This window comes from Bartonella sp. ML69XJBT, from assembly GCF_028618515.1.
Classification (GTDB): domain Bacteria; phylum Pseudomonadota; class Alphaproteobacteria; order Rhizobiales; family Rhizobiaceae; genus Bartonella.
Map to the genome: position 1 here is coordinate 1 of NZ_JAQITB010000015.1, position 40922 is coordinate 40922.

The following is a 40922-nucleotide window of genomic DNA, read 5'->3' on the forward strand; positions in this document are numbered from 1 at the left end:
TCAACTAAAGAGTCAATATCATTTTTTAAAAAAAATACCAAAATAATGATTTTTATAATACTAATTACAATACTAACATAAAATGACTACACACTCAAAACTACCTACAAAAAACAAACTCAAACAGCGCTACTAACCATTGAGACAGATACTTCAAAAAAACTCAACTGGGGCAAAGCATGCCTGCACATTTGTTTTATAGTCTTGATATTCACTGTAGCAACATATTGATTTGTAATGATATTTTACTGTTTTGCATGTTGAATGAGAACCCCGAATATCGTTAAGATTCTCTCATTTCAAATCTCTCTATCTTGAATCAATCAAAATCATTCTCTTGCAGGTCAAAAGCGGGGCTGGCGTGTGGGTAAAACTATAGAAGACAAGGACTAAAATGGCTCTTATAAACCGTCTTAGGTGCCAAGGGCTGTCGCAACATTGGGAGTTGGCAAAGTGAATGATGGTGCTGGCTTGCTCCTTCATAAGCGTAAAGATGGTGGTGCTCAATGGCTTTAACGTTATACCATTCATGAGCGCCTTCGCGAAATGAGCTTGGGTGCAACACTGTTGTTGCTCTTCTCATTTTCTTCACTATTATGATAAAGAAGAATATTATATAAGCTGTATAAAAAGAATTAGCTTTGTCTGGAAAAAGAATCAAATTCTTGTCGAAATACACAAAGCTATGCTAGCCTTTTATTATTTAAGATTTGAAAAGTATTCTAAAAATTCATGTGGGATAATGAACAACAGAAAAACGATCCGGGGCAAGACCCCGCGCTTGTAGTCAAGCGCTTGCGCCCTGCGCGCAGGCAAGTTTCTGTCCGTTGGCTCACAGGAACAGTTCTCACCGGAATCACTTCTTGCATTCTGATGGGTATTGCCCTTTTTACTGCCCTTGATGGACAGCAACGTTTGGTAACACCGCCGCAATGGTTTACGCTAGATAACCTTTCACAAATCCAAGACTCAGATGCCAACGGATATAAGAGTGATCGTATTTCTCCCACCCATGCACGACAAAGCTTTGATAGCAAACGCCAATTTGAATTATCAATCTTACAGAAAAAGGGCGATAAAAAAGTCATCCAAACCCAACGTTTTGAATGGATTCGCATGGCTTTAGCCGAAAATCGTCCCAAACAATATAGCTATCCTAAATTTGATTCTTTAAACATGTTTGCTACTGATTCGAAAATTCAAGCAGCAACACTACAAGATTCGGGACATATTTATGGAGCGAAAATAGAAACCAAATTAATCTTAAGCAACCGTGATTTTGTCATTGATCAAATAGACTTTGATGGTGCAGATAGCCTAACCGATGATGAAGCACAACAAGAATTAAAAAAAGCAGGATTCACTTTAGAAAAAAACAAAGAACTGCTCTCCATTCTCACCCTCATTGACCCTTTAAAATTAGAAGACTTGTCTTCTACCTCCCAATTTACAGAAAGCCCTGAGGTTCGCATTGTTCAAGAAAATGTGACCGTTTCTCCTCAAAGCCGCCGCATTGATCTCACAAAAAACTATGCTGAAGATATTTTTCCTATTCGTAAGAAACAAAAGATAGCCGATGCTTTTAAAGACAGCAATTATACAAAAGAACAAATTGAACGGGTCGTGAGCACTTTAACGAAATTGAACAATTCTGATATGTTAAAAGAGGGAAGTTTATTGCGCATTGGTATTGTGACACAAGCTGGAGAAGAAGATCATCTGGTAAGAGCAAGTATTTATCAAGGGAAATACCATATTCTCACCATTGCCCTTAATGATCAAGGGCAATTTGTTGAAAGTGCCGAACCCAGAATGTCCCAAGCACTGAGAACAGCTTTTCAGAATGGTATTCCCCATGCTTATGTCAGTAGCGCACAATTACCAACAGTTTATGATGCACTCTATACTGCTCTGCTCAGCCATAATGTCTCACAGTCTCTTTCAAAACATCTCATTCGTCTGCTTGCCACCAATATTGATATGAAAAGCCGGATAACACCAACCGATCAACTGGAAATATTTTATGCCGTCCCCCAACAAAGTGATACAGGAAAAAATAAGGATAGCAAAAAGAATCAAAAAACCGTAGGAGTACCCACCAACACAGACCCTGAAATTCGTTATATCAGTGTGACCTTTGGCAATACAATCTATAAATATTACCGTTATCAATCAAAAGATGGCAGGGTCGATTATTATGATTCAGAGGGTAAAAGTTCTAAACCTTTCTTGCTACGCAAACCCACTCCCAATGGCGTTTTTGGTTCTCCCTTTGGACCACGCAGACACCCTATTTTAGGCTATGTGCGCATGCATACAGGTGTTGATTGGGTTGCCCCCAAAGGCTCACCCATTATTGCCGTAGGTGATGGTATTGTCACCAAAGTGGGTGTCACAGGTGGCTATGGAAACCATACAGAAATTCAACACAGCAATGGATATATCAGCAGCTACTCACACCAAAGCCGTTATGCACCAGACATCAAACCAGGTGTGAGAGTCCGTCAAGGACAAGTGATTGGCTACGTGGGAACAACAGGAATGGCAACCGGTCCCCATTGTCATTTTGAAATGATTGTCAATGGTGTAAAAGTTGATCCCATGCGAATCCGTATCCCTGAGGGTAAAGCTTTAACCAAACAAGATTTACAAGCTTTCCTAGAGGAAAAAAACAATATTGATTCTCTGTTAAGCAATCCACCTCCTTCATCAGGAGATGCTTCTTAAACCCACCTTTCAAAATGAACCCTTTTCTCAAAAACATCTCCTGCTTAAAGCACTTCTCCAGCATAGATTGTCTTGATACCAAGGCCTATTGATTTATAATGATAATTTATTGTTTTGCATATGGAATAAAAGACTTAAAGAGCGTAGGATTTTCTCATTTCAAATCTGTTTATATTGAATCAATCAAAACCATCCCCTTGTACATCACAAGAGGGGTGAGTGCATGAATAAAAACTATACAAGAAAGGAGTAAAAATGCCCCTTATGAACCGTCTCAGGTGCCAAAGGCTGTCACAACATTGAGGGCTAGCAAAGTGTACGATAAGGTCAGCTTGCTTCTTCACAAACGTAAAGATAGGAACTCAATGGATTTACCGTTACACCATAGCACCGTCGTGAAAATGTGCTTTGGAGTATTGAGAGAGGTCTCTTTAAAACAAGCCCGTGAATTGGTAACCTCCTAGCGTTTGTTTTATAGCAATAACCCAAAATATCTCTCTCACATCTTGTTAAAGGGATACCCCGTAGAGAATTTGCAAAAAGCCAGGTACAAAAAAGATTTTTTCCTTAAATGCTTTCTCTCTCATCTTGAAAAGACCGCATGACCTCTTCTTAGCCCCTATTCATGACATTGCTGATGTTTTTCCAATCTTATCCACAATGAGAAATTTTAACCAGAGTCTTTGTTTTCCATAAGGCAACAACACAAAACAAAACTTTTAAAACAGAAAAATCAAAAAACAATTGCAAATCGCTAAAGAACAAAAGAAAGGGCTCAAAATAACGAAAATAACCAGAGAATTTTTAAAAACATATCAGATTTAAAAAATCGGAAATAAATACCATTTTTGGGCAATCTTAAATGATATAAATCGTACTATTTGAAGGGATAACGCCTCTGATGATATCATGACTGTCAAGTATTTTAGTAAGGTATTTTTGTTTTGGATAATGATTTTATGAAATACCAATATAGAACAATCACTGCGATTTTTTTTACCATTTTTCTTTGCATCAAACCTTCTTTTTCTCCTGCACAAAATCTTTCTGTAAACGATGAAAAAAGACGAAATTTCATCAAACAATTACCGAAACCTAAACGCATTGCCTTTGATAATCGTTCAACCAATGTATACATTGTGAATGAACTTACCAATCCACCGACTTCTATGGTGTTAATTGACAAAGGTCTAGAGCGTGGAAAATGGAAAACCGGTGACTATTGGGGAAATACAGGTCCCTCAAAGACAATTGCAGCTGGCTTGTTCGGAGAAGCAGCAACAACATCGAATGCTTGGCTTTCAGGATCTGGGGGATGGGTTAAATATCGCGTACAAGATGATGGAACTCTTTTAAAATTTCGCTGGTACAACCCCTATAGTGGCGCCAACCAATATTCTGCAACCTCGAACAACAAAGAGTATTATTTTGAACGTAGAGAGGGTGTGGGTGATAACGCAAGAACAATTTGGTACGTAAAAAGAAAGACGCCCAAGAATTATAACATTGTCATAGCAGCTGATCCGCAACCGTGGCGTTTGGATTCTGGTGATCCTAATGCGAACAGCAACAGAGAACCATGGCTAAAGACAAATAGACAAGTTGCAACGGCACTAAAATCCCACGCCGCCTCATTTTATATCGTCAATGGTGATTTAACGGAGTTTGGCCGCCCCCAAACTTATCAAGACTATGCAGATGTTTATAAAAACATGGCTTATCCTGTCTATGAAGGACTAGGCAATCATGATTATGCCAATAATGTTCGTGATTGTACGATACCGATGTCAAATCTTTCAAAGGATGCCTGTGCGGTGAGCGCTGTGAAAAGAATGTTTAAAGAAATAAACAAATATAGCAGTTCTCTCCCTATGTTTCGTCAACACGTGACTTCTCGTTGGTCCGCTCGTTTTGAAAAAGCGCGTCACTTCATAACTGGAAGTTTAAGCTACTCATGGGATTATGGGGATATTCACTATGTGCAGCTTCACAATTATCCAACTTATACTGCACATTTATCTGATGGTCACACGACAGTCAGAATAACAAAAGCTCTAGGGTGGCTGAAAAAAGATTTGGCAGCTGCTGATAAAAGAGGAAAAGTGACTATTCTCAATTTTCACGATGCGCGTCCCTATTTTGGCGATCATGATTCACATTTTCTTCATCCCCAAAATGCAAAAAATCTCGCTGCCTTTAAATCACTCATGACTTCTCATAATGTCAAAGCCATCTTTGTAGGACATGAGCATTCTCGATTCTATTGCCGTGCACAAGATGATAAAGTTTTCGGAAATATTCCCCTCTACACAGCAGGAGCACTCTTTAGTGGAGACTACTATCTTGTCAATGTGCAAGGAAAAAACATTCACGTGAAAGCTTATAATGGAAAAACAGGCAAACCCGTTTTGCTTGAGGATTTAGGACGAAATGGAGATAAAAAGTCCCTTTCGAAAAGTTGTAGCAATTTATAAGGGTGTTTTTGTTTTTAACCTTAACCACAACAAGAAATCGTAAAGTCACCTTTATGGGTTAGACGGTGTATTTTTTGCACCACTTGCGTTGAGTTTTGGCAAAGGAATGACAATTTTTGTACCTCCCAAAGCAGAGCTTTCAAAGAGTGGTTTTTCACCAAATTGCATACAAAGCTGTTCCACAACCAAACGCCCAAGACCGGTCTTTTGCTCCGACGTTTGGTTCTTCATCCCCACCCCATCATCTTCGACAATAAGCATTAACTGTCCATTTGGCTCAGCCCCAAATGAAATATAAATATGACCAGCACGATGATCAGGAAAAGCATGTTTTAAAGAATTTGTCAGCAATTCACCAAGAATAATTCCAAGGGTTGTGGCATCTCTTGAAGACAATCGACAATCTTTAAAATCCGTGTGAATAGTGATATTTTCGCGCAATTCAAAAGGAACGGCCAATTCGACATCATGCACCACGGAGCTAAGAAACTCTGCCAAGAGAGTTGTTTCCATATCATCACTCAAGCGCAAGCGCCGATGTGCAGTAGAAATTGTCTGGATACGATCGCGTGCAGCCCCAAGCACAGAACGCACTTCTTCATTTTTGCTGCGATTTAATTGGAGCCCCAGCAAAGAAGATACTGTACCAAGAGAATTACCAATGCGGTGGCTTGCATCCTGTAAGAGCATTTCCACCCGTTGGCGTTCTTTTTCAGCATGATTGCGTGCGCTTTCCAATTCTTGTGTCCGCTCTTTGACTCGTGCTTCAAGAGCAGCATTTTCGCTATGAAGCAGCAATTGATACATTTTTAAAGAGCGTATATCACGACGAAAACGATTAATGACAAAATAAGCAGAAACAAAAGTACTCACGACAGAAACAATCGCAGCCAATGTGAGCGCAGCCCGCATAAATGCAATACCTTCGCGCTGTTTTTGCCGCACCACATCATCTCCATTAATAAAGCTTGTCATCAATTGGGCTAAACGTGCCACTTGAATCTTCTGACTTTCAGAAGCAGGCGCAGATTGAGAAGATGGATCAGGAAGTGCATCAAGCGCATGCATATGAGCACTGAGAAAAGCTTTGCGCGCTTCGACTTCCTTTTTAAAAGCGCTAAACCATTCATACCACCGCGGATGTGCATAAACAATGAGCTCCGTATAATCGAGAATATCCTCAAGTTCGCGTGCTGCATTTTCAAAATGTGCTTTATCTTCTGCACTTCGGGTTTTTGCATAGCTACGGTCAGCAACAGCCATATCGATGAGGCCAATCAGCACCAAATCGGCCTGTTCGCGCAACTCTGAACTTGTATTCAACTGTGCAACTTCCCGATCAACGGCATTTGAGAGCAACATAATAAAGCTCGATGCCAAAAGAGCCATAACAAGAGAAACCACAATTGCCACCCAACGCCAGCTTGAGATGCTTGAATCAGTAGAAGGACTTTGAGGAAGCAGCTTTTTCTGATGTGTCATAGAATTTCCATAGGCAAACCTGAAAATCGTCATTTTTCAGCACAAAGGAAGGCACCTTCAGGAACATAACAACAAAAGCCCGCAAGAGAATTTCATACAGGCTTTTCTTATTTCTCTTAAAGAGATATGCCAAACACTTTGAATTTCCTCAGATACTGACTTTACTGTAATAGCTATAACGAGAATAAAAAAAACAAGGTTCTTAACCATAATTATTATACTTTTTTAGCCATTAAATGAACATAATGTGCTTCCAGCCGAATAAGAATCAGGTCCATAATCGGACTCACCATTGACCTTGAGCAGTTCCTGTAAGCGATTACGTGCTCTACTCACACGGCTTTTAATGGTCCCCACAGCACAGCCACAAATAGCAGCAGCATCTTCATAAGAAAAACCCGATGCCCCAATAAGAATAATGGCTTCTCTTTGATCAGCAGAAAGCAGATTTAAGGCTTTTTTGAAATCTTGCAAATCAAGGGATCCATATTGCGCAGGATGAACAGCAACACTTTGGGTAAACACACCATCACTGTCTTGTACTTCTCTGCCTCTTTTACGCATTTGACTATAAAATTCGTTGCGCAAAATGGTAAAAAGCCAAGCTTTAAGGTTTGTTCCCATTTCAAAGCTGTCTTGCTTGGCCCATGCTTTCATAAGGGTATCTTGGACCAAATCATCTGCTTTATCATGCTTTCCACTTAAAGAAAGTGCAAAAGCTCGTAAAGCTGGTAGAACCTGCAGGAGTTCCTGCTTAAAGTTTTTCACGCACTTCACCATAAAAGGTTCAAACCTTTTCCACATTGTTTAAACCAAATTGCTCTGCGCGCTCTAACCTGTCCAAAAGCTCCAACAAACGCCGTGGCAGTGCTTCTTCCTGAATTTCTAGATAAAATTGGCGTAATTTTCGTGCTATTTCACTATTGACTCCGAGAAGGTCATCTCCAAGCATACAGTGATTGGTGATATTTTTTTCATCACGGTCGTTCATTTTTTCTCCCCCTAATCCATATAATATCAGTAGTACCGATAATATTTTCGCCTTAAGGTTGTAAATATAGTGATCTATAAAAAGTTCCATACGGAGAGGGGAACTTTTTTATCTTTCAAAGATTTCAACCAACAAAGTGCTTCAAAGGTCATAAGGAGTTATAAATTATGTCATTATCCATGCGCATCGCACCACATCTTCCCTATCTTCGGCGTTTTGCCCGGTCTGTCACAGGCAGCCAATCCTCAGGTGATGCTTATGTTTCAGCGATGTTGGAAGCACTTATTGCGGATATTTCGATTTTTCCTCAAAAATCCAGTGACCGTATTAGTACCTATTGGCTTTTTTGCCACCTTTTTGACCAAACCACACCGAATATCCCAGAACCGCTCCCACAATTTGGTCTTGAACAAAAAACCAGTGCCAAATTATCGTATTTGACCCCGCGTGCACGCCAAGCCTTTTTATTGATTGCTGTTGAGGGTTTTAATGAACAAGAAGCCAGTGAAATCATGTCTCTTGATGCGAAAGAATTCCGCAAGCTTCTCACCCAAGCCTCCACGGATATTTCTCAACAAATAGCCACAAAAGTCATGATTATTGAAGATGAGCCTCTTATTGCCATGGATATTGAACAAATGGTAGAAAGTCTTGGCCATCAGGTGATAGGCATAGCACGAACCCGTGATGAAGCTGTCATCATGTATCATAAGAAAAAACCGCGGTTGATTTTAGCTGATATTCAATTAGCCGATAACAGTTCAGGCATTGATGCGGTCAATGACATTTTACAAAATGACCGCATACCGGTGATCTTTATCACAGCTTTTCCTGAAAGACTCCTAACTGGCGAGCGTCCAGAGCCGACTTTTTTAGTGACTAAACCCTTTAATCCTGATATGGTAAAAGCACTTATTTCACAGGCTTTATTCTTTCAAGAGAATGCCTCCAAAGCGGCCTAGAACAGAATAACATCTCCATTATGATCGTGATGCCTCTTCAAAAGCCACCGATGGATACATCCCATTTAAGCGCTCTGATGCAAGCAATCCGTGGTGCTGATATTTGTGTTTTATATCAGACCACCAATTTGGTTTATTTATGGGCAGAAAACTTGCCACAGCATTTGCATAATAAATGGCGTGTAGGCTGTCGAGACAGTGACTTTTTTTCACTTGATCTTGCTGATAATATGGAAACCATTAAATTGCAAGTTTTAGCGACTGGCAAAATGCAAAGCATTGAAGCACGGTTTGAGGATATGGCCAAACAAGCGATTTGGTATAAATTTTCTATTGATTGTCACCGCAATGATCATGGAGACATCATCGGCATTATCACCACGGGAGTTGATATTTCAGGCTTGCGCCGACGCGAACAAGTCTTAAAAATATTGCTTCGAGAAGTAAGCCACCGTTCCAAAAATCTTCTTGCCATCATTCAAAGCATTGCCAGCCAAACGGCACGCTATACGGAATCGCTACAGATTTTCTTACGCAAATTTCAAGGACGCCTGCATTCTCTTTCGCATTCTCAAGATCTGATCACCGATTCCGATTGGCGTGGTGCCCAATTTCGCGAATTGGTACAAACGCAGGCTCTTGGTTATTTCATGAAAGAGACCGAACGTTTTTCCCTTGAAGGGTTAGATCCTTATCTTTTTCCCAATGCCGCTTTACATATTGGTTTGGCTTTTCATGAGCTTATTGTCAATTCTCTTTCTTTTGGTGCCCTCTCACAAGAACAAGGCAATATCTGTGTACGCTGTGAAATCCAACCCAACACCGATGGAAAGATGCAACTTCTCATCACCTGGACGGAACATTTTGCAGCCAGCACCGTTCTCTCTAGCGAACAAAAAGCCTGTTTTGGTAGTGCTGTCTTAGAAAAAATTGTTCCTGTCTCTGTCAATGGTTCGGCTTCTTTTCAATTAACGGAAGAAGGAATTGTTTATCGTTTGTCTGTTCCAGAAACTTACTTTGACATCTTTTCTTAAAAAAAGCAGTGCACCGGCCACAAAACGAAAAACAAAGAGTGGAGTGTGCCAAGAGTTGTTAAACTCTCCCTGTTCACCAAAAGACCTTAGCACCACACACTGTTAGGATACTAATCCCAAGGATCTCAAGTGGAACACGCAAGTGGAACACGCAAGTGGAACACGCAAGTGGAACACGCAAGTGGAACACGCAAGTGGAACACGCAAGTGGAACACGCAAGTGGAACACGCAAGTGGAACACGCAAGTGGAACACGCAAGTGGAACACGCAAGTGGAACACGCAAGTGGAACACGCAAGTGGAACACGCAAGCTCTAAAAACGTTTATTCATTGAAAGAGCCCTAAAGCTGACAAATAGAGCTCTATGCTGTCAACCTTTTATTGGAAAATATTTTATGAATAGCCTTGTTTTTATCCTCTTATTGGTTTCATGCACAGATGATTTTAACAGCTGTTATTCTAATAACACCATGGTCGAAGTCTATCCCACAGCGCAAGCATGTGAACAAGCCATGATCCCTTCAACAAAAAAATTTGCTTCTTATGGGCAACAAATCTTTGCCCAATGCACCAGCGTACAGGCCAACTTATATCAACAACAAGTACAACTCACCTGGTCTGTGACAAACCGAGGCAATTTTCTGCTTACAAGCCAAAATATGCATGATAAGGTCTTCCAAAATCATAAAGCAGATATTTTCTCATCTTATCACCATTTCTAAGCTTTTCCGCTATAAACCTCTTGCACAAAAAAACTTAAAAGCATAAACCCATCAAGCTCTCAGAAACCAATCCGTGGAAAAGTACAGAATGATGGATAATCAAAACACTCAACCTTCACAAAACCAACAGGCAGAGCAATATGCATTGCCTCAAGACATCCCCTTAGATCCATCCGTAGAACGGGTGAGAAAAAAGCTCATGCGTTTAATGATTGTTTCCATTGCAATAACACTCATTCTTATGCTTGCTGTACTGTTTAGCGTTGTCTATAAAATTATAGCAACGGGATCATCTGCAAAACAAACAGAGCTCTTAACTTCTCACCACAAAAATAAAGAAATGATCCACCACACCCTCTCCTTACCCAAAAACACACAAATTCTGTCGCAAAGCCTCTCAGAACACAATATTTCCTTAAAGATCTTAACAGCAAATGGGCAGACAAAATTTATGATTTACAATTATCATAGTGGTGCACTTATCGCTGTTCTTTCTGTTGACACGGCAGAAGAAACATTGATCACCCCGCCCCATTAAAAAATGCTCCCACACCAAGCGCAAGCGCTTGCCTTCTGATTTATTAAGCATTTTTTTGTACGCTTGCCTCTCTCTCAAACAAAGAGGCAACCCTCGCTGTTGAACTCTCTCCGGTCTGAAAAACTCGAGATATTACCTTTAAAAACAGAAAGGCAAGTTCAGAATAACAAAACTCAACGCCTACCGCTTCTCAAAAACACACCAACTTGTAAAAGGAAAACACCCCTCACAAGCGCTTAAACAAAAACGTTCTTATTTAAATATTTTCTTCGCTGCAACATGTAAGGATTCAGGCAATGCTGTGCTTTTCTCTGCACTTGCTTCTCTCACCGGCACAGCAACAACCAACAATGTACCTTTATTCTGAGAATGCTTGAAAAGTTGCTCTTTAAAATACAAAGGCGTATTCAAAACATAAAAATTCAAAGCGTGCCGCTTCTTAAAAACACAACATATTAATTTGTCATCATAAATCATCGTTTTTCAATTTCAGTAATAATACCTAATAGCGTAACTTTCTCCTATCTGAAATTCTCTTATACTGAATCGATGAAAATCGCTTACTTGCACATTATAAACAGAGGTGTGATGTGGCCTAAAAGCACTAAAAAAAAGAAACAAAATGCCTTTTATGAACACTCTCAGATACCAAGAGCTGTTGGAAACATTGGGAAGCTGGCAAAGAGTATGATACTACCCTCTTATGTCTTTATAAGTGTAAGGATAGTAGTGCACAACGGCTTTACCGTTATACCATTCGCAGCATTCACAGGTAGCCCTCCGCGAAATAAGCTTGAGTGCATTGAGATACCTTTCTTTTCAAAAAGCACATGAACTAACAATATAATGGCATTCTGTCATGCCCTTTTATATGAGGAGCGTGATCCTCTTAAACACCCCAGTACTCGTGAGAGGACAGCACCCCTCACAAGCGCTTAAACAAAAACGTTCTTATTTAAATATTTTCTTCGCTGCAACATGTAAGGATTCAGGCAATGCTGTGCTTTTCTCTGCACTTGCTTCTCTCGCAAACAAAGAAGGAAACCTCGTTGTAGAACTCTCTCTGCTCTGAGAAGCTTTAGATGTTGCCTTTTAAACATAAAGGCGTATTCAAAACACAAAAACTCAACGCCTACCGCTTCTCAAAAACACACCAGCATTTATCAGAGAATAGGAGAACAGCACCCCTCACAAATGTTTAAACAGCAACTTTCTTATTCAAACATTTTCTTCTGCTGAAGATGTAACTACTCGGCGCCGCCGTGGTTTTCTCTGTATTTCTTGTTCTAACACAGGCAAAGAAGCCACCTTTTCGGTCGACGCATCTCCATTTTGAGAAGCTTCTGAGGTTACCCGTGACAGTTCAAAATGGGAGAGTTCAAGGGATGGTTCTTCTTGAGCATGCACAACACGCCGCCGTGAAGTACGCCGCGTTCTTTTGACAGGCTCACTATTGTTCTCTTCGTGGGAGCATTGCTCTTGGGGGCTTTTTTCATCCAACAAAGTGTTAACCTCTGAGGTCTCTTCACGCGCATGGCCATTTTGCACTTTATCGTGTTGATCATGCGCATTTTTCAACATTGTTTGTGATACGTCTGTGTCACAATTAACAGTGTCTTTGTCTTTTTTCTCAGCTTCAGCGTTTATTTCACCGCATTCTTGCTCACTATTCTCATCACGTCGAACATATTGTGTTTGTCCAACTGCTGCCAAAATAATACGCAAATAATGTTCAGCATGTTGTAGATAATTCTCCGACATAACACGATCGCCAGCACCCTGTGCATCACGCGCAAGACTTATGTACTTATCAGCAATTTGTTGAGCATTGCCGCGAATTTTAACATCCGGACCGCTACTTTCATAATTGCGAGACAAAGGGTTAGGGCCGCGACGATTATTATTGTTATTATTACTGTTATTATTATTGCGACCGCGTACCCGTCTATTTTGTTGTGGCCTCATTTTTATCCCTTTTTGGAGTGTGTGTGTCTTAATTGACTCTTCTTCATTGCATTATTTTTCGATAACGCTCATCATGTTTACAATACGGTTATCAGGCTATCCGCGTTTTATTTCACTCAAATGATACCTACTGATATTTGATAAAGCATATATTTTTTGAAAATCACAAAAACAGCAGGGAAACCATAAGCTTAAAATTCCCTCTTTCTCTGTTAACCAGCAGAAACCTAGTGATGTTCACATAAAATGCCAAGTGTTTTTTTCAAAATAGACCATATTTTACTAAAAAAATAACCATCTTGTGGAAAAACAAAAACAAGAATAAACATAAGGATACCTCTAGCAAACAGAAAAGCTCTGCCAGAGAACACTAAAACTCTCTTTTCTGCTCTAAAACCACCAATTCCTAAAACGCCGATATTGCCTGCCCCCTCGTGCATTCAACCCACAAGCATTCACATTTCCCTGAGTTACTGCGCGAACATGTTTATTTTATGAACATAGCCTTTCTTTTGCGCTAAAGCAACCCCTTTGTGAGCAATAATCCACGACCACTTCACAAAATCCGTTACTTTTTATAAATAGCTTAACATGAAGTATTATTCAAGTCCTCTGAACATGAACCGTTTAGTCTTGTTGCGAAAGAGTGCTCACTACTCTATAAATTTTGTTTATTTCCATGAAATATGTAAGGAAATCAGATCTCCCCTTTATGACAAATTGAGTATAAAAGCTAGTATAAATAATAAAGAGTATAAAAACATAAACTTATGAGAAAGAAACAGCTGACATGTCACGTCTCTCTGAAAATTCAGAATTGTCTCAAAAAACGACGAGATCCATAAATAAAAATGGCATAAGGAATTCTGCTATTTTTGTCATGCTTCCTCATCAGGAGACTTTTTTTGCCAAACGCGCACAACGTTTTGCGCATTTAGCCAACAATTTCAAGAATAAACAAGTCCCCCTTTTTTTTACGCATTTTTGTCATGCTCAACAACAGTCTATCGAATATTTTAAAGATTTTGCCATTCCCCTTAGTCGTTTTGCGGCTCCCACAACCCCTCCTCTTGATCGCTCAAAATTCTTAATGTTGGGCTTGTATGAAAGTATTGTTGGTGATTTTTTAAAACGCCTCTCACACTCAATAGTTCCCAACCAAGCCTTTTGGGCAACAAAAGCTGAAGCTTTAAACCGCACACAGCAGCAAAAAGACCAATGGCGCCTTTGGGGAGATAATCTGTTAAACCACAAACTTCCCCAACAACACTTAGCAGAACATCTTTTTATCACCGGTGCGCTGCAAATCATCTCTACTCTTGCCGCCTCACAACTAGAGAAGCACCAGCTAACCCCACAACAAAACAACCTCTGTCCTGCTTGCCAGGGAACCCATACCGCTACCCTTATTATTGAAGACACATCGCAAGAAACCATAAAACTTTGTTCTTGCCTTTATTGCGGAACCCTCTGGCAAATCCCACACGCCCAGTGTACCTTTTGTGGAGAAACACAAAACACTTCCATCCACACCAGCAAAAATATGCCCGACGGCATTTTACTGGAAACCTGTCAGACATGTGGCTCTTATTGCAAACAAATCAATCAGCAGAAAAAACCGACAAGCGATGTTTTTGCCGATGACATAAGCACCCCACTAGCTGATTTTTTATGCAAAACGCCTTTTCATTTTAAGGATAAAAGCTTTAATCCGTTCTATCAAACTTATGTAAATATTATCATTTCTGATTAAATATACTGTTGATTTCCTGCTTCTTCGAGGCTGGTTTCACCAAAGTCACAGGACATTGGCCAGAGCCTTCCTCTCCACAGGCTAACACAGTGGAACTCATCGCTAAGTTTTTTAAATTAATCGCGGCATTAATGTCTCGGGCGTGGTGTGTACCACAATAAGAACATCTCCACTCACGTATGTTAAGAGGCAATTGTTCAATCTTACATCCGCAATGATAGCAGATCTTACTGCTTGCATACCAACGATCTGCAATAACAATCTTTCGACCATAGCGTGCCGCCTTATATTCCAATTGACAGCGAAACTCGAAAAAACTTTGATCTGCAAGGGCACGCGATAAATGCTGATTTTTCAGCAAGCCTTTTACATGAAGACCTTCGAGACAAAATGTACCAAAACGCTGAATTAAATCTGTTGTAACCTTATGCAAATTATCCGTTCTGATATTGCTTATCCACGCATGAAGCTTAGAGAGTTTTTGTTTCTCCTTATGGTGGTTGCTCGAGCCTTTTTGCTTACAACTTAAACGCCGTGATAAGCGCCGTAAACGATTTAGCAAAGCTTTATAAGGTTTAACGCTTCCTATGGTTTCTCCTGTCGAAAGCGTTGCAAGTGTATTGATGCCCAAATCAAGACCAACAATAGCTTAGTTCTCGCTCCGTGACTCTTGATGATCTGTTTCAACGCTAAGACTTACAAACCACCGATCCGCTTTACAGCTAATGGTTTCTGATAAGATCTTTCCTTGAAATCGCAATTGTTCTCACAGACGAAGCCAATCAAGTTTGGGAATTCTTATCTTGGAACCTCGCAACTGTATTTGATCATTGGTCAAAGTAAAATGATCGTGCACTCCTTTCTTTCTAAAGATAGGATATCAGCTTCTTCCTGAAAAGAAATTCTTAAAAAGCCAAACCCACTTGAATAATTGCCATTTGTAGAGGCATTTTTAGTAACTTCCATCATCCATGGAAATTGTTCTCATTTTAGAGAATTGGATTGTCTACCTAGCGCATAGTCATTAGGCTTTGGTAAATTATTATCTTTCTTCCATGCTTCATATTGCTGCCGCCATTCCTTCAGTGCCCAATTATAAGCAAAGCGCGCGCAACCACTGGCTCAAGCCATGTAGCTTCATTGTTTATTGTTTAAGTCTAGAGCTATTTTGTGAGCAACAATCATTGCGATTGCCTCTACAGCTTGACGAACATTCTCTAATAACCTTTGATTTTTTCTCGAACGACTTCCATAAAAACGAGCACTGAAGACAGTAATAATTTCTAAAACATCTTTGGCTAAATCTTCTTCAAAACTGCTTTCTTCTCCCTTGATTGAGAATGACAACCTCAACTTGTTTGGCTTCACAAATGGCGAAGACCAATTCCGCACCAAAGCGCAATAAACGATCTTTATGCGTAATCACCAAACGACCTATTTCATTTTCAATGAGAGCATCCAATAAACTTTTAAGACCTTTTTTACGATAATTCATCCCTGATCCTAAATCAGAGATGAGTTCATAAATCCAGCCTTGGCTTGCGCAATAAAGTTCAAGAACCTGTTTTTGTCGCTCTAAATCGTCTTTTTGATCATGGCTCGATACACGAGCATACGCAACGGTTTTCTTCGAGAAAGTTTTCTCGAACGAAAAAAATCAGGTCTCAACTTGGAAAGGTCATAACGGCGGTGACCTCCTGCAGTATGCTCAAAAATAATTTTGCCTTCACATTCCCAACGGCGTAGAGTGCTGATCGAAACACCCAAAGCTTGAGCAGCCTTACCTGTCCCAACAAATCTATCCATAATGTATATTATTACACAGATATAAATAGATACAACTAAGCTGTTAAAGCCTTTATTCAGCAAAATACCAAAGCTAACTTGTTTGCTTAAAAAAACTTAGGTCCACATGATCTTTAGCAAAACCCCACTTCCGACAGCCGCAAAGGAAAGCTGCCGGAAACGCCTGGAGTGGTAACAAAAGATCTCAAACCACGGACCTTAACCATAGAGAGATATAAAAATATAAAGACCTTTCGTCACCTAACGCGTACCACAATACATGCAAAACGCTTCTCTTTATCAATAATAATACGGCAGTTTTATGATGTGATTAAATTTTTCAAGCAAACAAGACACAAGCGAACATAACATCGACTTATAAGAATAATTTATTGTTTAACAGCTTGAATGAGAGAGCTTCAAAACAGAGAATTCTCTCATTTTATTAAATCTGTTTATGTTGCATCAATCAAAACTATTGGCTTGCACCCCACAAACCGAATTGGTATGGGTTGAAAACCTTTATAACAAAGAGATAAAAGACCTCTTATGAAAACTCTCAAATGCCAAGAGCTAGAACAGCATAGGGAGCAAGCAAAGCCTAGAAACATGCAGGCTTACATCTCAAGAACAGGAATTCTCTTCATACTCTCTCAACGAAAGCCAAAACAAGATGCTCTAACATCTCTTCTCTCTTGAGAATTAAGACCCATAAAGCATTGAAATATATTTCGCTATTTATCTTTTCATCTTGAGGATGCTGGAAGATATTTTTTAACGCATATTTTAACACATAGGCTAAGAAGAAAAATCTTATTGCATATCCAATTTATTGCCCGCCGCAATTTTATCCTCTATATTGGCACTTTAAGCGATCCTTTTAAAAAAATACAGCCCTGACAAAATGTGATATTTTTAAAAGCAAGAGAAAAAATTTCAAAGAAATAGCTCATGAGGCAGAAACAATAACAAGATTTTTGTCCATCAAGATATTACAGATATGAAAACAGTGATGACCATAGGCACAAAGAACTTTGATATTTTTTCATCAAATTTCCCATACTCTTCAATTTTCATGTAAAAAACGCGCCCCATATAAAAATTTAAAAGTGATTGCGTCCCTTACCTTCTTTCTCTTCTTTTTCATTGAGCAAACAATCTCGTAAGAGAAAATAATTTCCATCTCCAGGGCGCACTATTGCCATACATTTTTTCTTTGTCGTATTAGAAAGTCTATCCCACATTTCACGAATAGCAAAATAGGCTTCACTTTCCAAGTTAAGACAATGCTGATAAACTTCCCTTTTCATTTCAGCCATAACTGAAGCAGCAATTTCTTTGCAATAGACACGGTGATCAAAGACTGGAATAGTCAATTCGGCAGGCGCTTGTTGTATTATTTGTTTATGGTCAGAAAAATAGCTGATGGTTTTTACCACGAGAAAACAAAGTACTATAACACAAAACAGCAGCATGAAAACAAAAGCGATCTTGCGATATAATCTTTTGAAATATGCTTTTCGTCTTGCACGGATTCTTTTTTCCATAAAGCCCCTACTCTTTAAACTCTGAAGTTTTTGACAGCAAACAATGATAGCAGCATCAAGACACAACATACATGCTACAACTACAAACGCTCAATCTTCTTATCTCTAAACACGCCTTTTTTCTGCATCATCAATGTTTTATTTTTATCGTTTGCAACTCTCATTAGAAACTTTTTCATCCGCTTTATGAAAAAGCTCTAGAGGCATTATCATAAGAGTTTATGGATGTAAAATTCTATCCAAGCAATATAACGGATTTTTCAATCGGGATAAATAAACACCCTCATTTTCCATGATCTCATCCCCTTTTTTCAGAATACCACGACCACTCCACGTACGATGTGCTGTTTTGTTGAATTCATAAGACTAGAAAATTCACTCTACCTCCCCATTGCTCGAACCCTCCAACAAAAAACCAACAGCACATCTCTGATTTGCTATTTTTGGCAAGCTCCAGACAAAAATACGCCCGTTATACAAATATGCATCTTCTCACCAAGAATTCTCTCATGAAAACAAAACAGGGGATCTCAATGTTTACTATGGAACAGTTTAACATAATTAAGACATTACTATAGCATAGGAAAAGGGGGAAATTTATCTATTCTCCAGCCTCATAAACGCAAAAAACAAAAAAGATGCATGAAAACTGATTTTTGTCCTTCTACCTTTTACTTCAAGGAAAGCTTTGCGATGGAAAAAAAATACTCTTGCAACATTGCCCCTCTTCTCGGCTGTAAAGCTTAAGACAGCATTATCCAAGTGAAAAAGCAAACGGAACAAGAAGCGAAGTCCACTGTTTCTTTTGATCTATATATGCCAATTTCTGGTAAAGATGTTACCACAAGCGAAAAATTAAAAGGGAATGGACAGCCGCCTTTGTATGATAGAGTACAAATTGAAGAGCTGAGATATTTTCTCCACTCGCCCAATGAACATTGTCGTGATGAACAAGAGGCTAAAGATCACCTTGTTGATGAATACAGCGAATTGTTAAGCCTCATATTTTTCATTCACGTCTGTGGTTATACCGCAAAAGACATAGACGTTCATGGACGAAACTTTACTCTCAGTCCCATCCATTATGGCTTTAATAACCCAACCGCTCCCACCAGTAAACGCATCATACACCCTCATGGTGTCACCAAGGATGAAGATTTAACAGATCCAACACAACACAGTCTCACCCTTGATCTTATTGATCAAGCTACTGTGCGGGCTAAATGTGCATATCCATAAAATCCGTTTGATAAAAATCAACAACAGAGAATTCTATGTTCTCTACCTCCATCCCACCCAAATGATCCAGTTAAGAGATAGCACTAATCCCGATATCTGGTAAATTATTCAAACTGCAAAGGAATGGATACATCTTGACAAAAATTATTCTCTTCTTCACGATTCATTTGGTATCTATCGTGATGTTATTTTGCGAGAATCTACATACGTGACCCAAGGGATTCATTCCGCAAAAAACACAGCACTTGACCATGTGCGGCGTGCTGTTTTGCTAGGACAGCAAAGTGTCATCATGGCTTTTGGAAGAAACTATACTTTCGAAAATTATACCATAAACAACTACGAAAATCCACCTGCCATGGCTCTTGAAACCATCTTTGGCATGAAAAAAGCACAGTTTATAAGTCCTCATCGCTCTCAAGATAGTTTGGAGCCAAATATCCAAGACCTTGGCACACATGTCATTCCAACCTATGCTGCTCACCGAACTTTATAATTTTGAAAGTTCTTTAGAGACTTCTTTAAACAACGAGCACAATAAAGACATCACACTGCTTGGCTGTTTCTTAAGAACGCAAAAAGATAAAAAGCCCCGCTTCAAAAGCGGGGCTTTAACAATATCGGAGAAAACAATGGTAGCAATATTAAAGAAAGACAAGAAGCAACATATGACCGATAAAAATTGATAGAAAAGAGTTTTATCTAAAAGAAACTGTCATGAGCACTGGTTAGCTTGCTTGAAAAGAAGAAAAAATGAGAGCTGCTTTGAGCTCTCAAGCCTACCACAAGACTACGCCATCCATTTTTCATGATAACGAAGAAATGCTTTGTAAGCACTTTCCCTTACTTTGATCTATTTGAGCAATTCAGTCTAGCAACAAGCACTTTTAAACGAAATGAAGAATGCCAAAAGCTTCTGTCCTTCTTTTAGGGAAACAGGTACCAAGACAGCAAATTATGCATCGGTGAAAAACCGCTCTCTCCTCTTCTTAAAGCTTTACGCAAAGTATATAAGGATTTTTTACCACAAAGGCTCGACTTTAAAAACCGTAACAAGGACTTTATCGCGGACAAAAAGCGCCCCCCATTGAGACGATGCCCAATTTCCTGCGTACCAACAGGACTTTAATAGAGTTAACAGCAAAAATTTTCTATTGTTTTATGCTGCAAAATCCTCTGTTGAGATTTTTCGCATTAAAAAAACACTCAAAATACATAACGATATCCAGACGATATAGACGATATAATTGAGTTATCTTTTTTCTTTTTCGCAGTCTTGGCAAGTGAGACTGCCATTTTTTCTACCGTATTCCCAATAGACCCTTCTTCTTCACTTTTTTCCTATAACACTGATGCTATGCTTTGCACTCTCGACTTTAAAACTTTTCATATTATCTACCAAAGGTTTACGAGTAGAATTAAAATCTATGTCAGCAGTTATATCACTGCGGAAACTGGAGGCATTCATTCCTCCACTAACTTTAAGATTTGCATTGCTCATGAGATTGCTGGCGGAATTAGATAGTCTAAGCAGTTCACTCATATCAGAGCGTACACTGCTTATATTCTCACTTTTAGTATCTAGCTTAATATCACTACCAGCAATAAACTGTACATGGTTTATTGGAGCACTACTCACAGCACTGAAGTGATTAAAACTAATGTTACTACCAACATAAAGAGGAGCCTTCTCCATTATAAAACTTGCAGAAGTATGTAGATGAATTTCGCTATCCTCTTCATGAGGTTTATTGCTCACGACACTTATTTCACCATCGGTTTTGCTACTCTCACTGCTGGCTTTATTTCCTCCACCACTCTCTTTGCTGCTTTGATCATTTTCTTTAACACTCTGTTGATGTTTAATGGGAGTAAGATCTGTTTTTTGCCATTGTTTTTCTAAAATCTCCAAGCGCTGCGAGATTTGTGTCATATCTTCATGCATTTGCTTTAACAGTGCATTCAAAGGAGCGTGCCCCATTCTTCCACTCGCATAAAGCACCACACGAATATGTTCAGGATCATCAATATCAGCAATAGAAAATGGAAAAAGTGCCATTGCGTTCTCTCCTTCTCCTGAATTCTCACCGAGATTGGTAGACTTCAGTGCATTATTAGCAACAAATTTTTATACTGTGCACAGCCCCAAAGAAGCCACCCAAGGGGGGAATCCCGCAAGGGATAATCCTAAGAGAGACCATTGCAAAACCTTAAAAAGCTTTGAGCAAAAAATCGTCTTAAGATAGTATTTTGCTTTTTCAGCCAAAATGATGGTCTGCCAATCTGACGCCTCATCCTCTCACATACAGTCCACTGGAATAAAGAACATTTTCTCCGCAAAACTGCTCTTCTATCCCCAACCCAACATAGAAATGCTCTTCCACAAAATCAATTCTTTGGAATTTACTCTCTACAATTCAGTCCCTAGAACGCACTCATAAAACAAACCAACAAAAACGAAGATCGGTAAAATGCCAACGCCAACAGTAAACGCTCCACAAGTGTTTCCATAGCGCTCTCTTAAATATTTTTCTTTGTGGTATTTCCACTTCACAGCGATTTTCTCAGCATTCCTTCACGCATAAGCAAAGTGAAAACAAACTCTTTGGAAACGAGCCAACTATACAACAAATCTACGTCCTCAATTCTCCAAGATCTTACGGTATCATTCACCCACCCTCTTCCACAAACCACTTTTCCGGTTCTTATATTGTTCTGCAAGCCAATTTTGAGGCAACACCACCAGCTACTTTAGAACACACACGCCAGTCCCTACATCATCATAAAGCTGTCATAAATAAAAAGCCGCAGAAATCATGCTTTTACTTTTGCGAAAAGAAGCAGTCCATCGTTATTCTCGATTCATGTAAACCATAGCAAACATAAAAGAAAGACCGCAAATCTTTACATAGAATATCCCCCCTACCAACAGGAGCAAAGATGCCTAAAAATGCCGCTTTTATGACATTCGCCTGAGCCAATTTTCTAGACAAAACAAATTCTTGCCTCCAAACATAAGGAGAGAAAAACTTACAAAAACCAACAGCGCCTTTGCCTTCTCTATGTGCAGAGTAAAAATGACCAACAGATCAAGAAACACAACCAAACTGTGGAAAAATCACATTAATATCTCTCACTTCTTGTCACAACACATTGAACATCTCCAAGAGAAGCATAAAACACACCAAGGATGTCTTCTTTCCTCAAAAGCAAGCGCCAAACTTCATAAGAGCCAAGCCCAATTCCATCGTTTAAAAGTCTCACGCCGACTCTCTTGGCAATAGAAGCAACATATCAAAAAATAAAGCAGCAAAACCACCTCTCTTCTTATGCGATACAGTAAAGCCTCTCGATGAAGTGCAGGGATAAGCAATAAAAGCAGAACAGAAGGGATACCATCACGGTAAATTCCATAATGCATCTGTTATAAGAGCTTTTTTCATAACAAGCATTGTGCAATCATTTTGACCACTGTTAAGAATTTTCATTCTCACGCTTTGATAGCATAAACAACGGCCATATTGACGGGACGTGTTTCCTCACCACCAGTTTCTTCTAAAAAGATTTGATGTTCATGCTCTCCAGCAAATTCTGTTACAGAATTTTTGTTAATGCGTCTATAGACATTTGGTCCCTGTTCGTCATTATCTAACACTCTTACCGTATTTTCAACCGCTATAAAATTATGCTGGTGACGACCGGCTGCATTTGTTTTCCCTTGGTGGCTATGAGCTTCAAAAGAATCTTCTTGTTTGCTTCCCAGGCGTCGTCCTTTATCGACATTTTTTCCACTATCGAGCCCGCGCAAAAACATTCCACGCAAATCGGGCACATTAAAAGTTGTTCGCCCATCTCCCCGTCCCCATATTTCACCCAGAACAGCAAAGAGACTTGCATAAGCCTTGCGAGAATAAGCCTTACCATCACAAAGCAACCAACCCGATGGCACTTTTTCTGTGGCAAAAGTACCAATAAAGCCAGGTGCAAAACTTTCCGGCAAAGATGGTAAGGAAGGCAAGGGAGGAATTTCAGGAAGCTTGACCGTTGGATTAGTTAAAAACCAACCATCAGCATTTTTTCCGGCAATATCACAAGTATAGACGAGTTCATAAAGTCCCCCCCTTTGCATTTCGCCACCCCTTAGAGGTGCGAGACCATTAGGAGTAGCCATATAAACAGGACGTGCGAGCAATTGATTTAAGGCAACATTTGTAATACCACTATTTTGCTCCTGTGCCCTAAAGCGCACCACAATCCCACCTTCATACGATTCAAAAGAAGATTTTGTCATCAAACGAATAGCTGTTCTGTTGTTTTCCTTATCAAGGCGAAACTGTGTGTCAATCACCCCCCCATTATCCAATAAATATTCTTTGATACGTTGCATCATAGCACGCGCACTGTCATTGACTGAACTTGGCGGCTGTCCCTCTGCCCAATTGATGCTCTCATCGGCATAGGCATTCTCCGATGCAATAAGGGACCAATCATAAATCGAGCTCATAGCAGATATCCTTTTTGCCAGAAGGACAAACGCGCAAAGAGAGAGGAGAAAAAGTGAGCAATTCTCTTTTTAGGTGCTGTGATTTTTTCCATTTTCACCATTTCCATTTTCAGACCGATTTTGTCATAATCGACATGCAACAATTTTGTTTTTGCGTTCATAAACACAGCCTCCGGTTTCAAGCGCAACACCTCTTGGGCCAAAACACCAAGGTAGCGTTGCGGATTTCCCTTATAATTAAAGCTATAGAGGGAATAGCCATTTTTTTTGCGCTCCGGGAGAATATTTTCTTTTGCTCTCACATCAGACAGTCCTAAAATTCCTCCCACAAGCCCAAGCACTTGCTGCGCATCGCGCAATGGATCTTTTGTTACAGAAGGCATTGTTGTCGATTTTCCTGATGTTGTTCCGTAATTTCCAGCAGCTTTTGTTCCCACACCCAGCAATTGTTCTAATCGGTTCCACCCCTGATTATCTTGCTCTGCCCATTTTTGGCGCTGTGCATCTAACATATTCTGCTGGTTCATATCTTGGATAAGTCCCCCCTTTAGGGCATTGCTTTGTGCACTACTTTGTCCCTGATAGTAGTTATTTGCGGCATTAACCTGATCATATAGAGAGCGATCAATCATCTGATTAGCATTCATCATATTACGCACATCTTGATTATATTGCTCTGCGCTCGCTTTTGTTGCCAATGCACCAAGCTCATCGGCGAGCACTCCGGTATGGGCGCCAGAACCATAGCGCCCCGCTCCAGACATCGATTGATTAATAGCATCAGAAGTTTGACTTAAAGCATTTTGCAAAGCAGCATTAAATTTACTATTGCCTCCAATCCAGTCCCCCTTAGCCATACCAAGAAGATTGTGAGCACTTTGGGTTGGTGCATTCAACCACTGTGTTAATGCTGGATTATTATATTGAGAAGCAGCCTGTTGTAGACCGGTGAGAGCATTTTGTGTCATAGAACCAAGACCCGCAACACGCTCTCCCTGATAAACATTTCCGCCAATTCCCTTATTATAAAGGTCAAGTGCTTGGGCGCTTGCTTTTTTAAAGATATCCGCAGCCCAGGCGGGTGGTGCATTTGTTTGTGTGGTTGTTTGTACTTGAGGTGTTGTTTTTCTACTCATGGGGCTAAAACCTTTCTATAATAAATAAGATTACGAGAATATCCGTGATGTCTAAGCATTTTAGCCCATCCGGCTCTTCCAAACATTTGTACTTCCTCAGCATTGATTGTTCGCGCCCATTTTTCGACCTTATCGATCAAATTGACCAATTCTAGCCCTCCCTCTCCAGCCAAATCTGAGAGGACAACGCGTTTTTTTCCCATATGGGTCCTTTCAACTTTGGTAATGGCAAAGGCGCTAAATTTTCTGTTATTTTTCAAGACCAGCCATAATTGTGCTTGCCCACTGATGAGTTCTTTAGCAATTGTTTGCAGACAAACATCATCCGGAAAACGTTCAGCATATTTTTTCAGTGCAGCATTAAGAGCCTCTTGATAGGGCGCTATTTTTTCCCATGACCATTGCACTGTAAGATGAGCAGCATAAGAATTTTTCTTATCGCACTGTCCCCTTATGAGATTAGCTTTTTTCGCTCTCCCAATCCTCAGTTCTTTCACAGCACTCCAACAAACTTTAAGCTTTCCCCACAACATAGCTTTTCACATTATTCCTTTATGACAAGAGGCATACTCACATAACTCTTTTATTAAGAGGCACACTTACCGCGTAACTCCTTATTAAGAGCCACACTTACCGCGTAACTCCTTATTAAGAGCCACACTTACCGCGTAACTCTTTATTAAAAGGCACACTTACCGCGTAACTCTTTTATTAAAAGGCACGCTTACCGCGTCACTCTTTTATTAAAAGGCACACTTACCGCGTCACTCTTTTATTAAAAGGCACGCTTACCGCGTGCCGGCAGCCTTCAATTCCACATCAAAGCCCGTCACATGAGACCAATTCACGCCCTCAGGAATGCGCAATTTAAAGCGATAAAACCGAGCCCTTGCGCGGGCATGAATTTGCCCCGTATGATGAGAAGGTTGCCTTTCTGGCAACCACACTATCTTCTCCTCAAGGGATTGGCGAAAGCGCATCCCCACAGACAGATAAAACTCTCCACTATTCACTTGAGGCATGATATTTTTCACGCGTGTTATCATGCCATTTGTCTGTCCCATTTCTTGTGATACCACCATACAAGCCATGGGGGGACCAGAAAACGAGCCAAGTCTCCCTTCACGATCAAATGCCCCAAGAATAGGAGATTCATTTTTCCAAGCCTTACTATCGAGAGAAAAAGACAAATCATCAATGCTCTGGGCAATCCGATCTAATCCTTCTAAAGTGGTTCCCGCCAAAAAAATGGGCAAAATCATTTTGATATCCACGGCAGCTTTTGTCCATTTTTGCAATCCCCAATCATAAATGAGCAAAATACGTTTGTGGGTGCTTTCATCGCTATCCACCATCCAATAAACGCGATTATACACCCCATCAATGGCAGCAGATAGAGTATACAGATTATTCAGTCTTGATTTTGCTGTCATGGTTCGATCGACTTTTTCAAAGCCAATGGGTATAATCTGCCCCTCATTGGTAATCTGATAAAACCCACCCTCATCAGCAAAGAAGGCAAGATCGCCTCGACAAACGATAGATTCAGCGTTTTTAGCCCCACGTTTATCGTGGATTTTTTGAAAACTAAAAATAATTTTAGAGCCAGGAATAAAAGAGCCGGCATAGATAGCAGAACGCATAAAGATGATTGGATTTGTTGTTTCGGTTGCCCCTTGCACGAAACCACCATCGGGAAAATCTTGATAATCGCAGCTTTTTTTCCCCACCGTCCAAAATTCGGCATCGTTCAATCCAGACCAATGGACACGTCTTGGATGCTCCGTCAATTTCATCAAACAGACGAAATCTCCCCACACCCGCACAATTCCGGCTTGTGGTGGATTTCCACCTAAATCTCTAAATCTTTTATCGTGATTAATGTCGATAACTTGAGGCTTATCATTAGCATTAACAGCAATCACGTAATCGCCAAACAAAGCGAACGACCATGGAGCATCGACATTTGCAAGATAAGATTTTCCATTTTGGCTAATATCTTTCCAGCGCTTTGTGGTATTGTCGAGCAGATAGATTTTTTGTGCTGTCCCCACAAGAATAGACACACCATTTTTTGTTTTCACAGCCAAAGCCCCTAAAATTGTCTCAGGACAAGGCTCTGAAAATGGTTGAAAGCTTGGCATAGGAATATAGGAACCATCGGCCGGCAAAACATTAATGAGTTCATCGGTAAACAGTCCATTAATATCCGCAACATCAGGCCGATAATCAGCAATTGGAAAAAAAGCCATTGAAAACCCCATTGGAAGAATATTTGCAAAACCTTATGGCAATATTTTAAATCGCAAAGGCTTATTTTAACCACCAGAGCCTAGAGTTGACTCTGTAACAAAAGCGTGAACCCACCAGCACCAGCCGCCAAAACCAACCACCAGTATCAACCACGAGTATCAACCACAGGCACCAGCATCAACCATCAATCACGAAGAAGAAAAAAGCTCTTTAAAACCTCATAGGTAGAATATTTGCAGCCCCTTTTCTGCGTGACGTTTCAAAGCGCAAAGCTTGCAGCTGTTCTTGAAAATCGCGAAAAGCAGCAGCAGCATATTCAGGATCCTTGAGAATATTTTTACAAAGCTCGTATTTTGCCCGTGCTTTAATGAGATCAAATGCATGAATGAACCAAGGATTCTCTCCCTCTCTCAACTGTTCATCTCGCCCACGAGCACAAGCATAAACAACACAGACACTTTCAATCTGCTTTGGTGTTGGAAACAAGCCTATTTTTTGATCACAGTAAGTATAAAAGAGAGGTTCTCCTTGTGGAGGCTGTAATCCATATTGTTTTTGCAACGCTTCAATCGATTTAAAAAGCAAAGGTGTTTGTGCTGCATGATATGTTCCTAAAAGAACAGACTCCACAGCCCTTTCTGATTCAAGAAAAATTCCCTCTTCTTGGCCATACCACATTTTTCCAGGTTGTGTTTTAAAGGTCAGCTGTTTTTTTTCATTAAAGAACAAAGGTTCGCGTTCACATAAGCGCAAAGCGGTAAAAATGGAATCTTGAATTTGCATAGAATATTCAGCTGTTGTATCGTCAATTTCATCTTGAATAAGCGCAACCATAGAGGCAAAAGTCTGAGAATGCTCTGAATGTGTGGGATCAAGATGATTTAAAGTAATGGGTGTAATGGTCATGGACAATGATAATCCTTTTGCGTGTGAAGCGTTTTGGCTATCTCTCCCACAAAAATATATCCTGTTGAGAGAAAGAATTTGCCAACTTTCAAACAGCTCTTACAGCAAATATTCCAAAATTTTAGACAGCTATAGAAAAATTCTGCAAGCCTGATCTGCTCCAGAAATTTTGCTCTCTAACAGCATATTTTGTTGAGAAAAAGCCTCAGTGCTCAAAGCAGGCATCAATTGGTATTGCGATAAGAGTGCAATCCTAAAATCTTCTGTTTGACAAATAATGTCCCCCTTCTCAACAGAATGTTCTGTTGAGAAGAAGTATTTGCAGCACCTTTAAGCAGGTGCTCCATAGGTTGGGATCACGATAGTAGCAAAATCTTGTGCTCCTTGTGTGCTTCCAGGTAAGGTGAAACAAGTTTTCTTCATACCGATGATGGTTTTTGCTGCAACACCGAATTCGCGTTCATAGTCGAACAGTTCTTCCACCAATTTATAGCGTGTAGCGCCACGGTCTTTTCCAAAAGCGATGACGGCACTTTGCGCTCCCAACAGCACGGCACGGCGCACATTTGGCACTGCTTTGTTTGTTGAACCGGACTCGACACCTTCGGTAACATGTTCAGCCTCACGCAGGACGACACCATTATACATACCAAGCGAGCCGTCATAGAGGGGGTTTTTAAGACGGCTTCCACTATAGATTGCCTTAGTGATATCGAGCCACTGTCCAGCATCCGTATTGGTGCGCAATTGTGTGACCTGGGTTGGATGCAGATACAGCACATAAACATTTTCGCCATCAATGCGCACAGGCCTAATTTTTGGATTAGCAAGCTTAGCCCGTTCCACGGCTTTATCGACCAAATCAAGATCAAAAGTATCATTTTCTTTTAAGTCTTCATCTTTTGTTTTTCCATTGGGGCGCACAACGCGTTTATCGGTTGGTGCAGTTGGTGCATTAAAGCCATAATGGACAGGTTTAAGGGTAATCGTGCGTCCTTCAAAGTTAATGGCTTTTGCGGTATAGCCACACACTTGAATAAAGAACATCAAACTCAAGCGATCAGCATACCAATCGACCAAACCATTTTTGGCTTCGGTCCGCAAATCGTGTAAGATACGTTGCTGATCAATAGTGCCTTCATTTTTAACACGCACCGCATGAACAAGTTCATTAATAGCCAAGCGATCACTGAGGAATTGCAGAGCTTCTTCATTCCCCTCAAGGGACTGCCCTTCACTCACCCCATCGCCAAGCAATTGGACACGCAAATTAAAGCTAATAGCATCACCACTTGCTTTTGTGGTTTCATCCTTTAATTGTACGATACTATTTGAATCATTTCCGATCAATGGTGCAATAGGAATTGCTTTTGAAATTTCTTGGTTTAACAGTTTAGACCATGTGCGCACTGCCATTGGGTCATTAATTCCGATATAAGTTACAGCCATTTTATCCTCTAAAAGTTGATTGATATAAAAAAACCGGCAAAGCGCCGGCTATTTGAAATTCCACATTTCTCGTTTTCAGATGGTGGATTAGTTATTGGGTATTTTGTATAATTTTTATTGCTTGTCCTCCCCCTTTGAGAAACGTCACATTCTCACTTCGAGAATTCCTCCACAGCGCTCGCCTCCAACACCCCCCAGCAAAGCCCAGTGCCAATACCTCAAGCTCTCAACACAGACCGCCTCATGCCTTCCACATGACGACTTTCAGAATTCCCCCATGGGGGGGCTGTTAAGATTCTCGCCCGCCCATGAGACGGTTAAAAGCCGCTTTGTTTTTAGGATCAGCAACCCAATGGCTAAACTCTACTTCCGACATTTTATCGAGCATCTCCAAAGAAATCGGTCCATTGGGCGTCATACCGTTATAGGCCGCCAATGTGCGTGCAGAATTTTGTCTTTCCTGCAAATTTTCACCAATGTTATTGGGAGTATTGGTGTAGCCAATTTTTTGCGCAATAGAGTAGATCACCTCAGCGGGATTTTGATTTTTTTTCGCACAATCGCGCAAGATTTGCTTTAATTCATTACCAATCAACGCATCCACGACATTTGGATCTGCCATTTCCGGATAGAGTGCAGAGAAAGCAGCTAACTGCTTCGCGCGGATATCGTAAATAAAATCGGCCGCTTGATCAAAATCCTGATGCTTTTGTTTAGCACTCACAACGGACTTCTGGTAAAAAGCATGCAACTGTTCTGCTTCATGGTTCATAGAAGGGGCTTGTTCAGAGATCAACGCCCCTTGTTTATAGAGTGTTTTTCCCAACCATTGTATATAACCCATAAAATCTTTTTGCGGATCTGGCGGTGCATCAGTTTCTACTCCCCCTTGACCATCTTTTTGCTGCGTATCCTCTTGCAATGATCGCTGTTGTTGATGTCCATCTTGATGTGCGTGGGAATTTTTTTCTAAGGCTTTTGTTTTTTCTCCAGCATCAATTTCACAGTTTTCCTGCTGCAAAGCTCCTGAAAAAGACCCCTGTTTTAATTGGTTTTGTTCTGCTGGTGTTAAATGTTCTTGATCCATAGTGTTAGCCTTCTTTATTGACAATAAGATGATATTTTTTTCAAATGAAACAGTTTACCTTTGCGCATTCGCCTCCTACAAAAGAGTGCCCACCAGCTGCTCTATTCCCATATACCCAGCCGTCCCCCTCCAGCATGATAAGCATACGCTCGACTCTATTTGCAGCGCGCTTGTTAAGAACTCCACGAGCCTCACCGCGAAACTCCTCAGCACTGCAAAGCTGTCCTCCACCCCCTCACACAATGGAGCATTTTGCCCCTGCAAGTTCTGCTCTTGCACCTTGTGTGCAACTTCGTAAACTTATACTCTGCAGGCAATGTTATAGAGAAACCGATACGAGCGAAGGAGAAGTGCATAAAACAACTGCTTCTCTTAAAACATAGGGTGATTTAGCCTTGCGCATTCGCCTCCTACAAAAGAGTGCCCACCAGCTGCTCTATTCCCATATACCCAGCCGTCCCCCTCCAGCATGATAAGCATACGCTCGACTCTATTTGCAGCGCGCTTGTTAAGAACTCCACGAGCCTCACCGCGAAACTCCTCAGCACTGCAAAGCTGTCCTCCACCCCCTCACACAATGGAGCATTTTACCCCTTCAAGCTCTGCTCTTGCACCTTGTGTGCAACTTCGTAAACTTATACTCTGCAGACAATTTTATAGAGAAACCGCTACGCGCCAAGGAGAAGTGCATAAAACAACCGCCTCTCTTAAAACATGGGGTGGTTTAGCCTTGCGCATTTGCCTTTTGCAAAAGAGCTTGCACCAGCTGCTCTATCTGTGCATTAAGCACTCCACGCGTCCCCCCACTCAGTTCTCCAGCATTACTAAAGTGCCCTCCAGCACTGTGAGGAGCATTTTGCCCTTCCAAGCTTTGTGCTTGGACATTGTGTGCAACTTCGTTTGCTTGTGCTCTGCAGGCAATTTTATGGATAAGTGATGCGGGCAAAGGAGAATAGCGTAAAAGATCGAGCATAATCTCTGGTGTTATGAAACTTTGCATCAAAGGCAACAATTGCATAATAATGGCAAATGTCCGCTCTTTTTCATTAAGGCTTGTTGGCGCATCATCAACGACAATATCATATTCCAAACTGGTGATCATTTCACGTGTGAGCGGGACATACTGAGCGTTTTCCTCTCCAGCAATACGTACCAATCGCCCATCGGAAAGATAATTTTGAATAAGATAGAGAATAATTTTCCCCTGTCGTTGCCGATATCTTCGCAAAGCATCAAAGAAGGAAGCCAACAGATTGAGTGATGATTGGCGACGTTGTTCCTCTAAGATTCCTGGTTGGTTTACCGCCCGTGTACCAACAAATTCAGAAGACAGACCAGTGACTTGTTCGATCGCACTTTTTGCTTCATTAAACAATTGAAAGAAACCTTGCGGAAATTGTGCAACGGGTTTAGGCTGGATTCTTCCCCCCGAAACAGCCCCACTTTTCAGCCAAGTGATGCTATCGGCTCTTGCCCAACTCTCCGTGGCTTGACGATCATCATCAAAAGCGTCGCGTTCGGCCATAATCCCGCCTTTTGACTGACTATTGAGCAAATGCATCACTTGACTAAAATATTTATTTGCCCAGCGTTGTGGATCTTTTGTTGGTTTGACAATCCCGTAAAAATGCCGGCTTAATTTGTCAAAACTACCGGTAATACACTCCCAACCCAATTGACCAGCTGGCACCAAGGGTTTATCTGGTGCTTCGAGCAATTTTCGCCCCAAAAAAGCACGTTTGACAATTTTTCTTGTTAATCTTGTTGCTTGAATTTGCGGAAATTCTTTACGTAAATTTTGGAAATCCTGTTCTGAATAATCGACAAATTTTCCGCTTAAAGGATCAAGGACTTTATAAACAACCTCACGCTCGAACCAGCGGCATTCAGCCAATGTAACCATTTTAGGGCGTTGATACCCCTCCTCCACATCACCACGATAGCTTTGCCCATCATCCGCACTGGTTTGGTGCATAAATGTCTGATGTTTGACCCAATCAGCATGAAGATCACTCCAATGAACATGGGGAAACATTTCTCTTGCCACATCGAGAGGTTTTTCATCAATATACCACAAGCGTTGTGCATCAATGAGATTGGGTTTTACGGCACTTGCATCCCATATCATTTTCATAGGATCGAGTCGTGCAATGACGGGTTTTCCTTGCGGATCTTGTTCATAATCGAGTCTGGTATCCGTCCAACCCATTCCGCAAATAATGGCATCTTGAAAGGCATCGGAATCCTCGTACTCTCCGTCAGCCTCATCCCGAAACCATTCAGCTGCACCGGTGAGTATTTGGTTAGCAAAAGCCGCCCCTTCTTGACGAGGAATAAATTGCACCTGTCGTTTATTATTGCGCTCTGTACCAATCACGGCATTGATCAGCGGAGCGATACGGTTAAAAGTCATAACCGGTCTGTTTTGTTCGCGCAACACGGCAAGATCTTGCTCATTCCATTGGCGCCCATTATAAAAATCATAGTCTTCTTGGGCATTTTTTCGCCATTTTTCGACATGTCCAATATCATCGTGATACCAGCCCACGAGTTTTTTAAAGAGCGCTTGATTTTCAAGGGTTTCGAGTGGATCAAAAGAATCTGTAGAAATATTCATTAGAAAGCCATCCATGAAGTTTGAGAATGGTGAGAAGAGCGATAAGCATTTTTTTTCGCTCGTATATTGGGCTGTTCATAAGCCACACACATCAGTCCAAAAGCATCGGCACCATGGCTTGCCCAATCATGTTCAGCGCCCAGCCCGATATTGCGTTGTTCATCGCGCTTTTCGTGATACCAAGCGAGTGCTCTTCGCCCAGCATGAGTTGTCTCTTCGTTAAACCATATGGCAGGAAACAATCGCCGCACCGCTTCGATACGCATTTTCACAGCTCCCACGCCTTGATTTGGAATGATCTTTGTTTGAAAACCGGCTTGTTGGAGAGCACTTTCAAAACTGACATTATAAACACGGTCTTTGGTTGCTCCATCATGGGGTAAAACCATCAATGCTTTCTCATATCCGCGTTGAAAGACCCATCCCACATGCTCTGAGAGAGGCTGTCCTTGTGCTTCATAATAATCGAGGACGCGGATTTCTCGTCCCACGAATTGTGCGACCCACAAAGCAGTAGCATCAGCCTTTGCTCCTGTTCCGCCGATATCCCAAAAGATTCTGATCTGCATAAGCGGATCACGGGGCACAGTGGTAATGCGCCCCTCGCGTGAAGCCTCAAGCAGCGCTTTTTGATAATAAGCGCCCTCAATGGTTTGGAGATATTCGCCCTCCCAAATATGGTTATATTGTTCGGGTCGTTGTTGTAAATCTGCTTTGCGATCTCTATTCAGTTTTTCGGGAAATTGAGGATTATCACGCCAATTAATTTCCACCCCTTTGATATTGGGATCATTGCCATTTCGGAAACGTTTTTCCACGGGAGCATTTTCCCGGCACGGGTTCCAAGTCACCCACAATTCGGCATTCCAATCGTCTCCTTCTTCACGCAGAGTTGGAATAAGCGTTTGCCAAGCAGTCTCAGTCACGGGTTCCGCCTCGTCCACCCAGCAGAGAAAAACACGCCCCATGGATTTAATACTTGCGATATTGCGATCAAGCCCAGCAAACACATAAACGATCCGTCCATCTTTTGATTTAATATATTTATCACCGATTTCATAATAATCTTGTAGAAAAGGATAGGCTTCAATGGCCCGTTTAATTTCCTCCAAGGAACTTTCATTGAGCGAATTTTGAAATTGCCGTGCACAAAGAATAATCCCCCGTTCTCCCGCCTTACCATGGCGATATCCAACCACGGCAGACATCAAAGCAAAAGAACGTGTTTTTCCAGAGCCCCGTCCCCCCCAAGCAGCTCGCACATCAGCTTTTCCAGTAAAGACCGGAATAAGCTTTGGAATAAGAGCAATTTGAGCAGTTGTCATGAATCCTCAAGCACAATCATTCTCAAAAACCACAATCTCCAGACATCCCCCCTCCCAAGCAGCATCACCGCCAGAAACCAAGATCCCCAAACTCCACATCGCCCTTAAGTCTACCCACAAGCTCCACAATCCCGAGGACAAAAGCACTCCTCAAAACACCACGCCCCTCAGAGTCCATGCCTCTCAAGCACTATATAAAGCATCACTTCTCTTAAAATCACGAGCACACTCAACACATAAGCTTATTTGGGCATCTCCCCCTACTGCTCCAATAATTTACAGAGCCAGAATCTTTACAAGAGCCACAAAAAACTCTAATAAACAGCACAAAAATCAGCTTTCAAAAAACAGAGCTAGTTGTGGAATGAAAACAATCTAAACAGTCTTTTTTTTAAGATCTGATAGCCTAAATATCCTAATAAACAACAAGATTCCCTCTTGCTCTTGTTTATGTGTACCTTCTTCAAAAAATCTGTTCAATGCTCTTTGTTCATTGAAGCTCCCCCCTGATAGGATACCCATTCCACCTTTTTGCATACCCCCCTCATGCTCGAGAGAAGTATATATCATTACGCCCCACGAAAGACTGGAAAAAAACATTAAAATTTATCTTACACCTTTTTAAGAACTTCAATAATCGCCAAAAGAAACAACAGATCTTCCAGATAGCATACTTTTCAAACAGCGTAATTCTCAGACATTATAGTCTTCAGACATCTCGCTCCCAAGCACCACCATCGCGAAAAAACAAGATCCCCACATTCCCTTAAGTCTACCCAAAAGCTTCACAATCTCGATAGTAACACACGCCTTAAAGGGAAACGCCTCTCAAGTAATATATGCCTCAAGCTCCACAATCCTCAAACTTCGTATTTCTCTCCGTTTTTTTATCTCGCTCAATCCTCTTCCTATCTCCCACAAGCTTGGTATCCTTTGCTCTCACCGGCACGATCTCAACACGCGAAATTGTTTTGAAATCGCCCCCAGCATCTCCAGTCACTTGCAGTGGTAACACTTTAGCCAGCAGCAAACACATCAACAATTCCAGTTGCGCAATTGTTCTAAACCCTTTGCATCTCCCTCCAGCATTCTCATGCCAAAATTTCATCTCGTCATGATCTCCATGGTCCCCAAACATACCCCTACCAAAGAACACAATCGCCAGAATTAGTATTGGCAAAACCCATAGCTCTCCAAGACCATATGCCCCAAAGGATCACACTCCCAGATCTCGACAATCTTCAAAAATCACACCATATACCCTCACACATTGGAATTTTTAGTCTCCTGCTCCCCAGATACCGCATCCTTTGCTCTCACCGGCACGATCTCAACACGCGAAATGGTTTTGAAATCGCCCCCAGCATCTCCAGTCACTTGCAGAGGCAACACTTTAGCCAACAACGAAAAAAAAGGCACAGGATTATTGAGTGCGTGATACTGAAGATAGGATACCAGTCCATCTTCACCATATTGATACCCAGCTTGTTCAGCAGCTGTAAGAAGAGCTTCATTAAACTGCCTTGTTGTTTTATTCAATGCACCTTTTGGGCGCCCTCTTCGTCTTAAGGGAAGACAACGTTCCTTTGCCATCATTATATTCTCTCAAATAAAGTATAGAATAATTTCTGATAAAGAAATTCGTAGATAAAGTGAAAAAACAATACCATTTAAAAACATTGCGGCCCACATAAAAGCAGCACAAAATAGGATGGTTTAGATAATTTCTACTCGAATATCTTCCTTATCTTGTAAGGAAATTTATATAATATACTTGAAAACTCTACCTGAATATCTTATCTGATGGCACTACTTCCATAATAGCACGTCTGTCTTACCATCTAAAGAAAGAGGCAATCCTCCAACCTACTCATCTCTTTATAAGATAAGTAAAAATGAAGGAACCATAATATAGATGATAAAAATAATGACCATACTTAGAAGTAGTATCATCAGACAAAATATTTAGACAGAGCTTTCAGATATATTATATAAAGCTCCTCACAAGATAAGGAAGGTATTCCAGTAGAAATTACCTAAGCCATCCCTTCTCTAGAGGAACATCTCCCCTAGAAATGTTTTTCATAGCTTACACCATGAAATTCAAAAAAACGGAAAAATGCAAAGCAGGCAAATTTGGAAAATCGTAGACCTGAAACATTTCCCAGTTTCAAATATGAAACATTCTCTAGAATCCGTCTACTTCTCTTTAGATTATTTTTTATTTTACTGATTTAATTTTTGAGCAGCTTATGACCTTACCGGTTTAATTTCTGAAGCAACTTTTAGACCTCTTTTCTGGTCGGTTCTGACTCATTTCACGCATTTTGACATGCTCCCTTAAACTTATTGTTTGGATATGATCCGCTCGCACGTCCTCCCAAGCGCATCATTGAAAAAAAATTCGAGCCCCAAGGTGCGAAAACATCTTGTTTGGAAATATTCAGGATGAACTAACCGCTAAAATCACAAAAAGCTAGAGGATTAACGCGCTACCTTCTTTCATCAACATTCTTCTCTTTTTATTATTGTTGAATTCCTCAGCAAGAGCTGACTGGCTTGTAAAAAGCGCGCAATTCGAATTATGTAGCTATAATATCTGTTTAGATTCACCTTGTCAAGTTTTTTATGTTTTTACCCCTCTTTTTATCTGTCTTTTTTTATCTCTCTCAGATGCCATATCACCATAAGCACTCTCTCCACAAGCGTCCCTCTCAAAATTCTTCCTCAAAAATCTCTTTTCTCACAAGCCTTTTGCCCTTATGAACCGTCCCCTCAAGTCTTCCCCTTCATAAGCCTTACCCCTCTCAGGAACATTCTGTCTTAGGAACAAATTCTCGCCCCTACAAGGACATTCTCTCTCATGAGAATTTTTCTCCTTTTGGGAAGGAGAGAGTTCTAATTTTCAGGCAAAAAGACTAACTGATCTCCCTCTTTTGCAATAGTCACCGCCATCTCATCGTGAATTTTTCCAAATAAGATATTTTCCGCGAGTGGATCTTGAATTTCTTTCTGAATAATACGTTTGAGAGGACGTGCTCCATAGAGGGGATCATATCCTTTATTGGCGAGAAATTCACGCACCTCTGGTTCGATATGCAAAGTTATTTTGCGTTCATTGAGCAAATTTTGCAAATGTTGTATCTGAATATCAACGATAGCTTCCATATCGGTTCGTTGTAATCTCTGAAAGAGAATGATCTCATCAATACGGTTAAGAAATTCTGGGCGGAAAGCTGCTTTTACGACATTCATGACATCATCTTTTGCCTGATCGGTTGTCTGTCCTTCCGGCAAGGCGGTTAAAAATTCCGCTCCAAGATTTGAGGTCATAATCAGCAAGGTGTTGCGAAAATCGACGGTACGCCCTTGGCTATCGGTCAAACGTCCCTCATCAAGCACTTGTAGCAAGAGATTAAAAATATCAGGATGGGCTTTTTCAATTTCATCGAACAAAATGACCTGATAAGGTCTTCTCCGCACGGACTCGGTCAGCACCCCTCCTTCTTCATATCCGACATATCCAGGAGGTGCGCCAATCAGGCGTGCACCGGCATGCTTTTCCATATATTCCGACATATCGATACGCAGCATGGCATTTTGATCTTGAAAGAGAAAAGCGGCCAGTGCTTTGGTTAATTCGGTTTTCCCCACACCGGTAGGACCAAGAAACATGAAAGAACCGAGTGGACGATTGGGGTCTTGCAAGCCGGCACGAGCACGACGTACAGCACGGGAAACGGCTTGCACGGCTTCCCCTTGTCCAATCACCCGCTTACTCATTTCATCTTCCATACGCAAGAGCGTTTCTCGTTCTGCCTCAAGCATACGATCCACAGGAATTCCAGTCCAGCGAGAAACGATACGCGCCACATGTTCAGCGGTCACGGTTTCTTCAACGAGATGATTTTGTTGATCATCATTTTCCGCGATACTCAGTTGTTTTTCGAGCTGCGGAATGACACTATAAGCAAGTTCACCGGCTTTTTGGAATTGCCCATCGCGCTGGGCTATAGCCAAAGCATTTCGTGCTTCTTCCAATTGTTTTTTCAAATCAGCAGCATGCCCTAATTTTTGTTTCTCCGCCTGCCAAGCTGTTGTCATTTCCGCGGACTGTTGTTCCAATGTTTTAAGTTCGTCTTCCACGGTTTTCAGACGCTGTTTAGCTGTAGGCTCAACATCGGTTTTCAAAGCTTCGCGTTCGATTTTCAACTGCAAGATACGCCGATCCACAACATCGAGTTCTTCAGGTTTTGAATCGACCTGCATACGCAAGCGTGCCGCCGCCTCATCAATGAGATCAATGGCTTTATCGGGCAAGAAACGATCGGTAATATAGCGGTTAGAAAGCCTTGCGGCAGCGATAAGAGCACTGTCAGCCAAGCGCACTTTGTGATGTTGTTCATATTTTTCTTTGATACCGCGCAGAATAGAGATTGTATCCTCCAAAGTTGGTTCAGGCACAAAGACAGGCTGGAATCGTCTTGCAAGAGCGGCATCTTTTTCGACATATTTGCGATATTCATCGAGTGTTGTTGCGCCCACACAATGGAGTTCTCCGCGCGCCAGAGCAGGTTTGAGCAAGTTTGAAGCATCCATAGGACCATCGGCTTTTCCCGCCCCCACCAAGTTATGCAATTCATCAATAAAGAGAATGATTTGCCCATTTTCGGCTTGCACCTCAGCCAATACGGCTTTAAGACGTTCTTCAAATTCACCGCGATATTTTGCTCCAGCGATAAGGGCTCCCATATCGAGAGCATAGAGTTGTTTATCACGCAAAGTTTCAGGCACGTCCCCATTGACAATACGAAGAGCCAACCCTTCAACGATTGCGGTTTTCCCCACTCCAGGTTCACCGATCAGGACGGGATTATTTTTTGTACGCCTTGAGAGCACCTGTACTGTGCGGCGAATTTCTTCCTCACGACCAATAACAGGATCGAGTTTTCCCTCGCGCGCATCTTTAGTGAGATCGCGTGCATATTTTTGCAAAGCATCATATTGGCTCTCCGCATGGGGACTTGTCGCCGTTTTTCCCTTACGCAGCGCCTCAATAGCGTGATTGAGTGCTTGGGGTGTCAACCCTGCTTTGGTAAGAATATCGGCTGTTTTTGCGGATTTTTCCATGATAAGCGCTTGCAACACACGCTCGACGGTCACAAACTGATCACCGGCTTTCTTGGCGAGATCCTCCGCTAAGGTAAAAACTTTTGCCAACGGCTGAGCGAGATAGAGTTGCCCATTTCCCCCTTGTACTTTTGGCAACGCATTGAGAGCGTTTGTGAGCTCCTTATGAATAACAGTAAGATCACCGCCGGCTTTTTGGATAAGAGATGCAGCCAATCCTTGAGCATCCTCCAACAAGACTTTGAGCAGATGTTCAGGCATAAACTGTTGATGATCAGAAGAGAGAGCGTTATTTTGTGCTGATTGTAAAAAGCCTTGTAATCGTTCGCTATATTTTTCTAGGTTCATTTTTTTTCCTTTCTTGCACCACCACTCTTTAGCTTCCCAAAGCGCACTCACAAGGAATAGCCTCCCCCCACAAAACACTGCGAACGAGGCAGCATGAAGAATAACCGTCGTGCTAAAATGAATATGGGTTCTCGAAAGCCTCATAGCAAGAGGGTAAATAAAGAGGCATAATCATTTTTCGACGAAACCACAACCTTCTCATCCCCACCAGCACCTCATTGCCAACACTTCTCTCCACCAAACATCCCAACACAAGCCGCACCACCATCACCCCTACCCTCCCAAATCTCACCACCTGCCCCTCACCTTTACGCCCCCAATTCTTTGCCCCCTTTCATCAATCCTTCACCGCATCTATGAGCCCCCACAAAAACACGCATAACGCACACCTCTTCTATTTCACCACTTTTACAGATATAAATTTTACGCTTTTAAATATTCACAGAAAGCCGCACCCCCACCTCCTCTCCAACGCTCTTTCACGACCACCACATCTTCCCACCAACACCCCACCATTACCCCCTACCATCCAAATCTGCCCCCATCATCCTCCTTGTTACCCCACTTCAACGAAAACCATTCTACAAGCCAATAAACATTGCGCTATCGCCTTGGCGAAACAGATTTTTTCTCAAGAAAACAAAGGAAAATTTCACATGCCATACAACTCTACTTTATACAGTACTCTTTGAGCACCTATGTCCATTCCATACGCAACCACTCCCAGCAATCTACTCCACCAACACTCCACTACGCCCCCCTACCACCTTTAACACACACCCACACCAGCACCTCACCACCTGCCTCTCACCTTAACACCCAACTCTTTTCCCCCTCTCATCAATCCTCCACCACATCTATAACCCCTCCCAAAAGCACACACCATTCACGGACCTGCTCTTTCACCACTTTTACAGAGATACATTTTTACGCTTTTACAATTTCAC

At 41.3% G+C, this 40922-nt stretch carries 32 protein-coding genes and 2 pseudogenes; 10 read left to right on the forward strand and 24 right to left on the reverse strand.

The genetic code is table 11. The features are described from left to right. The first annotated feature begins 732 nt into the window (after positions 1-732). Positions 733-2727: a M23 family metallopeptidase gene (locus tag PVV68_RS05965; RefSeq protein ID WP_273721045.1), complete on the forward strand. Its 1995-nt coding sequence runs from the start codon at positions 733-735 to the stop codon at positions 2725-2727. A 944-nt stretch (positions 2728-3671) separates the two neighbouring features. Then, the gene (locus PVV68_RS05970; RefSeq protein WP_404978436.1) at positions 3672-5201 is read left to right on the forward strand and encodes a metallophosphoesterase; all 1530 of its coding nucleotides are present in this window, start codon (positions 3672-3674) and stop codon (positions 5199-5201) included. A gap of 51 nt (positions 5202-5252) precedes the next feature. Here PVV68_RS05970 and PVV68_RS05975 read toward each other — a convergent pair whose 3' ends face one another. From PVV68_RS05975 to PVV68_RS05985, 3 genes are all read right to left on the reverse strand, one after another. Continuing rightward, positions 5253-6683: a sensor histidine kinase gene (locus PVV68_RS05975; RefSeq protein ID WP_273782735.1), complete on the reverse strand. Its 1431-nt coding sequence runs from the start codon at positions 6681-6683 to the stop codon at positions 5253-5255. Between the two features lie 225 nt (positions 6684-6908). Further along, positions 6909-7463 (reverse strand): RNA polymerase sigma factor, encoded by a 555-nt coding sequence (locus PVV68_RS05980; RefSeq protein ID WP_273721048.1) that lies wholly within the window; start codon positions 7461-7463, stop codon positions 6909-6911. A 7-nt stretch (positions 7464-7470) separates the two neighbouring features. Beyond that, entirely contained in the window at positions 7471-7674 is a 204-nt protein-coding gene (locus PVV68_RS05985; RefSeq protein WP_273721049.1) for a NepR family anti-sigma factor, read from the reverse strand. Between the two features lie 167 nt (positions 7675-7841). Between PVV68_RS05985 and PVV68_RS05990 the strand changes: the two genes are divergently transcribed. From PVV68_RS05990 to PVV68_RS06010, 5 genes are all read left to right on the forward strand, one after another. Next, positions 7842-8636: a response regulator gene (locus PVV68_RS05990; RefSeq protein ID WP_273721050.1), complete on the forward strand. Its 795-nt coding sequence runs from the start codon at positions 7842-7844 to the stop codon at positions 8634-8636. A 20-nt stretch (positions 8637-8656) separates the two neighbouring features. After that, the gene (locus tag PVV68_RS05995; RefSeq protein WP_273721051.1) at positions 8657-9670 is read left to right on the forward strand and encodes a PAS domain-containing sensor histidine kinase; all 1014 of its coding nucleotides are present in this window, start codon (positions 8657-8659) and stop codon (positions 9668-9670) included. A gap of 129 nt (positions 9671-9799) precedes the next feature. After that, the gene (locus PVV68_RS06000) at positions 9800-9988 is read left to right on the forward strand and encodes a hypothetical protein (RefSeq protein WP_273756841.1); all 189 of its coding nucleotides are present in this window, start codon (positions 9800-9802) and stop codon (positions 9986-9988) included. Between the two features lie 78 nt (positions 9989-10066). Next, on the forward strand, positions 10067-10393 hold the full coding sequence (locus tag PVV68_RS06005; protein ID WP_273721052.1) for a hypothetical protein: 327 nt from the start codon (positions 10067-10069) through the stop codon (positions 10391-10393). A gap of 88 nt (positions 10394-10481) precedes the next feature. Continuing rightward, entirely contained in the window at positions 10482-10931 is a 450-nt protein-coding gene (locus tag PVV68_RS06010; RefSeq protein ID WP_273721053.1) for a hypothetical protein, read from the forward strand. Between the two features lie 252 nt (positions 10932-11183). Here PVV68_RS06010 and PVV68_RS06015 read toward each other — a convergent pair whose 3' ends face one another. Both PVV68_RS06015 and PVV68_RS06020 read right to left on the reverse strand, forming a co-directional pair. Beyond that, positions 11184-11357: a hypothetical protein gene (locus PVV68_RS06015; RefSeq protein ID WP_273782736.1), complete on the reverse strand. Its 174-nt coding sequence runs from the start codon at positions 11355-11357 to the stop codon at positions 11184-11186. Between the two features lie 792 nt (positions 11358-12149). Next, positions 12150-12896, reverse strand: coding sequence for a DUF4167 domain-containing protein (locus PVV68_RS06020; protein WP_273721054.1), 747 nt, complete (start codon positions 12894-12896; stop codon positions 12150-12152). Between the two features lie 790 nt (positions 12897-13686). Here PVV68_RS06020 and PVV68_RS06025 point away from each other — a divergent pair. Beyond that, positions 13687-14649, forward strand: coding sequence for a formate dehydrogenase accessory protein FdhE (locus PVV68_RS06025; RefSeq protein ID WP_273782737.1), 963 nt, complete (start codon positions 13687-13689; stop codon positions 14647-14649). On the opposite strand, the gene PVV68_RS06030 is transcribed toward PVV68_RS06025, so the two are convergent. The 4 genes and pseudogenes from PVV68_RS06030 to PVV68_RS06045 form a co-directional block, all read right to left on the reverse strand. Further along, entirely contained in the window at positions 14636-15280 is a 645-nt protein-coding gene (locus PVV68_RS06030) for an RNA-guided endonuclease TnpB family protein (protein ID WP_273782739.1), read from the reverse strand. The two genes, PVV68_RS06025 and PVV68_RS06030, sit on opposite strands and share 14 nt — an antisense overlap. A 353-nt stretch (positions 15281-15633) precedes the next feature. After that, positions 15634-15735: a hypothetical protein gene (locus PVV68_RS06035; protein ID WP_273721070.1), complete on the reverse strand. Its 102-nt coding sequence runs from the start codon at positions 15733-15735 to the stop codon at positions 15634-15636. A 51-nt stretch (positions 15736-15786) separates the two neighbouring features. Continuing rightward, a pseudogene (locus PVV68_RS06040) lies at positions 15787-16455 on the reverse strand (IS607 family transposase). Positions 16456-17537: 1082 nt separating this feature from the next. Beyond that, positions 17538-17981 (reverse strand): hypothetical protein, encoded by a 444-nt coding sequence (locus PVV68_RS06045; protein ID WP_273721057.1) that lies wholly within the window; start codon positions 17979-17981, stop codon positions 17538-17540. A 762-nt stretch (positions 17982-18743) separates the two neighbouring features. Between PVV68_RS06045 and PVV68_RS06050 the strand changes: the two genes are divergently transcribed. Further along, positions 18744-19220, forward strand: a complete 477-nt coding sequence (locus PVV68_RS06050; protein WP_273721058.1) for a DUF4043 family protein — start codon at positions 18744-18746, stop codon at positions 19218-19220. Positions 19221-19347: 127 nt separating this feature from the next. Next, positions 19348-19716 carry a DUF4043 family protein gene (locus PVV68_RS06055; protein ID WP_273721071.1) on the forward strand — a complete coding sequence of 123 codons (369 nt, stop codon included), beginning with the start codon at positions 19348-19350 and terminating at the stop codon, positions 19714-19716. Positions 19717-20550: 834 nt separating this feature from the next. On the opposite strand, the gene PVV68_RS06060 is transcribed toward PVV68_RS06055, so the two are convergent. From PVV68_RS06060 to clpB, 15 genes and pseudogenes are all read right to left on the reverse strand, one after another. Continuing rightward, positions 20551-21279 carry a hypothetical protein gene (locus PVV68_RS06060; protein ID WP_273721059.1) on the reverse strand — a complete coding sequence of 243 codons (729 nt, stop codon included), beginning with the start codon at positions 21277-21279 and terminating at the stop codon, positions 20551-20553. 1064 nt (positions 21280-22343) lie between these two features. Continuing rightward, positions 22344-22484 carry a hypothetical protein gene (locus tag PVV68_RS06065; RefSeq protein ID WP_273721060.1) on the reverse strand — a complete coding sequence of 47 codons (141 nt, stop codon included), beginning with the start codon at positions 22482-22484 and terminating at the stop codon, positions 22344-22346. A gap of 226 nt (positions 22485-22710) precedes the next feature. After that, a complete protein-coding gene (locus PVV68_RS06070; RefSeq protein WP_273721061.1) occupies positions 22711-23724 on the reverse strand; it encodes a phage tail protein in 1014 nt (337 codons plus the stop codon). After that, positions 23721-24860, reverse strand: a complete 1140-nt coding sequence (locus tag PVV68_RS06075) for a tail fiber domain-containing protein (protein WP_273782740.1) — start codon at positions 24858-24860, stop codon at positions 23721-23723. Before PVV68_RS06075 ends, PVV68_RS06070 begins: the two co-directional genes overlap by 4 nt. Then, complete coding sequence (locus PVV68_RS06080; protein WP_275065389.1) at positions 24857-25393, reverse strand: hypothetical protein; 537 nt, start codon at positions 25391-25393, stop codon at positions 24857-24859. Before PVV68_RS06080 ends, PVV68_RS06075 begins: the two co-directional genes overlap by 4 nt. Before the next feature lie 255 nt (positions 25394-25648). Further along, a complete protein-coding gene (locus PVV68_RS06085) occupies positions 25649-27112 on the reverse strand; it encodes a hypothetical protein (RefSeq protein ID WP_273721063.1) in 1464 nt (487 codons plus the stop codon). A gap of 211 nt (positions 27113-27323) precedes the next feature. After that, positions 27324-28019 (reverse strand): hypothetical protein, encoded by a 696-nt coding sequence (locus PVV68_RS06090; RefSeq protein WP_273721064.1) that lies wholly within the window; start codon positions 28017-28019, stop codon positions 27324-27326. Positions 28020-28349: 330 nt separating this feature from the next. Further along, positions 28350-29468: a N4-gp56 family major capsid protein gene (locus PVV68_RS06095; protein ID WP_273721065.1), complete on the reverse strand. Its 1119-nt coding sequence runs from the start codon at positions 29466-29468 to the stop codon at positions 28350-28352. A gap of 289 nt (positions 29469-29757) precedes the next feature. Next, on the reverse strand, positions 29758-30555 hold the full coding sequence (locus PVV68_RS06100) for a hypothetical protein (protein WP_273721066.1): 798 nt from the start codon (positions 30553-30555) through the stop codon (positions 29758-29760). Between the two features lie 724 nt (positions 30556-31279). Further along, positions 31280-33172: a portal protein gene (locus PVV68_RS06105; protein WP_273721067.1), complete on the reverse strand. Its 1893-nt coding sequence runs from the start codon at positions 33170-33172 to the stop codon at positions 31280-31282. Next, positions 33172-34497, reverse strand: a complete 1326-nt coding sequence (locus PVV68_RS06110) for a PBSX family phage terminase large subunit (RefSeq protein ID WP_273721068.1) — start codon at positions 34495-34497, stop codon at positions 33172-33174. Before PVV68_RS06110 ends, PVV68_RS06105 begins: the two co-directional genes overlap by 1 nt. Positions 34498-34503: 6 nt before the next feature. Further along, positions 34504-34638: a hypothetical protein gene (locus PVV68_RS06115; protein ID WP_273756861.1), complete on the reverse strand. Its 135-nt coding sequence runs from the start codon at positions 34636-34638 to the stop codon at positions 34504-34506. Positions 34639-35341: 703 nt separating this feature from the next. After that, a pseudogene (locus PVV68_RS06120) lies at positions 35342-35524 on the reverse strand (hypothetical protein); the annotation flags it as partial. Positions 35525-35760: 236 nt separating this feature from the next. Next, complete coding sequence (locus PVV68_RS06125) at positions 35761-36090, reverse strand: hypothetical protein (protein WP_273756866.1); 330 nt, start codon at positions 36088-36090, stop codon at positions 35761-35763. A 1305-nt stretch (positions 36091-37395) separates the two neighbouring features. Next, positions 37396-39975: an ATP-dependent chaperone ClpB gene (clpB, locus tag PVV68_RS06130; protein WP_273721069.1), complete on the reverse strand. Its 2580-nt coding sequence runs from the start codon at positions 39973-39975 to the stop codon at positions 37396-37398. Positions 39976-40922 lie beyond the last annotated feature (947 nt).

Bases quoted from the DNA above. Each gene is read 5' to 3' on its own strand.
- PVV68_RS05980 (WP_273721048.1), bottom strand. From the start codon at position 7,463: ATGGTGAAGTGCGTGAAAAACTTTAAGCAGGAACTCCTGCAGGTTCTA.
- PVV68_RS06005 (WP_273721052.1), top strand. From the start codon at position 10,067: ATGAATAGCCTTGTTTTTATCCTCTTATTGGTTTCATGCACAGATGAT.
- PVV68_RS05985 (WP_273721049.1), bottom strand. From the start codon at position 7,674: ATGAACGACCGTGATGAAAAAAATATCACCAATCACTGTATGCTTGGA.
- PVV68_RS06010 (WP_273721053.1), top strand. From the start codon at position 10,482: ATGATGGATAATCAAAACACTCAACCTTCACAAAACCAACAGGCAGAG.
- PVV68_RS06080 (WP_275065389.1), bottom strand. From the start codon at position 25,393: ATGTTGTGGGGAAAGCTTAAAGTTTGTTGGAGTGCTGTGAAAGAACTG.
- PVV68_RS06095 (WP_273721065.1), bottom strand. From the start codon at position 29,468: ATGGCTGTAACTTATATCGGAATTAATGACCCAATGGCAGTGCGCACA.
- clpB (WP_273721069.1), bottom strand. From the start codon at position 39,975: ATGAACCTAGAAAAATATAGCGAACGATTACAAGGCTTTTTACAATCA.
- PVV68_RS06105 (WP_273721067.1), bottom strand. From the start codon at position 33,172: ATGAATATTTCTACAGATTCTTTTGATCCACTCGAAACCCTTGAAAAT.
- PVV68_RS06075 (WP_273782740.1), bottom strand. From the start codon at position 24,860: ATGAGTAGAAAAACAACACCTCAAGTACAAACAACCACACAAACAAAT.
- PVV68_RS06090 (WP_273721064.1), bottom strand. From the start codon at position 28,019: ATGACCATTACACCCATTACTTTAAATCATCTTGATCCCACACATTCA.
- PVV68_RS05965 (WP_273721045.1), top strand. From the start codon at position 733: ATGTGGGATAATGAACAACAGAAAAACGATCCGGGGCAAGACCCCGCG.
- PVV68_RS06110 (WP_273721068.1), bottom strand. From the start codon at position 34,497: ATGACAACTGCTCAAATTGCTCTTATTCCAAAGCTTATTCCGGTCTTT.
- PVV68_RS06020 (WP_273721054.1), bottom strand. From the start codon at position 12,896: ATGAGGCCACAACAAAATAGACGGGTACGCGGTCGCAATAATAATAAC.
- PVV68_RS06085 (WP_273721063.1), bottom strand. From the start codon at position 27,112: ATGGCTTTTTTTCCAATTGCTGATTATCGGCCTGATGTTGCGGATATT.
- PVV68_RS06100 (WP_273721066.1), bottom strand. From the start codon at position 30,555: ATGGATCAAGAACATTTAACACCAGCAGAACAAAACCAATTAAAACAG.
- PVV68_RS06045 (WP_273721057.1), bottom strand. From the start codon at position 17,981: ATGGAAAAAAGAATCCGTGCAAGACGAAAAGCATATTTCAAAAGATTA.
- PVV68_RS06125 (WP_273756866.1), bottom strand. From the start codon at position 36,090: ATGGCAAAGGAACGTTGTCTTCCCTTAAGACGAAGAGGGCGCCCAAAA.
- PVV68_RS06060 (WP_273721059.1), bottom strand. From the start codon at position 21,279: ATGGCACTTTTTCCATTTTCTATTGCTGATATTGATGATCCTGAACAT.
- PVV68_RS06070 (WP_273721061.1), bottom strand. From the start codon at position 23,724: ATGAGCTCGATTTATGATTGGTCCCTTATTGCATCGGAGAATGCCTAT.
- PVV68_RS06025 (WP_273782737.1), top strand. From the start codon at position 13,687: ATGTCACGTCTCTCTGAAAATTCAGAATTGTCTCAAAAAACGACGAGA.
- PVV68_RS05990 (WP_273721050.1), top strand. From the start codon at position 7,842: ATGTCATTATCCATGCGCATCGCACCACATCTTCCCTATCTTCGGCGT.
- PVV68_RS05975 (WP_273782735.1), bottom strand. From the start codon at position 6,683: ATGACACATCAGAAAAAGCTGCTTCCTCAAAGTCCTTCTACTGATTCA.
- PVV68_RS05995 (WP_273721051.1), top strand. From the start codon at position 8,657: ATGATCGTGATGCCTCTTCAAAAGCCACCGATGGATACATCCCATTTA.